Annotated in this window: 46 protein-coding genes, 1 tRNA gene and 3 pseudogenes (2 of these 50 only partly in view); 37 read left to right on the top strand and 13 right to left on the bottom strand. The window is 73.7% G+C overall.

Annotated features, from left to right (window positions below; translation table 11 throughout):
- Nucleotides 1–169, bottom strand: partial view of an ATP-binding protein gene (locus ACIQCH_RS16280; protein WP_402581328.1) — the beginning only. The gene continues 863 nt to the left of window position 1, outside the view; 169 of the gene's 1,032 nt are visible here — the first part of the coding sequence; it begins with the start codon at nt 167–169; its stop codon lies beyond the left edge, outside the window.
- A 102-nt stretch (nt 170–271) separates the two neighbouring features.
- On the opposite strand from ACIQCH_RS16280, the gene ACIQCH_RS16285 reads away from it, so the two are divergent.
- Nucleotides 272–1,102, top strand: coding sequence for an oxidoreductase (locus ACIQCH_RS16285; RefSeq protein ID WP_402581329.1), 831 nt, complete (start codon nt 272–274; stop codon nt 1,100–1,102).
- A gap of 394 nt (nt 1,103–1,496) precedes the next feature.
- Here ACIQCH_RS16285 and ACIQCH_RS16290 read toward each other — a convergent pair whose 3' ends face one another.
- Entirely contained in the window at nt 1,497–2,357 is an 861-nt protein-coding gene (locus tag ACIQCH_RS16290; protein ID WP_402581330.1) for an HAD family hydrolase, read from the bottom strand.
- 563 nt (nt 2,358–2,920) lie between these two features.
- Between ACIQCH_RS16290 and ssd the strand changes: the two genes are divergently transcribed.
- The 7 genes and pseudogenes from ssd (at nt 2,921) to ACIQCH_RS16325 (ending at nt 8,464) form a co-directional block, all read left to right on the top strand.
- Entirely contained in the window at nt 2,921–4,051 is a 1,131-nt protein-coding gene (gene ssd / locus ACIQCH_RS16295) for a septum site-determining protein Ssd (RefSeq protein ID WP_402581436.1), read from the top strand.
- Nucleotides 4,048–5,193, top strand: a complete 1,146-nt coding sequence (locus ACIQCH_RS16300; protein WP_402581331.1) for a TadA family conjugal transfer-associated ATPase — start codon at nt 4,048–4,050, stop codon at nt 5,191–5,193. The genes ssd and ACIQCH_RS16300 overlap by 4 nt, the downstream gene beginning before the upstream one ends.
- A 914-nt stretch (nt 5,194–6,107) precedes the next feature.
- Nucleotides 6,108–6,527 (top strand): annotated as a pseudogene (locus ACIQCH_RS16305) (type II secretion system F family protein); the annotation flags it as partial.
- Nucleotides 6,524–7,333, top strand: a complete 810-nt coding sequence (locus ACIQCH_RS16310; protein ID WP_402581332.1) for a type II secretion system F family protein — start codon at nt 6,524–6,526, stop codon at nt 7,331–7,333. The pseudogene ACIQCH_RS16305 and the gene ACIQCH_RS16310, both read left to right, overlap by 4 nt.
- A gap of 132 nt (nt 7,334–7,465) precedes the next feature.
- A complete protein-coding gene (locus ACIQCH_RS16315) occupies nt 7,466–7,678 on the top strand; it encodes a DUF4244 domain-containing protein (RefSeq protein WP_030199591.1) in 213 nt (70 codons plus the stop codon).
- Nucleotides 7,665–8,057: a TadE family type IV pilus minor pilin gene (locus ACIQCH_RS16320; protein ID WP_402581333.1), complete on the top strand. Its 393-nt coding sequence runs from the start codon at nt 7,665–7,667 to the stop codon at nt 8,055–8,057. Before ACIQCH_RS16315 ends, ACIQCH_RS16320 begins: the two co-directional genes overlap by 14 nt.
- Nucleotides 8,054–8,464: an Rv3654c family TadE-like protein gene (locus ACIQCH_RS16325; protein WP_402581334.1), complete on the top strand. Its 411-nt coding sequence runs from the start codon at nt 8,054–8,056 to the stop codon at nt 8,462–8,464. The genes ACIQCH_RS16320 and ACIQCH_RS16325 overlap by 4 nt, the downstream gene beginning before the upstream one ends.
- 21 nt (nt 8,465–8,485) lie before the next feature.
- On the opposite strand, the pseudogene ACIQCH_RS16330 reads toward ACIQCH_RS16325, so the two are convergent.
- A pseudogene (locus ACIQCH_RS16330) lies at nt 8,486–10,940 on the bottom strand (DEAD/DEAH box helicase).
- Between the two features lie 81 nt (nt 10,941–11,021).
- Between ACIQCH_RS16330 and bldG the strand changes: the two are divergent.
- The 15 genes from bldG to ACIQCH_RS16405 all read left to right on the top strand — a co-directional run bounded on the left by bldG (nt 11,022) and on the right by ACIQCH_RS16405 (nt 31,409).
- Nucleotides 11,022–11,363 (top strand): anti-sigma factor antagonist BldG, encoded by a 342-nt coding sequence (gene bldG, locus ACIQCH_RS16335; protein WP_402581335.1) that lies wholly within the window; start codon nt 11,022–11,024, stop codon nt 11,361–11,363.
- Between the two features lie 84 nt (nt 11,364–11,447).
- Nucleotides 11,448–11,882 carry an ATP-binding protein gene (locus ACIQCH_RS16340; RefSeq protein WP_402581336.1) on the top strand — a complete coding sequence of 145 codons (435 nt, stop codon included), beginning with the start codon at nt 11,448–11,450 and terminating at the stop codon, nt 11,880–11,882.
- 764 nt (nt 11,883–12,646) lie between these two features.
- Entirely contained in the window at nt 12,647–15,070 is a 2,424-nt protein-coding gene (locus ACIQCH_RS16345; RefSeq protein WP_402581337.1) for a sodium-translocating pyrophosphatase, read from the top strand.
- Nucleotides 15,071–15,227: 157 nt separating this feature from the next.
- Nucleotides 15,228–15,794 (top strand): small secreted protein, encoded by a 567-nt coding sequence (locus tag ACIQCH_RS16350; protein ID WP_402581339.1) that lies wholly within the window; start codon nt 15,228–15,230, stop codon nt 15,792–15,794.
- 95 nt (nt 15,795–15,889) lie between these two features.
- The gene (locus tag ACIQCH_RS16355; protein ID WP_402581340.1) at nt 15,890–17,467 is read left to right on the top strand and encodes a methyltransferase; all 1,578 of its coding nucleotides are present in this window, start codon (nt 15,890–15,892) and stop codon (nt 17,465–17,467) included.
- Between the two features lie 138 nt (nt 17,468–17,605).
- Nucleotides 17,606–17,803, top strand: a complete 198-nt coding sequence (locus tag ACIQCH_RS16360) for a hypothetical protein (protein WP_402581341.1) — start codon at nt 17,606–17,608, stop codon at nt 17,801–17,803.
- Nucleotides 17,804–18,148: 345 nt separating this feature from the next.
- Entirely contained in the window at nt 18,149–21,013 is a 2,865-nt protein-coding gene (gene topA, locus ACIQCH_RS16365) for a type I DNA topoisomerase (protein WP_402581342.1), read from the top strand.
- Nucleotides 21,014–21,205: 192 nt separating this feature from the next.
- Nucleotides 21,206–24,547 (top strand): dTMP kinase, encoded by a 3,342-nt coding sequence (gene tmk, locus ACIQCH_RS16370; RefSeq protein ID WP_402581343.1) that lies wholly within the window; start codon nt 21,206–21,208, stop codon nt 24,545–24,547.
- Between the two features lie 273 nt (nt 24,548–24,820).
- Entirely contained in the window at nt 24,821–26,032 is a 1,212-nt protein-coding gene (locus ACIQCH_RS16375) for a DNA polymerase III subunit delta' (RefSeq protein WP_402581344.1), read from the top strand.
- A 130-nt stretch (nt 26,033–26,162) separates the two neighbouring features.
- Nucleotides 26,163–27,746: an alpha/beta hydrolase gene (locus ACIQCH_RS16380; RefSeq protein WP_402581345.1), complete on the top strand. Its 1,584-nt coding sequence runs from the start codon at nt 26,163–26,165 to the stop codon at nt 27,744–27,746.
- A 93-nt stretch (nt 27,747–27,839) separates the two neighbouring features.
- Nucleotides 27,840–27,916, top strand: a tRNA-Thr gene (locus ACIQCH_RS16385).
- A gap of 381 nt (nt 27,917–28,297) precedes the next feature.
- A complete protein-coding gene (locus ACIQCH_RS16390) occupies nt 28,298–28,711 on the top strand; it encodes a peptidoglycan-binding protein (RefSeq protein WP_402581346.1) in 414 nt (137 codons plus the stop codon).
- A gap of 203 nt (nt 28,712–28,914) precedes the next feature.
- Nucleotides 28,915–29,424 carry a GNAT family N-acetyltransferase gene (locus tag ACIQCH_RS16395; protein ID WP_402581347.1) on the top strand — a complete coding sequence of 170 codons (510 nt, stop codon included), beginning with the start codon at nt 28,915–28,917 and terminating at the stop codon, nt 29,422–29,424.
- A 125-nt stretch (nt 29,425–29,549) separates the two neighbouring features.
- On the top strand, nt 29,550–30,068 hold the full coding sequence (locus tag ACIQCH_RS16400; RefSeq protein WP_030199626.1) for a SigE family RNA polymerase sigma factor: 519 nt from the start codon (nt 29,550–29,552) through the stop codon (nt 30,066–30,068).
- 90 nt (nt 30,069–30,158) lie between these two features.
- A complete protein-coding gene (locus ACIQCH_RS16405) occupies nt 30,159–31,409 on the top strand; it encodes a hypothetical protein (protein WP_402581348.1) in 1,251 nt (416 codons plus the stop codon).
- An 82-nt stretch (nt 31,410–31,491) separates the two neighbouring features.
- On the opposite strand, the gene ACIQCH_RS16410 is transcribed toward ACIQCH_RS16405, so the two are convergent.
- Nucleotides 31,492–33,273 carry a bifunctional 3'-5' exonuclease/DNA polymerase gene (locus tag ACIQCH_RS16410; RefSeq protein ID WP_402581349.1) on the bottom strand — a complete coding sequence of 594 codons (1,782 nt, stop codon included), beginning with the start codon at nt 33,271–33,273 and terminating at the stop codon, nt 31,492–31,494.
- A 451-nt stretch (nt 33,274–33,724) separates the two neighbouring features.
- On the opposite strand from ACIQCH_RS16410, the gene ACIQCH_RS16415 reads away from it, so the two are divergent.
- Together ACIQCH_RS16415 and ACIQCH_RS16420 are read left to right on the top strand one after the other, a co-directional pair.
- Entirely contained in the window at nt 33,725–34,948 is a 1,224-nt protein-coding gene (locus ACIQCH_RS16415) for a DUF2786 domain-containing protein (protein WP_402581350.1), read from the top strand.
- Nucleotides 34,949–35,371: 423 nt separating this feature from the next.
- Nucleotides 35,372–35,611, top strand: a complete 240-nt coding sequence (locus ACIQCH_RS16420; RefSeq protein ID WP_030199639.1) for a DUF397 domain-containing protein — start codon at nt 35,372–35,374, stop codon at nt 35,609–35,611.
- Between the two features lie 148 nt (nt 35,612–35,759).
- Here ACIQCH_RS16420 and ACIQCH_RS16425 read toward each other — a convergent pair whose 3' ends face one another.
- A complete protein-coding gene (locus tag ACIQCH_RS16425) occupies nt 35,760–36,251 on the bottom strand; it encodes an ATP-binding protein (RefSeq protein WP_402581351.1) in 492 nt (163 codons plus the stop codon).
- A 368-nt stretch (nt 36,252–36,619) separates the two neighbouring features.
- Between ACIQCH_RS16425 and ACIQCH_RS16430 the strand changes: the two genes are divergently transcribed.
- From ACIQCH_RS16430 to ACIQCH_RS16450, 5 genes and pseudogenes are all read left to right on the top strand, one after another.
- Entirely contained in the window at nt 36,620–37,486 is an 867-nt protein-coding gene (locus ACIQCH_RS16430; protein WP_402581352.1) for a helix-turn-helix domain-containing protein, read from the top strand.
- A gap of 71 nt (nt 37,487–37,557) precedes the next feature.
- Nucleotides 37,558–39,015 (top strand): aldehyde dehydrogenase family protein, encoded by a 1,458-nt coding sequence (locus ACIQCH_RS16435; RefSeq protein WP_402581353.1) that lies wholly within the window; start codon nt 37,558–37,560, stop codon nt 39,013–39,015.
- Between the two features lie 140 nt (nt 39,016–39,155).
- Nucleotides 39,156–39,698, top strand: coding sequence for a DinB family protein (locus ACIQCH_RS16440; RefSeq protein WP_402581354.1), 543 nt, complete (start codon nt 39,156–39,158; stop codon nt 39,696–39,698).
- A gap of 145 nt (nt 39,699–39,843) precedes the next feature.
- Nucleotides 39,844–40,605, top strand: a complete 762-nt coding sequence (locus tag ACIQCH_RS16445; protein WP_402581355.1) for a MerR family transcriptional regulator — start codon at nt 39,844–39,846, stop codon at nt 40,603–40,605.
- Nucleotides 40,606–40,846: 241 nt separating this feature from the next.
- Nucleotides 40,847–41,473: pseudogene (locus ACIQCH_RS16450) on the top strand (DedA family protein); the annotation flags it as partial.
- Between the two features lie 177 nt (nt 41,474–41,650).
- Here ACIQCH_RS16450 and ACIQCH_RS16455 read toward each other — a convergent pair.
- A complete protein-coding gene (locus tag ACIQCH_RS16455) occupies nt 41,651–43,294 on the bottom strand; it encodes a threonine/serine exporter ThrE family protein (RefSeq protein WP_402581356.1) in 1,644 nt (547 codons plus the stop codon).
- 269 nt (nt 43,295–43,563) lie between these two features.
- Entirely contained in the window at nt 43,564–44,055 is a 492-nt protein-coding gene (locus ACIQCH_RS16460) for an inorganic diphosphatase (RefSeq protein WP_402581438.1), read from the bottom strand.
- A gap of 333 nt (nt 44,056–44,388) precedes the next feature.
- Here ACIQCH_RS16460 and dacB point away from each other — a divergent pair, with 333 nt between their 5' ends.
- The 6 genes from dacB (at nt 44,389) to folE (ending at nt 52,358) form a co-directional block, all read left to right on the top strand.
- Nucleotides 44,389–45,675, top strand: a complete 1,287-nt coding sequence (dacB, locus tag ACIQCH_RS16465) for a D-alanyl-D-alanine carboxypeptidase/D-alanyl-D-alanine-endopeptidase (RefSeq protein WP_402581357.1) — start codon at nt 44,389–44,391, stop codon at nt 45,673–45,675.
- 565 nt (nt 45,676–46,240) lie between these two features.
- Nucleotides 46,241–47,386, top strand: coding sequence for a zinc-dependent metalloprotease (locus ACIQCH_RS16470; protein ID WP_402581358.1), 1,146 nt, complete (start codon nt 46,241–46,243; stop codon nt 47,384–47,386).
- 250 nt (nt 47,387–47,636) lie between these two features.
- Nucleotides 47,637–48,755, top strand: coding sequence for a tRNA lysidine(34) synthetase TilS (gene tilS, locus ACIQCH_RS16475; RefSeq protein ID WP_402581359.1), 1,119 nt, complete (start codon nt 47,637–47,639; stop codon nt 48,753–48,755).
- 62 nt (nt 48,756–48,817) lie between these two features.
- Nucleotides 48,818–49,378: a hypoxanthine phosphoribosyltransferase gene (gene hpt, locus ACIQCH_RS16480; protein WP_402581360.1), complete on the top strand. Its 561-nt coding sequence runs from the start codon at nt 48,818–48,820 to the stop codon at nt 49,376–49,378.
- Between the two features lie 244 nt (nt 49,379–49,622).
- Entirely contained in the window at nt 49,623–51,653 is a 2,031-nt protein-coding gene (gene ftsH, locus ACIQCH_RS16485) for an ATP-dependent zinc metalloprotease FtsH (protein ID WP_402581361.1), read from the top strand.
- A gap of 99 nt (nt 51,654–51,752) precedes the next feature.
- Nucleotides 51,753–52,358 (top strand): GTP cyclohydrolase I FolE, encoded by a 606-nt coding sequence (gene folE, locus ACIQCH_RS16490; RefSeq protein WP_402581362.1) that lies wholly within the window; start codon nt 51,753–51,755, stop codon nt 52,356–52,358.
- 86 nt (nt 52,359–52,444) lie between these two features.
- On the opposite strand, the gene ACIQCH_RS16495 is transcribed toward folE, so the two are convergent.
- The 6 genes from ACIQCH_RS16495 to ACIQCH_RS16520 all read right to left on the bottom strand — a co-directional run bounded on the left by ACIQCH_RS16495 (nt 52,445) and on the right by ACIQCH_RS16520 (nt 57,420).
- Nucleotides 52,445–52,930 (bottom strand): DUF3180 domain-containing protein, encoded by a 486-nt coding sequence (locus ACIQCH_RS16495; protein ID WP_402581363.1) that lies wholly within the window; start codon nt 52,928–52,930, stop codon nt 52,445–52,447.
- A 48-nt stretch (nt 52,931–52,978) separates the two neighbouring features.
- Nucleotides 52,979–53,578 carry a 2-amino-4-hydroxy-6-hydroxymethyldihydropteridine diphosphokinase gene (gene folK, locus ACIQCH_RS16500; RefSeq protein WP_402581365.1) on the bottom strand — a complete coding sequence of 200 codons (600 nt, stop codon included), beginning with the start codon at nt 53,576–53,578 and terminating at the stop codon, nt 52,979–52,981.
- Nucleotides 53,575–53,934: a dihydroneopterin aldolase gene (folB, locus tag ACIQCH_RS16505; RefSeq protein WP_030199688.1), complete on the bottom strand. Its 360-nt coding sequence runs from the start codon at nt 53,932–53,934 to the stop codon at nt 53,575–53,577. Before folB ends, folK begins: the two co-directional genes overlap by 4 nt.
- 133 nt (nt 53,935–54,067) lie before the next feature.
- Complete coding sequence (locus ACIQCH_RS16510; RefSeq protein ID WP_402581366.1) at nt 54,068–54,517, bottom strand: nuclear transport factor 2 family protein; 450 nt, start codon at nt 54,515–54,517, stop codon at nt 54,068–54,070.
- Entirely contained in the window at nt 54,514–55,386 is an 873-nt protein-coding gene (gene folP, locus ACIQCH_RS16515) for a dihydropteroate synthase (protein WP_402581367.1), read from the bottom strand. Before folP ends, ACIQCH_RS16510 begins: the two co-directional genes overlap by 4 nt.
- 90 nt (nt 55,387–55,476) lie before the next feature.
- Nucleotides 55,477–57,420 (bottom strand): phosphatidylglycerol lysyltransferase domain-containing protein, encoded by a 1,944-nt coding sequence (locus tag ACIQCH_RS16520; RefSeq protein ID WP_402581368.1) that lies wholly within the window; start codon nt 57,418–57,420, stop codon nt 55,477–55,479.
- Between the two features lie 150 nt (nt 57,421–57,570).
- Between ACIQCH_RS16520 and ACIQCH_RS16525 the strand changes: the two genes are divergently transcribed.
- Nucleotides 57,571–57,671: the 5' end (the start) of an alpha/beta hydrolase gene (locus ACIQCH_RS16525; protein ID WP_402581369.1), read on the top strand. It continues 1,009 nt past the right edge of the window; only the first 101 of its 1,110 coding nucleotides appear in the window; its start codon is at nt 57,571–57,573; the stop codon falls past the right edge of the window.

The raw sequence follows: 57,671 nt of genomic DNA on the forward strand, positions 1-57,671 counted from the left end.
GCAGTGCGGCGGCCTCCTCGTCCGAGAGGCCGAGGGCGGCGCCCAGGTGCTGGTTGATGTCGGCGTCCACCGCCACGACGGGGGCGCCCGTCGCCGCGAGGTGGCGGACGAAGAGGGAGGACAGCGTGGTCTTGCCGCTGCCGCCCTTTCCTACGAAAGCGATCTTCATGTTCACAAAGGGTAGCGACTCGATCGCTCGGCGTGGTCGAACCGAGTGAAGAAGGCCACTCGGGGCCGGGCGCGGTGCTATGGGTGCGTAGGCTCCCTACTTATGAGTACGTCAGCCGATCCGCTCGCCGCCCTGGCCCAGCTGCCCGGCGTCGCCGAGTCCGTGGAATCCATGCGCAAGGCCGTCGACCGGGTCTACGGGCACCGCGTGATGCGGCGGCGCAGCGCGGAGATCACCGCCGAGGCCGCGCTGCGCGGCGCGCGGGGCAACGCCGCGCTGTCCGGGGCGGACTGGGCCCTGGAGGAGGTGCGGCGGCGCACCGACTTCGGCGGCGACGACGAGGCGCGCACCGTGGGCGCCGCGCTGCGGCTGGCGGCCGAGGCGGGCCAACTGCTCACCATCTGGCGGCAGTCCCCGCTGCGCGTGCTGGCACGGCTGCACCTGGTGGCGGCCGGCGGCGCGGGCACCGGGGCGGACGACGGCGTCATCGGCCGGCCGCGACTGGCGGGGGAGCCCGTCGTCGAGCCGCTGGTGGACCTGCCGCTGCCCGCGGCCGACGAGGTGGCCGGGCGACTGGACGGGCTCTCGGGCCTGGTCATGGCGGGGAGTTCGGCGCCGGCGCTGGTGACCGCCGCCGTGGTGCACGGCGAGCTGCTCGCGCTGCGGCCGTTCGGTTCGCACAACGGACTGGTGGCGCGGACCGCCGAGCGCATCGTGCTGATCAACAGCGGTCTGGACCCGAAGGCCGTCTGCCCGGCCGAGGTCGGGCACGCGGAGCTGGGCGCGGCCGCCTACCGCGCGGCGCTGGAGGGGTACGTCTCCGGGACCCCGGAGGGCATGGCCGCCTGGATCGCGCACTGCGGGCGGGCGGTCGAGCTCGGGATGCGCGAGTCGACGGCGGTCTGCGAAGCGCTGCAGCGCGGCGCGGCGTAAGCGGGCCCGCACAGGGTTGCGGCGACACCCGTACTGCTCTGGTGTCGCCGCTGGCATTCACGCCCAGTTACCAAGCGTCCTCGATACGTGCCCATCAGGCCGGGATGCTTTGCCCTTGCCTGGTGCGGGCGGCCCTTAATCGAAGGGTCGACGTCGCGTGGGTGCTCGGCGTTCATGCAATCGGTCCGTGGGGCCTTCCTGCGTTCTAAAGATGATCCTCTCGGATGTTCTTCGGTCTCGCGGGCCGTGAATCCTTTGTACCTCTGCCGGGAGTGAAGCGGAACCCCTAGCCCCGTTTTCTTTACTTTTCCGGACGGTCGGCGTGAATCGGACAGTCGGTGTCCGCGCAGGTCAGACCTGAAGACGCGGGGCGCCCGAAGGGGGGCACCCGTTCTCAGGAAGTCGCCGCGGCCAGCGCGTTTGCGCGGCGCCGGCTCGCGTACCAGACCAGGCCGGCCGTGGCCGCGGCCGCACCGACGGCCGCCGCCGCGACCAGTGCGGGGCGGGTCGGCATCGACAGGCCGGGCAGTCGCTGCTTGAGGCGCACCGGTCGGTTGAAGACCAGCACCGGCCACTCGCGGGACAGGGCCTCGCGGCGCAGGGCCCGGTCCGGGTTGACCGCGTGCGGATGGCCGACGGACTCCAGCATCGGGACGTCCGTGATCGAGTCGCTGTACGCGTAGCAGCGGGCCAGGTCGTAGCCCTCGGACTCGGCGAGCTGGCGCACCGCCTCGGCCTTGGTCGGCCCGTAGGCGTAGTACTCGATCTCGCCCGTGAAGCAGCCGTCGTCGCCCACGACCATGCGGGTGGCGACCACGCGGTCGGCGCCGAGCATCTCGCCGATCGGCTCGACCACTTCGGCACCGGACGTCGAGACGATCACGACGTCGCGGCCCGCGGTGTGGTGCTCCTCGATGAGGGAGGCGGCCTCGTCGTAGATGATCGGGTCGATGAGATCGTGCAGCGTCTCCGCGACGATCTCCTTGACCTGCTGGACGTTCCAGCCCTTGCAGAGGGCGGACAGGTACTCCCGCATCCGCTCCATCTGGTCGTGGTCGGCGCCGCCGGCCAGGAACACGAACTGCGAGTAGGCGGTCCGCAGCACGGCGCGACGGTTGATGAGGCCGCCCTGGTAGAAGGACTTGCTGAAGGTCAGCGTGCTGGACTTCGCAATGACCGTCTTGTCCAGGTCGAAGAAGGCGGCGGTGCGGGGCAAGGAGTGGTTTTCCACGCCCCGAGCATATGCGCCCACCATTCGGCGTAAGGTGGGGCGCGTGGGTTTGCTTGAGAAGGCTCTCGGGTACACCATGGAAGTCACGGATCGTTCGCGACCGTGCTAACCCGGTCCGACTCCTCCCCCCCCGAGTCGGCCGTGGGGACGACCCCCGCTCTCCCCCCCGGCGGGGGTCGTCGCATGTCCGGACGCATTTTCGTCCGTTCCCTCGATCCGGTGCGATCGATTTCAACTCCCCTCTGCCGCTCGGGCTACCTCGCGGCCACGCTCTTCACCCCTCTGGACCCGTGACGGTCCGTAGTGGTTCCACCGCGCAGTGGAACGCACCCGGAATGGGTGAACGAGTTATTCACAGGCGCGGAGTTGTCCACAGTTTTCGAGCAAGATCCACATCTTTTTCCGGATCGCTGCACGGTGATTCCGACCGCGAAGTCCGCGGTTGTGGGATTTGCAGCGAGAAGGGGGCGGAGATCGTGGCCGGAACGAAGTCGCGCGAGTCGCGGGAGCGACGTGAGGGGCGGTCGGCGGGCGGGGCCCGCGCGGGCGTGTCGATCAAGGAGGGTGTCCGGGGCCGCGTCGGGCCGGTGCAGAACCGGGCGGACGGCGGGTTCCGGGCGTACGCCCCCGACCGCGGCGGCGCACCCCTGATCATCACCGAGGACCCGGACCTCCTCGACGACCTGCTGCGGCTGTGTGCGGCCGCGGGCGCCGAACCCCGCGTGCACCACTCGGTGCCGGAGCAAAGCGGAGGGCCGCCGGGCCCCGCAGCGGCGGACCGGACCGCCTGGGAGACGGCCCCGCTGGTTCTGGTCGGGGACGACGCGGCCGGGCGGGTGCGGGGCGCTCCGCGCCGTGCCGGGGTCTTCCTGGTCGGCCGGGAGCAGGACGACCCGTGGGTGTGGCAGGCCGGGGTGGAGATCGGTGCCGAGCAGGTACTGCGCCTGCCCGACGCCGAGGCCTGGCTCGTCGACCGGATCGCGGACCTGGCGGAGGGCGCCGGCCGGCAGGCCCTGGCCGTGGGCGTCATCGGCGGCCGGGGCGGGGCCGGGGCGTCCACGCTGGCCTGCGCGCTGGCGGTGGGAGCCGCCCGGGCGGGCGAGCGGACGATGCTGATCGACGGGGACCCGATGGGCGGCGGCCTCGACGTCCTGCTCGGCGGCGAGCACGCCGAGGGCCTGCGCTGGCCGGACCTCGCGGGCTCGCGCGGCCGGGTCGCAGCCGGGGCCCTGGAGGAGTCCCTGCCGGAGCTGCACGCCCTGAGGGTGCTCAGCTGGGACCGCGGGGACCGGGTGGTGGTGCCGCCCACGGCCGTGCGCTCGGTGCTGGCCGCGGCGCGCCGGCGGGGCGGGGTCGTGGTGGTGGACCTGCCGCGCCGGGTCGACGAGGGGGTGGCGGAGGCGCTGGCCCAGCTCGACCTCGTGCTGCTGGTGGTGCCGGCCGAGCTGCGGGCGGTGGCCGCGGCGAGCAGGGTCGCCGGGGCCGCCGGGACGGTGGCGCGCGACCTTCGGGTGGTGGTCCGGGGACCCTGCCCGCCGGGGCTCGACCCGCCGGCCGTGGCCGGGCTGCTGGAGCTGCCGCTGGCGGGGGAGGTCCCGGCCGAGGCCGGACTGGAGCAGGAGCCGGGCGAGCCGCCCGGCGCGCGGGCGCGGGGGCCGCTGGCCCGGTTCAGCGCCGGGTTCTGGGAGCGGGCCCTGGCCGGCGGAGGTGCGGCATGAGCACCGGACTGCTGGACGCCGTGCGCCAGCGGCTCGCGGAGAGCGGCGCGGATCCCACCCCGGCCCGGGTGGCGGCGGCCCTGCGGGCCCAGGGGCGGCTGCTGGGGGACGCGGAGGTGCTGGGGGCCGCCCGTGAGCTGCGCTCCGAACTCGTGGGCGCCGGACCGCTGGAGGCGCTGCTGGCGGACCCGGACGTGACGGACGTCCTGGTGGCCGCCCCGGACCGGGTCTGGGTGGACCGCGGCGGCGGGCTGGAACTGACGCGGGTGGCGTTCCCCGACGCGGACGCGGTGCGGCGGCTCGCCCAGCGGCTGGCCGCGGTCGCCGGCCGGCGGCTCGACGACGCCCGGCCATGGGTGGACGCCCGGCTGCCGGACGGTACGCGGGTGCACGCGGTGCTGCCCCCGGTCGCGGTGGGCTCGGCCTGCCTGTCGCTGCGGGTGGTGCGCCACCGGGCCTTCACCTTGGAGGAGTTGGCGGAGGCCGGGACGCTGCCGCCGGGCGGGGCGCGGATCCTTCGGGCCCTCGTGGAGGCCCGGGTGTCCTTCCTGGTGTCCGGCGGGACCGGTTCCGGCAAGACCACCCTGCTGAGTTCGCTGCTGGGGCTGGTCGGGCCGGGCGAGCGGATCGTGCTCGCCGAGGACTCCGCCGAGCTGCGGCCGGACCATCCGCACGTGGTCCGCCTGGAGACCCGGCCGGCCAACCAGGAGGGGGCGGGCCTGGTGACCCTGGCCGACCTGGTCCGGCAGGCGCTGCGGATGCGGCCGGACCGGCTGGTGGTGGGCGAGGTGCGCGGGGCCGAGGCGGCCGACCTCCTCGCCGCCCTCAACACCGGCCATGCCGGCTGCGGGACCGTGCACGCGAACGCGGCGGCGCACGTCCCCGCCCGGCTGGAAGCCCTCGGTACGGCTGCGGGGCTCGACCGGGCCGCCCTGCACAGCCAGTTGGCGGCCGCCCTGTCGGTGGTCGTGCACCTGGTGCGGGACCGGGAGGGGCGCCGGCGGGTGGCGGAGGTGCACGTCCTCGAGCGGGACCCGGCGGGTCTGGTCGTCACGCTGCCCGCACTGCGCTGGGCGGCCCGGGGGTTCGTCCGTGAGCCGGGCTGGGAGCGGCTGCGGCCGATGCTGGGAGGTCTGCGATGACCGGGTGGGCGGCCGCCGTGCTCTGCGCGGGCCTGGCGGTCTGGCTGCCGGCGGCGCACAGGTCGCTGCCCGAGCGTGCGCGACGGCTCTTCGGGGGCGGCCCGCCGGAGCGGGCGTCGTGGCACCGGCGGCCGGCCGCGGCCGGGGTCTGGTTGCGGAGGCGGCGTGAGTGGGCCTGTCTGGGTGCGGGCCTGCTGGTCGGCGTGGCCGGGCGGTCTCCGCTGCCGGTGTGCGCGGGGGCGCTGGCCGTTCCGCTGGCGCGCCGCTGGCTGCGGACCCGGGAGGCGGAGCGCGAGCGCGCCGCACGCGTGACCCGCGTCATCGCCCTGTGCGCGGCGGCGGCCGCCGAGCTGCGGTCCGGTTCACACCCGGGCCAGGCCCTCACGGCCGCCTTCCGCTCCTGTGCGGCGGGGGTCGGTCCCGACCGGCGCCGGGATCCCGGCCCGCCGGACGGCCAGGGCCTCGGTCCCGGGACCGGGGCGGGTGGGGGCGCGGGCCCTCGGGGTGCCGGTCGTACCGGGTCGGTCGGTGAGCCTGTCCGGTGGGCCGGCGGATTCGGCCGGACCGCGGGTGCCGGCGGCGGATCCGGTGGTGGCGGCGCGGGTGGTGTCCCCGGCCGCTCCGAGGAGGTCTCGGCGGTGGTCAGGGGACCGGGGCCCGGCTCCGGGGGCGTGGGTGGACCTGCCGGTGGCGTCGGGAGGGGCTCGGGCGATCGGTTTCGGCCATATTCGGGTCGGTGGGCGGTGGCCCGGTGGGGTCGAGGGGTGCTCCCAGGCGCGGGCCGGTCGGTCGCGGCGGGTCGGTCGGGGCCGACGGGGTCGGCGGGCGGTTCCGCCGTCGCGAACCTGGCCGGGCGGCATCCCGGGGCGCCCGCGGCCTTCCGGCACCGATCTGGCGTGGACGCGGACGACGGCGCGGAGTCGGGGGTCCTGGCGGCGGCCGCCTTCGGCGGGGACGTACCGGGTGCGCTGCGGGCGGCTGCCCGGGCGCCCGGCGCGGAGGGGCTGGCCGGGATGGCCGCCTGCTGGCGGGTTTCCGTGGACGGCGGTGCCGGCCTCGCGGCCGGACTCGACCGCCTGGAACGGGCGTTGCGGGCCGAGCGGGACCAGCGGGCCTCCCTGCACGCCCAGTTGGCGGGGGCGCGTTCGACCGCGGTCGTGCTGGCCGTCCTGCCGGTGGCGGGTGTGCTGATGGGCAGCGCGCTCGGGGCCGATCCGCTGCGCGTGCTGCTGCACTCGCCCGCGGGGCTGGGCTGCCTGCTGACGGGCCTGCTGCTGGAGGGGCTCGGCCTGTGCTGGGTCCGACGGATCGTACGGACGGGGGAACGGTCATGACGGCAGCAGAGTTCGTCCACAGCCTGGGGACGCTCGGCGAGTACGCGGCCTTCGCGGCCGGTGGCACGGCCCTGACCGGCCTGCTCACGGCGCGGATCCGCGAGCGCGGCACGCGCCGCCGGCTCGACCGACTCCTGGTGCGCGGGGGTCGGGGAGGCGTGTCCGGGGAGCCGGGTCCGGGGGCGGCGGGTCCGGGCGGGTCGGTGCAGTTCGCGGACGAGCGGCCCCGGAGGCCGTGGCGGGCGGTGGGCCGGGGGCGGCGTACGGGGGGACGGTGGTGGCCCGCCGGCCCCGCGGGGCAGGGCGAGGGGTGGTGGCCGGGGCGCGGGAGCGGTCGGAGGGGCGGTCGTTCCCTCGTGCAGGAGGCGGCGGCCCAACTCCCGCTCGCCGCGGATCTGCTGGCCGCCTGCCTGGCCGCAGGCGCGGGGCCTCGCGAGGCGGCGGAGGTGGTCGGCGAGTCGATGGGCGGCCCCGTGGGGGAGTGCCTCGCCCGCGCCGGGGCCGAGGTGCGGCTGGGCGGCGACCCGCGCGCGGCGTGGGGGAGGCTCGCGCTGATACCGGGTGCCCGGCCGCTGGCCGACTGCCTGGAGCGCGCGGCCAGGACGGGGGCGCCCGCCGCCGAGCCGGTGTCCCGGCTGGCCGCGGGGCTCCGGGAGGAGCGTTCCCGCGCCGCCGTCGCCCGGGCCCAGCGGGCCGCGGTGGTGATCACCGCCCCGGTGGGCCTCTGCTTCCTGCCGGCCTTCCTCGCGGTCGGCGTGGCTCCGGTGGTGATCGGCCTCGCCTCGGGCCTGCTCGCCTCCCGCTGACCGTGCGACCGGACCCCGCGCACGTCCGTCCGGCCCGCTTCCTCGCTCCGGCGGGGCGAGCCGTCGGCGACGGTGCATCAGAAGACGACCAACACATCCGAACAACACATCGCGAACCAAAGGGAGTACGACATGAAGATCTGGCAGCGGACGTGGATCGGGCGGCGCGTGCGGGCGGCCCTGCGGCGCGGGCGCCGGGAAGCGGGCATGACCACCGCGGAGTACGCCATGGGCACGATCGCGGCGGCCGCGTTCGCGGTGGTGCTCTACAAGGTGGTCACCAGCGACACGGTGTCGTCGGCGATCGCCGCGACGATCGGGAAGGCCCTCGATGCGCCGTTCTGAGGGGGCGGTCGGTGCGCGGGCCGACCGCGGGTACGTCACGGCCGAGGCGGCCCTCGTCCTGCCCGCGCTGGTGCTGTTCGCGGCGCTGCTCGTCTGGGCCCTGATGGCGGCGGCCGCGCAGATCCGCTGCGTGGACGCGGCCAGGGCCGGGGCCCGGGCGGCTGCCCGGTCGGAGCCGCCCGCGGCAGCCGTGGCCGCGGCCCGGGCCGCCGCTCCCGAGGGGGCGCGGGTCGAACTCGTGCGGGACGGGGACCTCTGGCGGGTGCGGGTGGAGGCGCCCGCACCAGGGCCGGGGATCCTGCCGGTGCGCGTGGGCGCCGCGGCCGTGGCCCTGGCGGAGGACGCGGTCGGCGATCCCGGGGCGGAGGCGGTGCCGTGAGCCGCGACCGGGGGTCGGCGACCGTGTGGGCGGTCGTGGTGGCGGGGGTGCTGTGCGCCGTGTTCGGGGGCGTGCTCGCCCTCGGGCAGGTCGTGGTGGCCCGGCACCGGGCGGGTGCCGCGGCGGACCTGGCGGCCCTCGCGGCCGCCGCCAGCTGGAAGGGCGGGGAGCCGGCCGCCTGCGCGGCGGCCCGGCGGGTGGCCCGTGCCCAGGGCGCCGAGCTCACCGCCTGCTCCGCTCCGGGCGAGGTGGTCGAAGTGGCGGCCGGCGTCGCCCTGGGGCCGTACGCACCCGTCGTCCGGGCTCGCGCCGGCCCCCCGGAGGCCCTCCCGAACGCGGTCCGCTCAGCCGTTCGGCCCCTCGTCGGCGGAACGGATCGGGACGGGCCGGGGGGGTGGGTCCGGTGACCCCCGGGCCGGGGCTGTGGGTCAGGGGGGTGGGGCGGCGGAGAGGAGTTCCGTGAGGAGGCGGACGGCGCCCCGCTTGTGGAGGGGGTCGTTGCCGTTGCCGCACTTGGGGGACTGGATGCAGGAGGGGCAGCCCGCCTCGCACTCGCAGGCGGCGATGGCCTCGCGGGTAGCGGTGAGCCAGGCGTGGGCGGTGCGGAAGGCGCGTTCGGCGAACCCGGCGCCGCCCGGGTGGCCGTCGTACACGAAGACCGTCGGAAGGAGGGTGTCGGGATGCAGCGGCACGGAGACGCCGCCGATGTCCCAGCGGTCGCAGGTGGCGAACAGCGGGAGGAGGCCGATGGAGGCGTGCTCGGCGGCGTGCAGGGCGCCGCCGAGGATCTCCGGGTTGATCCGGGCGGCGTCGAGCTGGTCCTCGGTCACCGTCCACCACACGGCCCGCGTGCGCAGCGTGCGGGGCGGCAGGTCCAGCTTGGCCTCGCCCAGCACCTCACCGGTGATCAGTTTGCGGCGCAGGTAGGAGACCACCTGGTTGGTTACCTCGACCGACCCGTAGCAGAGGCGGGCGTCCCCCCAGGGGATCTCGGTCTCGGTCTCCAGCACGGAGATCGACGTGGTGTCCCGCGCGGTGGTCGAGAACGGCGGACTCGCCTCCTCGACGAGGGCGACGGAGTCTTCCAGGTCCAGGTGCTTCACCAGGTAGGTGCGGCCCTGGTGCAGGTGGACCGCGCCGTCGTGGACGGCGGAGTGGGCGGCGGACTCGTCGACCGTGCCCAGCAGGCGCCCGGTCGCGGCCTCCACGATCTGCACGGGGCGGCCGCCTCCGCCGCGGATGTCGGCGAGGTCCGAGGCCCGTTCGCGGCGCGTCCAGTGCCAGGCCGTGGACCGCCGCCGCAGCAGCTTCGCGGCCTCCAGCTGGGGCATCAGGTCGGTGGTGGCCGGGCCGAAGAGGGCCAGGTCCGACTCGGTCAGCGGCAGCTCGGCGGCAGCCGCGCACAGGTGGGGCGCCAGCACGTACGGGTTGTCGGGGTCCAGCACGGTGGCCTCGACGGGCTGCCGGAACAGGGCCTCGGGATGGTGGACGAGGTACGTGTCCAGCGGGTCGTCGCGCGCGACGAGCACCGCCAGGGCGCCCTGGCCGGACCGGCCGGCCCGGCCCGCCTGCTGCCACAGGGAGGCCCGGGTGCCGGGGTACCCGGCGATCAGGACGGCGTCCAGGCCCGCGACGTCCACGCCCAGCTCCAGCGCCGTCGTGGCGGCCAGGCCCAGCAGCTGGCCCGAGTGCAGGGCGCGCTCCAGGGCCCGGCGCTCCTCGGGCAGGTAGCCGCCCCGGTACGCGGCCACCCGCCGGGCCAGCGAGCGGTCCACCTCCGCCAGCCGCTCCTGGGCGATCAGGGCGATGAGCTCCGCGCCGCGCCGGGACCGGATGAAGGCCACCGTGCGGACCCCCTGCACGGCCAGGTCGGTGAGGAGATCGGCGGTCTCGGCGGTGGCGGTACGACGGACGGGCGCGCCCTTCTCGCCCACCATCTCGGTCAGCGGCGGCTCCCACAGGGCGAAGACCACCTCGCCCCGTGGGGAGGCGTCGTCGGTGACCTCGGTGACCGGTACGCCGGTCAGGCGACTCGCGGCCACCGCGGGCTCACTGGCCGTGGCCGAGGCGAGCAGGAACACCGGATCGGCGCCGTACCGGGCGCACAGGCGGCGCAGCCGACGCAGGACCTGGGCGACGTGCGAGCCGAACACGCCCCGGTAGCTGTGGCACTCGTCGATGACCACGTAGCGCAACGCGCGCAGGAAGGAGGACCAGCGCGGATGGGCCGGGAGCATGCCCCGGTGGAGCATGTCGGGGTTGGTCAGGACGTAGTTGGCGTACTGGCGCACCCATTCGCGTTCCTCGACCGGCGTGTCCCCGTCGTAGACGGCCGGGCGGACCGCGCTGCCCAGCGGGCCGGCCAGCTCGGCCACGGCGCGCCGCTGGTCGGCGGCCAGCGCCTTGGTGGGCGCCAGGTACAGGGCGGTGGCGCCGCGGCCGTTCGGCGCGCCGGCGCCGTCCGCCAGGGCCGACAGGACGGGCGCCAGGTAGGCCAGCGACTTGCCCGAGGCGGTGCCGGTCGCCACGACCACGGACGCGCCGTCCAGGGCGTGCTCGGCGGCCTCCGCCTGGTGGGCCCAGGGGTGCTCGATCCCGGACGCCCGGATGGCCGCGACGACGTCTGTTCGAATGCGGTCGGGCCAGACGGCATGACGGCCCTCCCGAGGGGGCAGATGCTCCGTATGGGTGATGCGATCAGCGCGGCCCGGCCCCCTTGAGAGCCGGTCGAGAACCGTGCCGGGGGCGGGTCGTGTGGGCGCGGCTGCCGTGCGGCGACCGGGGCGGTGAGTACTGGCCATTGGAACTGAGTGTGTCACCGGCATGCGGGACAATGGGTCCGAAGGCGTCGTGCACGCCTGCCGGTAAGTGATTGAATGCCATCGCGGCTGCCAATCCGTCCCCTACCTTCGGATGGGGAGGCCCCTGGGGGGCGCCGCTCGATAGCAAGGTGCTGGAGGATCCGTGGACCTGTCCCTGTCGACCCGCACTGTCGGTGACCGCACGGTCGTCGCGGTCGGTGGCGAGATTGATGTGTATACCGCGCCCAAGCTGCGCGAGCAGTTGGTCGAGTTGGTGAACGACGGCAGCTACCACCTCGTGGTCGACATGGAGGGGGTGGACTTCCTCGACTCCACCGGCCTCGGCGTGCTGGTCGGCGGCCTCAAGCGCGTCCGCGCACACGAGGGCTCGCTGCGGCTGGTCTGCAATCAGGAGCGCATCCTGAAGATCTTCCGCATCACCGGCCTGACCAAGGTGTTCCCCATCCACACCACGGTGGAGGACGCGGTCAGCGCCACCGACTGACCTCACCCGGATTCAGCAGCGGGGGCATCGGGCCGTGCAGGCCCGAGCCCCTGTACAGCACGCCGTACGTCCGAGGGGGACCACATGGCCACCGTTGAACTCCGTTTCAGCGCCCAGCCGGAGCACGTCCGCACGGCCCGCCTGGTCGCGGCCGCCGTGGCGCGCCGGGCCGGGGTGGAGGAGGCCGTGCTGGACGAGGTCAGGCTCGCGGTCGGCGAGGCCTGCTCCCGTGCCGTCGGGCTGCACCGCAGTGCCGGTGTGACCGCGCCCGTGAGGGTCGTGCTGACGGACGAGGAGAAGGTGTTCTCCATCGAGGTCGGCGACGAGCTCCCCGGCCCCGGCGGAGCCGGTGCCGGCAGTGACGGCGCCGCCGAGGCGGACGCCGAGGGCGAGGACGAGATGGGCCTCGCGGTCATCAGCGGGCTCGTCGACGACGTCGAGGTCACCCGCGACGCCTCCGGCGGGGTCATCCGCATGAGCTGGCCCACCCCCGCGGACGCCGAACTCCACCCGGCCTGAGCCCACCCGCCCCGCCTCGCGGTGCCCGGGTTCCCGGGCACTCGCCGGGCGGGTTGCCGGGGTGCGGGCTTCCACGGCCCGCACGCGGCCGTACGTCGCCACGCCCGCGCCGTGCGCCGTCCTGTGGCGTACGCCCCTGTGGCGTACGCCGCCACGCGCCGTACGCCCGCCTGTGGCGTACGCCGCCACGCGCCGTACGCCCGCCTGTGGCGTACGCCGCCACGCGCCGTACGCCGCCACGCGCCGCCGTGCCGTCCCGCGTCTCCGCGCAGCGATGCCGCCCCACGTCCTGCGGCGTGGCGTGGGCCCTCTGCGCCGTGCAGCGCCGCGTCCTGCTGCCGAAGCGTCCCGCGCTCCGGTGTCGGCCCGCCGCCGTGTCGTCGGGGCCGCACGCCCCGCGCCGCGACGGCCGCCCGGCCCCCGACCGGGGTGCCGACTCCGCCGACTTCGGGCGCGGGGCCGCCCCGGACGGCGTACTGGGGTCCCTTCGCGTCCGTACGCTGACCCACTCGAGTGACCCGAACTCCTCAGACTTCCCGATCATTATTCAGGCCCTGCTGAGCAGGGCCTTTTTCATTTACCTAGATCATTGACCAGCCGTCAATGTGTTTGCCCCATTACCGCTTTCGAGCGTAATGGCGTGACGCGATCATTTGCTGAGGAGCAGGAGGAGGCCAATTCCGTTTCCCGCGTACTGTTTTGATCGGGTGGCGCTCCCTACAATCCGTCCACATCTTTTGAGCTCTTCACGTCAAGGAGGACGAATGACGGGGCTCTTCACCCCTCTCGAGCCAGCCCACACCGCCGGGCTCGCGGCTGCGGTACTCACGGATGACAACCGGCTCATCGTGTACGTCATCGCGGCCGTCGCACTGGCCGCCCTCGTGGTGGCCCAGCTCCTGGTGCGCCAGGTGCTCGCGGCCGACGAGGGCACCGACAACATGAAGAAGATCGCGGCCGCGGTCCAGGAAGGCGCCAACGCCTATCTCGGACGGCAACTCCGCACCCTCGGCGTATTCGCCGTGGTGGTCTTCTTCCTGCTCTTCATGCTTCCCGCCGACAACTGGTCGCAGCGCGCAGGGCGTTCCGCCTTCTTCCTGATCGGCGCGGTCTTCTCCGCGATCACCGGTTACGTCGGCATGCGGCTCGCCGTCCGCGCGAATGTCCGCGTGGCCGCCGCCGCGCGGGAGGCCACTCCCGGCAAGGGCGAACCCGAAAAGGACCTCACCGCCGTCTCGCACAAGGCGATGAAGATCGCTTTCCGCACCGGCGGCGTGGTCGGCATGTTCACCGTCGGCCTGGGCCTCCTCGGCGCCTCCTGCGTGGTCCTCGTCTACGCCGCGGACGCGCCGAAGGTCCTGGAGGGCTTCGGCCTCGGCGCCGCCCTCATCGCCATGTTCATGCGTGTCGGCGGCGGCATCTTCACGAAGGCCGCCGACGTCGGCGCCGACCTGGTCGGCAAGGTCGAGCAGGGCATTCCGGAGGACGATCCGCGCAATGCCGCGACCATCGCCGACAACGTGGGCGACAACGTCGGAGACTGCGCGGGGATGGCGGCCGACCTCTTCGAGTCGTACGCCGTCACGCTGGTCGCCGCCCTGATCCTCGGCAAGGCCGCCTTCGGCGACGCCGGTCTGGCGTTCCCCCTGATCGTGCCCGCCATCGGCGTGCTCACCGCGATGATCGGCATCTTCGCCGTGGCCCCCCGCCACTCCGACCGCAGCGGCATGACCGCCATCAACCGCGGCTTCTTCATCTCCGCCGTGATCTCGCTGGCGCTGGTCGCCGCCGCCGTCTTCGCCTACCTGCCGTCCTCGTACGCGGACCTCAAGGGCGTCACCGAGTCCACGATCACCGCCCACGACGGCGACCCGCGGATCCTCGCGCTCGTCGCGGTCGCCATCGGCATCGTGCTCGCCGCCCTCATCCAGCAGCTCACCGGCTACTTCACCGAGACCAACCGGCGCCCCGTCAGGGACATCGGCAAGACGTCCCTGACCGGCCCGGCCACCGTCGTCCTCGCCGGCATCTCCGTGGGCCTGGAGTCGGCCGTCTACACCGCGCTGCTCATCGGCCTCGGCGTGTACGGGGCGTTCCTGCTCGGCGGCACCTCGATCATGCTCGCGCTGTTCGCCGTCGCGCTCGCCGGCACCGGCCTGCTGACCACCGTCGGCGTCATCGTCGCCATGGACACCTTCGGTCCCGTCTCCGACAACGCCCAGGGCATCGCCGAGATGTCCGGCGACGTCCAGGGCGCCGGTGCCCAGGTCCTCACCGACCTCGACGCCGTCGGCAACACCACCAAGGCCATCACCAAGGGCATCGCCATCGCCACCGCGGTGCTGGCCGCGGCCGCGCTGTTCGGCTCGTACCGCGACGCCATCGCCACCGCGGTCAAAGAGGTGTCGGCCAAGGCCGGCGAGTCGGGCCTGAGCCTGGACATCTCGCAGCCCAACAACCTCGTCGGCCTGATCCTGGGCGCCGCGGTCGTCTTCCTCTTCTCCGGGCTGGCGATCAACGCCGTCTCGCGGTCCGCGGGCGCCGTGGTGTTCGAGGTGCGCCGGCAGTTCCGCGAGCACCCCGGGATCATGGACTACACCGAGAAGCCCGAGTACGGCCGCGTGGTCGACATCTGCACCAAGGACGCGCTGCGCGAGCTGGCCACCCCGGGTCTGCTGGCGGTCATGGCCCCCATCGCGGTGGGCTTCGTCCTCGGGGTCGGCGCGCTCGGCTCGTACCTCGCGGGCGCCATCGGCTGCGGCACCCTGATGGCGGTGTTCCTCGCCAACTCCGGCGGCGCCTGGGACAACGCCAAGAAGCTCGTCGAGGACGGCCACCACGGCGGAAAGGGCAGCGAGGCCCACGCCGCGACCGTCATCGGCGACACCGTCGGCGACCCGTTCAAGGACACCGCCGGCCCGGCCATCAACCCGCTGCTGAAGGTCATGAACCTGGTGGCCCTGCTGATCGCCCCGGCGATCGTCCAGTTCAGCTACGGGGTCGACGCGAACGCCGGCGTCCGGGCCGTCGTCGCCGCCATCGCGCTGCTCGTCATCATCGGTGCGGTCTACGTCTCCAAGCGCCGCGGCATCGCGGTCGGCGACGAGGAGTCCGACGGCGAGGCGGCCGGCGGGGCGGCGGAGCGGGTGGGCCAGCAGCCCGACCCGGCCACCGCGGTCTCCTCGTAACCCCCTGACACCCCCTCCCATCAGGGGTTTTGCGAGCGGGGGGGGGGGGGGGGGGGGGGGGCCCCCCCCCCCCCCCCCCCCCCCCCGCTTCGCATCACCCGTCAAGGTGCGGGGTGTATCTTCCGGGGCCGAGAGAGCCTTGGAAGGGACCGATCCGGTGAACAAGAAGCTTGCGACGGCGCTGTCCGGCAGCGCGGTGCTGGTACTCGTGCTGTCCGGCTGCGGGGACGACGGCGAGAAGAAGGTCAACGACTGGGCCAAGAAGGTCTGCGACCAGGTGCAGCCCCAGGTCAAGAAGATCGTGGACGCCAACACCTCGATCCAGAAGGAGGCCACGGACCAGAGCAAGGCGGACGTGGTCCAGAAGACGGACTCGACGGCCTTCCAGCAGATGTCCGACGCCTACAAGGCCATGGCGAACGGAGTCGCGAACTCCGGCACCCCGCCGGTCAAGGACGGCCAGAAGACCCAGGACGACGCGGTCGCCGAGCTCAACGGCATCGCCACGTCCTACGCGAACCTCAAGAAGCGCGTCGACGGCCTCGACGCCAAGGACCAGGCCGCGTTCGCGGACGGGCTCAAGGGCATCGCCGCCGAGCTGGACAAGCTGAGCAAGAGCGGCAACGACGCGCTGACGAAGCTTCAGTCCGGCGAGCTGGGCAAGGCGATGAAGAACCAGAAGAGCTGCCAGCGCACCGAGTCGCCGGCCCCGGCGACGAGCTGACGCCCGCGCGGCGCTCCGGGCCGGCCGTGCGCCGCTCCGGCCCCGGGGCGCGGCCGGTCGCACGGATTGTCGGCGGGAGCGGCCACAATGGGCGGGTGAGTACCACCAGCCTGCCCTCGCCCGACCGCGCCGCCCCGCTCCGCGCGGCCCTGCTCGCCGCCGGATTCACCGCGGACGGGCTGCTCGACCTGCTCGGCGCGCCCGCGTACGCCGCCCTGGCCCGCGCCGAGACGGTGCCGGCCGTGCGCGCCACCCGCGGGGACGGCCCGCTCGCCACGCTGACCCGGCTGTTCCTGCTCCAGCACGCCGTCCCGGCGTCGGCCGCCGCGGCCGCCCTGCCGCTGGAGGACGCGTTGGCCGACGGCTGGCTGGAGCGCGTACCCGCCGGTGCCCATGCCGGTGCCGGTGCGGCGGGCGACGGCCCCGCGGATGACGCTCCGGGCGGGGACGCGCCCGGGGAGGGCTCCGTGCGGGCCCGGGTCGACGTACGCCCGTACGGCGGTCCCGACGGCGAGGACTGGTTCATCGTCTCCGACCTCGGCTGCGCGGTCGGCGGCGCCGGCGGCATCGGCAGCCGTGAGGAGGGCGTGGTCCTCGGTGTGGGCGGAGCGTCCACCACGTTGGCCGGAATCACCGTGCGGACCCCGGTCGGTTCGGCCCTCGACCTGGGCACCGGATCGGGCATCCAGGCGCTGCACGCCTCGCAGCACGCCACCCGCGTGACGGCCACCGACGTCAACCCGCGGGCCCTCGACTTCACCCGGCTGACCCTCGCACTGTCCGCGGCCCCGGCCGCCGAACTGCTGGTGGGGTCGCTGTTCGAGCCGATCGGGGACACGACGTACGACCTGATCGTGTCCAATCCGCCGTTCGTGATCTCCCCGGGGGCCCGGCTCACCTACAGGGACGGCGGCATGGGCGGCGACGACCTCTGCCGCACCCTCGTGCAGCAGGCCGGCGCCCACCTGAACCCCGGCGGTTATGCACAGTTTCTGGCCAACTGGCAGCACGTCGAGGGCGAGGACTGGCACGACCGGCTGCGTTCCTGGGTCCCGCGCGGCTGCGACGCGTGGATCGTGCAGCGCGAGGTGCAGGACGTCACCCAGTACGCCGAGCTGTGGCTGCGCGACGCGGGCGACCACCGGGACGACCCGGCCGCCTACGAGCGGCGGTACGCGCAGTGGCTCGAGGAGTTCGAGGCCCGCAAGACCAAGGCCGTGGGCTTCGGCTGGATCACCTTGCGCCGTACGGACGCCGACCGCCCCTCGATCGTGGTCGAGGAGTGGCCGCACCCGGTCGAGCAGCCGCTCGGCGACACCGTGCGCGCCCACTTCGAGCGCCAGGACTACCTGCGGGAGCACGACGACGCGGCGCTGCTGGAGGGACGCTTCCGGATCGTCGAGGAAGTGGTCCAGGAACAGGTGGGCCTGCCGGGCGCCGAAGACCCCGAGCACGTGGTGCTCCGGCAGAACCGCGGCATGCGGCGTGCCACCAAGGTCGACACGGTCGGAGCGGGCTTCGCGGGCGTGTGCGACGGCTCGCTGACCGCCGGGCGGATCCTGGACGCGATCGCGCAGCTGATGCAGCAGGACCCGGTCGTGCTGCGGGACCGGACGCCGGAGGCGATCCGGCTGCTCGTCGAGCAGGGCTTCCTGGAGCCCGCGGACCGCTGACCCGCGCCGGTACGCACCCGGCCCCTCCGGCGGTACGTCCCCCGGGGCCCGTGCGGCGGTACGCGCCCCGTTCACCCGGGGTTCGCGTGCCGTACCCCCGGGAGTGCCAGGCTCCCCGCAGGGGAAGGGGGGAGTGGCATGGAGAGTGGGCCAGCGATCTTCGCCGGAGCCGTGTTCACGGTGTTCGGGGCCGCGCTGCTGTTCTGGACGGGGGCGCGTGTGATGCACCGCGCGCCGGTCGCCGAAGGGGTGCGCCCCGCGGTGGCGGTCCCGCTGGCCGTACTGGCCGGAGCGGTGTTCCTGGCGCTCGGCGTGTGGTGCTTCGCGCACGTCTGAGGGCGGCCCGCGGGCGTCCCCGGGCGGGGTGCGGGGCGCCGGTACGCCGGGCGCCCAGGTGCCCGTACGCAGGCCCGACCGGGGTTCCTACCAGGGGAGGGCGGGCGTCCGGCGGGCGACGCGCGGGCGGCGGCCGGATGGCCGCCGGGTGACCGCCGGGAGGTCCCCGGATCGGGCACTCCGGGAGGATGCGGCGGCATCCGGGCGGCAGGAAGGGCACTAGTCGGGTTACCGTTCGAGTGGCCGTTGCGGGCTTCCGCTGTTTGACACGGGGGCGGGTTGTACCGTCACACTCCGCAGCGTCGCCGTACTGCGACCGAGTGCCGACCGGAGAGAAGAGCCAAGTTGTCCCCGACTAGCGAGACCGCAAAGGGCGGCCGCCGACTCGTCATCGTCGAGTCTCCTGCGAAGGCGAAGACGATCAAGGGCTACCTGGGCCCCGGCTACGTCGTCGAGGCGAGCGTCGGGCACATCCGCGACCTCCCGAACGGCGCGGCGGAGGTGCCCGAGAAGTACACGGGCGAGGTCCGTCGCCTCGGCGTGGACGTCGAGCACGACTTCCAGCCGATCTACGTCGTCAACGCCGACAAGAAGGCCCAGGTCAGGAAGCTCAAGGAGCTGCTGGCGGAGTCCGACGAGCTCTTCCTCGCCACCGATGAGGACCGCGAGGGCGAGGCCATCGCGTGGCACCTCCAGGAAGTCCTCAAGCCCAAGGTCCCCGTCCACCGGATGGTCTTCCACGAGATCACCAAGGACGCGATCCGGGACGCCGTCGCCAACCCGCGCGAGCTGAACCAGCGCATGGTCGACGCCCAGGAGACCCGCCGCATCCTCGACCGCCTCTACGGCTACGAGGTCTCGCCGGTCCTGTGGAAGAAGGTCATGCCGCGGCTGTCGGCCGGCCGCGTCCAGTCCGTCGCCACCCGCCTCGTCGTCGAGCGCGAGCGCGAGCGCATCGCCTTCCGCTCCGCCGAGTACTGGGACCTCACCGGCACCTTCTCCACCGGCCGCGCCGGTGACCCGAGCGACCCGTCCTCGCTGGTCGCGCGCCTGAACACGGTCGACGGCCGGCGCGTGGCGCAGGGCCGCGACTTCGGCCCGAACGGCCAGCTCAAGGGCGCGGACGTGCTGCACCTGGACGAGGCGAACGCGCGCGCCCTGGCGGCCGCCCTCGCCGACACGTCCTTCGCGGTCCGCTCCGTCGAGTCCAAGCCGTACCGCCGGTCGCCGTACGCCCCGTTCCGTACGACCACCCTGCAGCAGGAGGCCTCGCGCAAGCTGGGCCTGGGTGCCAAGGCCTGCATGCAGGTGGCGCAGAAGCTGTACGAGAACGGCTTCATCACGTACATGCGTACCGACTCCACGGTCCTGTCCGAGACGGCCGTCACCGCCGCCCGGACCCAGGTCACGCAGCTGTACGGCGCCGACTACCTGCCGGAGAAGCCGCGGGTCTACGCCGGGAAGGTCAAGAACGCGCAGGAGGCGCACGAGGCGATCCGCCCCTCGGGTGATCGTTTCCGCACCCCGGCCGAGACCGGTCTGACCGGCGACCAGTTCCGTCTCTACGAGCTGATCTGGAAGCGGACCGTCGCCTCCCAGATGAAGGACGCGACCGGCAACTCCGTCACCGTGCGGATCGGCGGCCGGGCCGCCGACGGCCGGGACGCCGAGTTCACGGCCTCCGGCAAGACGATCACCTTCCACGGCTTCATGAAGGCGTACGTCGAGGGCGCCGACGACCCGAACGCCGAGCTCGACGACCGCGAGCGCCGGCTGCCGCAGGTCGCCGAGGGCGACGCGCTGGCCGCCGAGTCGATCACCGCGGACGGCCACGCCACCAAGCCGCCGGCCCGCTACACCGAGGCCTCGCTGGTCAAGGAGCTCGAAGAGCGCGAGATCGGCCGTCCGTCGACGTACGCGTCGATCATCGGCACGATCCTGGACCGCGGCTACGTCTTCAAGAAGGGCACGGCCCTGGTGCCGTCCTTCCTGTCGTTCGCCGTGGTCAACCTGCTGGAGAAGCACTTCGGCCGGCTGGTCGACTACGACTTCACCGCCAAGATGGAGGACGACCTCGACCGCATCGCGCGGGGCGAGGCGCAGTCCGTGCCGTGGCTGAAGCGTTTCTACTTCGGCGAGGGCTCCGGTGAGGCAGCGGGCGGCGCCGCCGAGGCCGGCAACGGCGACGGCGACCACCTGGGCGGCCTGAAGGAGCTGGTCACGGACCTCGGCGCGATCGACGCCCGGGAGATCTCCTCCTTCCCGGTCGGCGAGGGCATCGTGCTGCGGGTGGGCCGCTACGGGCCGTACGTCGAGCGCGGCGAGAAGGACGCGGAGGGCCATCAGCGGGCCGACGTGCCCGACGACCTCGCGCCCGACGAGCTGACCGTCGAGTACGCCGAGCACCTCTTCTCCAAGCCGAGCGGCGAGTTCCCGCTGGGCAAGGACCCGGAGAGCGGGCACGAGATCGTGGCCAAGGACGGCCGCTACGGCCCGTACGTGACCGAGATCCTGCCCGAGGGCACCCCGAAGACCGGCAAGAACGCGGTCAAGCCCCGGACGGCCTCGCTCTTCAAGTCCATGTCGCTCGACACCGTCACGCTCGACGAGGCCCTCAAGCTGATGTCGCTGCCGCGCGTGGTGGGCGCGGACGCGGAGGGCGTGGAGATCACCGCCCAGAACGGCCGCTACGGCCCGTACCTCAAGAAGGGCACGGACTCGCGGTCCCTGGAAACCGAGGACCAGCTCTTCACGATCACGCTCGACGAGGCGCTGGCGATCTACGCCCAGCCGAAGCAGCGCGGACGGGCGGCGGCCAAGCCGCCGCTGAAGGAGCTGGGCGTCGACCCGGTCAGCGAGAAGCCGGTGGTCGTCAAGGACGGCCGCTTCGGTCCGTACGTGACGGACGGCGAGACGAACGCGACGCTGCGGCGCGACGACGACGTCGAGACGATCACGCCGGAGCGCGGCTTCGAGCTGCTCGCGGAGAAGCGGGCGAAGGGGCCCGCCAAGAAGACCGCGAAGAAGGCGCCGGCGAAGAAGGCCACCGCGAAGAAGACGACGACCGCCAAGACGGCGACCGCCAAGACGGCGGCGGCGAAGAAGACGGCGGCCAAGAAGACGACGACGGCGGCGGCGGCCAAGAAGACGACGGCGAAGAAGACGACCGCGGCGAAGAAGACCGCCGCGGCCCCGTCGACGGACGAGTAACCCGCTCCGGCGGAACGAGGGCCCCGAGAGCCACCCGGCTCCCGGGGCCCTCGGCGTTCCCGCAGGGCCGGGACCGGCTCCCCGCGGACACGGGCCGGACCTGTGACGCGGGCGGGGTGCCGGTGGATCACCGGGTCCCCGGGGATCCACAGGGGAGGGCGGACAGCCAAGCGCAGCGGATAGGCTGGGCGGATGACGCGAACCGAGCAGCCAACGGTCGTGCCCGCCTACGACGAAGCCCTCGCCGCCGACTCCCGCGAGCGCGCGGTGCGCTCCCTGCTGCGCACTCCGCCGCTGCGCCGGCTCTGGAGCGCGCAGCTGGTCAGCGGCATCGGCGACGCCCTCGCGCTGCTGGTGCTCGTCCTGCTCGCCTTCCAGGCGGCCGTGATGGAGGACTCCTTCGGCGGCGGCTACCGCGGGGCGGCCCTCGCGGTCGCGGCGGTGTTCGGCGTACGGATCTTCGCCACCCTGCTCTTCGGCGCCGCGCTGCTCGGCCCGCTCGCCAAGCTGACCGCCCCCGGCGGCCGGCTCGACCGCCGCTGGACCATGATCGGGGCCGACGGCCTGCGGATCGCGCTGTTCGTCGTCGCCCCGCTGTGGCGGGTCTGGGCCCCGACCCAGGCCCTGACCGTCCTGCTGGCCACGGTCTTCGTCGCGGGGCTGGCCGAGCGCCTGTGGACGCTGGCCAAGGAGAGCGCCGCCCCGGCGCTGCTGCCCGCCCCGCCGCCGGAGGGCGCGACCGTGCGGCCGCTGCCCGACCACCTCGACGCCCTGCGCCGGCTCTCGCTGCGCACGAGCTTCGTGTGCCTGCCCGTCGCCGCCGCCGCGCTGGTCGTGGCCGGCCTGGTCGGCCGGGCCCTCGGGGTCGGGGTGCAGTGGTTCGCGGACAACCCCGCGGCCCTCGGCTCGTACGTCGCGGCCGGCCTGTTCGCCGCGTCCGTCTCGCTGCTCGTCCCGCTGGTCCTGCCCGACGTGAAGACCCCGCGCCCGCGCTCCCCGCTGGAGGGGCTGCGCCGGCCGACCTTCGCGGAGCGCCCGGAGAAGGGCCGGACCGGCGCGATCCCGCTGCTCGTGCTGGCCAGCGCCGCCGTCGCGGGCGCCGTCTCGTGCGCCGTCGCGCTCGCCGTGCTGCACTCCGACGACCTCGGCGGGGGCACCGCCGCCTACGCGCTCCAGGTGCTCGCCCTGACCGGCGGCACCGTCGTCGGCATCCGCGCCAGCCAGACCGGCCGGGTGCTGGCCACCCTGTCGCGGCGCCGCCTGCTGGCGCTGGCGATAGCGCTGACCGGCTTCGCACTGCTGGTGATGGGCCTGGTCGCGGACACGGCCACCGTCTTCTTCCTGGCGGTGTGCGCCGGCACGGGCGCGGGCGTGGCGGCGAACACCGGCCACATCCTGCTCGACCAGGAGACCGAGGAGTTCCGGCGCGGCCGCGTCACGGCCCACCTGCACGCCGTCGTACGGATCGCCGTGGCGCTCGGGGCGCTCGGCGCCCCCCTCTTCGCCGCGGCCATAGGGCCCCACCGGCTGGGCGGCGGCTCCTTCGTGTTCGCGCACGGGGGCGCCGCCTTCGGCCTGATGCTGGTCGGCGCGCTGCTGCTGCCGGTCGCGGTGATCGTGCTGACCCGGGTCGACGACCGGTCGGGCGTACCGCTGCGGCGCGACGTCAAGGAGGCCCTGCTGGGCGGCGAGCCGGCCCAGGCACCGGCCGGCAGCGGCTTCTTCATCGCTCTGGAGGGCGGCGACGGGGCCGGCAAGTCCACCCAGGTGCAGGCGCTGACGGAGTGGATCCGAAGCAAGGGCCACGAGGTGGTCGTCACGCGCGAGCCGGGCGCCACGCCGGTCGGCAAGCGGCTGCGCTCGATCCTGCTCGACGTGTCGTCGGCCGGGCTCTCGCACCGGGCCGAGGCGCTGATGTACGCGGCCGACCGCGCGGAGCACGTGGACACGGTGGTCCGCCCGGCGCTGGAGCGCGGCGCGGTGGTCATCACGGACCGGTACATCGACTCCTCGGTGGCCTACCAGGGCGCCGGCCGGGACCTGTCGCCGGTGGAGATCGCGCGGATCTCGCGCTGGGCGACGGGTGGCCTGGTCCCGAACCTGACCGTGCTACTCGACGTCTCCCCGCAGACCGCGCGCGAGCGCTTCACGGAGGCGCCGGACCGGCTGGAGTCGGAGCCGGAGGAGTTCCACCAGCGGGTACGGGCCGGCTTCCTCACGCTGGCCGCGGCGGACCCCGGGCGCTACCTCGTCGTGGACGCGGGCCAGGACCCGGAGTCCGTGACCACGGTCGTACGGCACCGGCTGGACCGGATGCTGCCGCTGTCGGAAGCGGAGGTCCAGGCGCTGGAGGAGGCCCGCAAGGCGGCCGAGGAGGCCAGGAAGGCCGCCGAGGAGGCCGCCCGCAAGGCCGCCGAGGAAGAGGCGCGCAAGGCCGCGGAGGAAGAGGCCGCCCGCAAGGCCGCGGAGGCGGAGGCGGCGCGGAAGGCCGCCGAGGAGGCCGCCGCGCGCAAGGCTGCCGAGGAGGCCGAGAAGGCACGGCTGGCCGCCGAGGCCGCGGCGGCCGCGGAAGCCGCCCGCAAGGTCGCCGCCGAGGAGGCCGCCCGCCGGGCCGCGGAGGCGGAGGCCGCCCGCCGGGCGGCGGAGGCCGAGGCGCGCCGGATCGCCGCCGAGGAGAAGGCGCGCCGCGAGGCGGAGGAGAAGGCCCGTGCGGCCGAGGCCGAGCGGCTGCGGCGGCAGGCCGAGGAGGAGGCCCGGCTGCGGGCCGAGGCCGAGGAACGGCGTCGGGAGAAGCAGCGGCGCGCGGAGGAGGCCCTGCTGGCGGCCGAGGAGGCGCGCCGGCAGGCGGAGGCGGCCGCGGCGGCGGCTGCGGCGGTGGCTTCGGCTTCTGCCGCGGCTTCCGCTTCGGCCGGGCTGAAGGATTCCGGCGCGGCGCGGGTGTCCGGTGCGGCGTCCGCCGGGCCGAAGGTTCCGCTGCGCAAGGAGCCGGAGGAGCCCTCCGAGGCGGTCACGGTCGAGACGCCCGTCGTCGGCTCGGAGGAGATCACCCAGACCGTTCCGGCTCCGCAGGAGCTCGGACCCCGGCCCGACGTGGCCGAGACCGCCGTGCTGCCGCCGGTGCGGGACGACCGGGACGTGGCCGAGACCGCGGTGCTGCCGCCGGTGCGGGACGACCGGGATGCGCCGGAGACGGCCGTGCTGCCGCCCGTGCGGGACGACCGCGACGTGGCCGACACGGCGAAGCTGCCGCCCGTGCGGGAGGACCGCTGGGCGTCCGGCGCGCCTGCGGAGGCCCCCGTGGACCGGGTGCCGCCGGGCATCTTCCGCGACGAGGCCCCGACGGCGGGCGGGAACGACCGTACGGCGGAGCTGCCGGTGCCGGACGCTTCCGGGCGGGCCGGCCGGCCGCGGCCCGCGTGGGCGGAGGAGACCCCGCTGGACGACCTGCCGACGCTCGCCGACGAGCTGCTCGGGCCGCGCGGGGCCGGTGACGAGGGGGACGAGCCGGAGGGTGGGCGGGGTCGGCGCCGCTGAGGCTCTCGCGGGGTTCGATCGCCCCTCCCCGCCCCTTCCCACGACCGTGGCGTGCGGCCACGGACGCCGCTCCCCCCGGGGCTCCGCCCCGGTCCAGGGCCGGACGCTGTGCGCCGGCCCTCCTGGGGCTCCGCCCCCGGTCCCCGCGCCCCAACGCCGGCGAGGACGAACGTGCCGGGGGCGGGGAGGGGGCGCTGGCGCCGGGGTGTCGGTGGGAGGGGACAGAATGGGAGCCGGCGCGGGAGATACCGGCGCGGCAGGAAGGAGGCCCCCATGCCCGTATGGGACGACCTCGTGGGCCAGGAACGCGTCACGGCCCAGCTCGCCGCCGCCGCGCGGGACGCCGACGCGCTCGTGACCGCCGCAGGGGCCGGCGAGCCCGCGCCGCCCGCCTCGAAGATGACCCACGCCTGGCTCTTCACCGGCCCGCCCGGCTCCGGCCGTGCCACCGCCGCCCGGGCCTTCGCCGCCGCCCTGCAGTGCACCAGCCCCGACCGGGCCCTGGGCGCGGAGCCCGGCTGCGGGTTCTGCGACGGCTGCCACACCACCCTCGTCGGCACCCACGCCGACGTGGAGATCGTCCGCACCGACCTGCTCTCCATCGGCGTCAAGGAGACCCGCGACCTGGTCCGCCGGGCGCAGCTCTCGCCCGCCGTCGGCCGCTGGCAGGTGATCGTCCTGGAGGACGCCGACCGGCTGACCGAGGGGGCCGGGAACGTACTGCTCAAGGCCGTCGAGGAGCCCGCCCCGCGCACCGTGTGGCTGCTCTGCGCGCCCTCGCTGGAGGACGTGCTGCCCACCATCCGTTCGCGCTGCCGGCACCTGACCCTGAGCACCCCGTCCGTCCAGGCCGTGGCCGACGTCCTCATGCGCCGGGACGGGATCGATCCCGACGTGGCCGCGGCCGCGGCCCGGGCCACCCAGGGCCACATCGGCCGGGCCCGCCGCCTGGCCACCGACGAGCGGGCCCGCGAACGGCGCCGGTCGGTGCTGCGGCTGCCGCTGCGGGTCGACGACGTGGGCGGCTGCCTCAAGGCCGCCCAGGAGCTGATCGACGCGGCCGCCGAGGACGCCAAGCAGGTCGCCGAAGAGGTCGACGCCAAGGAGACCGAGGAGCTCCGCGCCGCGCTCGGCGCCGCCGCCGGCACCGGCGGCCGGATGCCGCGCGGCACGGCCGGGGTGATGAAGGAACTCGAGGACAAGCAGAAGCGCCGCCGCACCCGTACCCAGCGCGACAGCCTCGACGGCGCCCTCGTCGAGCTCACCGGGTTCTACCGGGACGTGCTCGCGCTCCAGCTCGGCTCGGGCGTGGCCCTGGCCAACGTGGAGCTGCGGGAGGACCTCGACCGGGTGGCCGGCGCCGGCGGCCCGGAGCGCACGCTGCGCCGGATCGAGGCGATCATCGCCTGCCGCGACGCCCTCGACCGGAACGTGGCCCCGCTGCTGGCGGTGGAGGCGATGACGATGGCCCTGCGCGCCGGCTGACCCCGCGGACCGGCCCACGGGTCCGCGCCGGTCCGCCGTGCCGCGGCCGGGCCGTCGTCGGTTTGCCCCGCAAGTCACCCGTACGGGCCGGTAAGGGACCCGTCGCGCGCCGGAGGGCTAGGCTCCGGGGATGGACACCAGGCGCGTGCTGCGTACCACCGGGACCCTGATCGCGGCGGCCGGACTGCTCGTCTCCGGCTGTACGGCCGGGGGCTCGGGCTCCGAGGCGGCCGCCTCCGCCCCGGCCCCGGGCCGGCTGGCCGGGCAGACGGCGGAGTCCGCCCGTCCGGAGGCCACCCCGGCCGCCCTGGCCCCGTACTACGCGCAGAAGCTCAGCTGGCGGGCCTGTGGCGTGCCGGGGTTCGAGTGCGCCACCCTCAAGGCCCCGCTGGACTACGACCGCCCCGCCTCGCAGGGCGGCAAGGACATCGCCCTCGCCGTGGCGCGCAAGAAGGCCACCGGCCCCGGCAAGCGCCTCGGCTCGCTGCTGGTCAACCCGGGCGGCCCCGGCGGCTCCGCGATCGCCTACCTCCAGGGCTACGCCGGCATCGGCTACCCCGCCGCCGTCCGGGCCCAGTACGACATGGTCGCCGTCGACCCGCGCGGCGTGGCCCGCAGCGCGCCGGTCACCTGCCTGGACGGGCCGGCGATGGACGCGTACACGCAGGTCGACCAGACCCCGGACGACCAGGCGGAGCAGGGCAAGCTGGTGGCGGCGTTCAAGCGGTTCGCGGCCGGCTGCAAGGAGCGCTCGGGCACCGTGCTCCCGCACGTCTCCACCGTCGAGGCCGCCCGCGACATGGACCTGCTGCGCGCGGTGCTGGGCGACCAGAAGCTGAACTACGTCGGAGCCTCGTACGGCACCCTCCTGGGCGCCACGTACGCCGACCTGTTCCCGCGCCGCGTCGGCCGCCTGGTCCTCGACGGCGCGATGGACCCCACCCGGTCGGCCCTGGAGCTCAACCGCGACCAGACGGAGGGCTTCGAGACCGCCTTCCGGTCCTTCGCGAAGGACTGCGCCAAGCACGCCGACTGCCCGCTCGGCAGCGGCGGCCCGGACGACCAGGCGCGCCGCCTGCAGGACTTCTTCAAGAAGCTCGACGCGCAACCCGTGGCCACGGGCGAGAAGCGCGCCCTCGGCGAGGCCCTCGCCGCCACCGGTGTGATCGCCGCGATGTACGACGAGAGCGCCTGGCCCCAGCTGCGCGAGGCGATCACGCAGGCGCAGAACGGGGACGGCGCGGGGCTGCTGGCCCTCGCCGACAGCTACTACGAGCGGGAGCCGGACGGCTCGTACCAGAACCTGATGTTCGCCAACGCCGCCGTCAACTGCCTGGACCTGCCGCCCGCCTTCAGCGGGCCGCAGGCCGTGACCGCCGCCCTGCCCTCCTTCAGGAAGGCCTCGCCGACCTTCGGCCCGGGCCTGGCGTGGGCCGCGCTGAACTGCGCGTACTGGCCGGTCAAGGCCACCGGGACGCCGCGCCGGCTGGAGGCGGAGGGAGCCGCGCCGATCGTGGTCGTGGGCACGGTCCGGGACCCGGCGACCCCTTACAAGTGGGCGAAGGCGCTCGCCTCCCAGCTCGACTCCGGCACGCTCCTGACGTACGACGGCGACGGCCACACGGCGTACGGGCGGGGCAGCGACTGCATCGACACCGCGATCAACCGCTACCTCCTCGAAGGCACCCCGCCGGCCGACGGCAAACGCTGCTGATGACCTGGTGCGGGGCATCCCGGATCACCATGTAGACTTGCCGTCGCCGCTGTAGCGCACCACTCCCTCGCGGGAGGGCTCCACCGGTGGTGTGCCGCCTTAGCTCAGTTGGCCAGAGCAACGCACTCGTAATGCGTAGGTCTCGGGTTCGAATCCCGAAGGCGGCTCCAGCGAAACCCCAGCACGGACCTCGTCCGGGCTGGGGTTTCTTGGTTTCCGCGACCTTTCGGCGCCGGCGATCGCGGGCGTGCTCCGCCTCTGACGTCCCGTGCCGTCCCAGGGGTTGCGTGGGACGGTGCGGGAACGATGGCCCGCCACCACGGACAGCGCCCTGGTGAAGGCGGTGTCCTGCGACGTCTCGTCCCGGTCCTCGGTCTGCCACCGCCGTGCGGGATCGCCCCGGGACGCCTGGGACGGCGGGACGGAGTCCGGCCGTGCCTATGGTTCGGGCTGTCCGGACCGGTCCCGAGGCGCTCTCCGCCCGGCCCCCGGCCCGCACCTCCGTGTGCCATGCACCGTTCCCCCGCCACCGAACCGAAGGCTGGTCCAGCATGCCCATGAACTCCCTCACCCGCACCGCCGTCCTCGCCGGTGCGGCGACGCTCGCCCTGACCGCGCTGACGGGGACCGCGGAAGCCCGGGTCGGAGCTCCGTACATCGGTTACGGCCAGGCCAACAACGGCTCTGCGGTGTGGTGCGTGCAGCACCAGGTGAACTTCTTCTTCAAGAAGAGCGCCCCGTGGCACGGGCAGATCTCCGAGGACAGCAAGTTCGGCCCCCAGACGGACGAGGCCATCCGGGTCTTCCAGCAGATAGTGAAGCGGGAGCTCGCGCCGGGGATGGACGTCGACGGCATCGTCGGGCCGATGACCGGCACGTACCTGCTCATCCTCGGCGACCCGGACTTCGGCCGCGACGGCAAGGGGAACGGCTACTGCGAGGGTTACCTGCCCTCCAACAACTAGGCCGCCCCTTCAGGGTCTTGCCCGACACGCGCCGCCCGGCGCCGCACCTCGCCGCACGACACGCGATGCGTGCGTCGCGGGTTCGAATCCCGAAGGCGGCTCCGGCGAAACCCCGGCACGGACCTCGTCCGCGCCGGGGTTTCCCGGTTCTGCGCGCTCCTCGCGGGGTGCCGGTGGTCCCGGGGCGGTCCTAGGGTGACCCGATGAGCGATCACAGCAGTGGCAGCGGTCCCGTCGGTGCGCCGGAGTCGGCCCCGGACGGGGTGGCGGTGCGGGAGGCCGGGGCGGCGGACCTGGCGGTCCTGAGCGAGCTCTTCCTCGGGTACCTGGAGTTCTACGAGGTCCCGGTGGCCGACCCCGGGCGGCCGCGGGCGTACCTCGCCGAGCGGATGGCCAAGGGCGAGTCGGTCGTGCTGCTCGCCGAGCGCCCCGACGGCACCGCCGTGGGTTTCACGCAGATCTACCCCACCTTCTCCTCCCTGGAGATGCGGCCGATCTGGGTCCTCTACGACCTGTTCGTCGCCCCGGCCGGCCGCCGCACCGGCGCCGGCCGGGCCCTGCTGCGCACCGCGCTCGACCGGGCCCGGGCGGCCGGCGTGGCCGGGGTGCAGCTGGAGACGGCGTACGACAACCGCGTCGCGCAGGGCCTCTACGAGGCGGAGGGCTTCGTGCGGGAGGAGTTCCACGTGTACTTCCACGGGCTCGACGACTGACGTCGGGGAGGGTCCGGTGCATCAACTGGCAACGAACAAAAGAGGGGTGAAACATTTCTCCGGGCTCGGCGCGTCGTAGGGAGTGAGGGCGCGCGATCGGCGTGCGCCGGGGACGGGGGAGAAGGATGGGTCGGTCCCGCACGGACGGGTTCCGCGCGTTCGCCGCTGCACGCACCGGGCACCTGTACCGCTCGGCCTGCCTGCTCACCAGTGGCGACACGCACCTCGCCGAGGACCTCGTGCAGGAGACCCTGGGGCGCATGTACGTGCTGTGGGGCCGCCGGATCGGGCGGATCGACAACCCCGCCGCGTACGCCCAGACCGTCCTCGTGCGCGTCTACCTCACGCACCGCCGCCGCTATTCCTCCTCCGAGCGCCCCCACGGGGAGTTGCCCGGTGCGGACACCGCCGCGGCGCCGGCCGCCGATCCGGCGCTGCGGATCACGCTGCTCGACGCGCTCGGGCGGCTCGCGCCCAAGGACCGCGCGGTGGTGGTGCTCCGCTACTGGGAGGACCGCAGCATCGAGGAGACCGCCCAGGCCATGAACCTGAGCTCCGCCGCCGTCCGGACCCGCTGCTCCCGCGCGCTGTCCCGGCTGCGCGAGCAGCTCGGCGGGAGCCTGGGCGAGTTCGCGCTGCGCTGAGGGCGGGGGGTGCGGTGACACCGCGCCCCCGCCCCGCCCCCGTACCACCTCACACGACGTCACCAACACGCCAGGAAGGTGTGGTTCCGCATGCCCTTCGAAGACGAATTCGAGCAGGCCCTCCGCCGGACCGGAGACGGGTTCACCGCCGAGCAGCACAGCCATCTGGTCGAGGGCGGCGAGCGGTACGGCCGCCGCCGGCTGGTGCGCCGGCGGGCCGCACTGGTCACCGGGAGCGTACTGAGCTTCGCCGTGGTGGCCGGCGCCGGTGCGTACGCCGCCGGGATGGTCGGGGGCGGGACCGACCGCACCTCCGTGGCGGCGGCCCCGTCGGTGGACACGGGCTCCGGCACGGCGGGTGACAAGAGGCCCGCGGGCGGCGCGGGCAAGTACAGCGGCGAGCAGCTCGTCGCGATCCTCAAGCAGCTTCTGCCCGCCGGCCAGTTGACGGACACCCAGGGCCGGGGCACCCGCGAGTCCGGCCCCTATGCGGCGGGGGTGTTCGACGACGGCAAGGGGAAGGCGGCCGTGTCGGTCTCCTTCAACCGCTTCACCCCCGGCAGCCAGGTGCTCGCGGACATGACCGCCTGCCCGGGCCGGAACGACATCGAGTTCGACGCCTGCGAGGAGGAGAAGCTCCCCGGCGGGTCCCGGCTGATGGTCTTCCAGGGGTACGAGTACCCCGACCGCCGGGAGGAGACCAAGAACTGGCGGGCCGTCCTGGCGACCAAGGACGGCTACGTCGTCGACGCGAGCGAGTACAACGCGGCCGCCGAGAAGGACTCGCCGATCACCCGGCCGAAGCCGCCGCTCACCCCCGCCCAGCTGAAGTCCCTGGTCACCTCGACCAAGTGGACGCCCGTGGTGCGGGACCTGTACGCACCGCCCGCCGCTCCCGGCGGCGACACCGCACCCGCGCTGCACGTCCGCGAGCCGTTCCTGTCCCTGCTCCCCAAGGGGCTGCGCGTGGTGGACAAGGGCGGCGACGGCGACGCCACCTACGCCGTGGTGGACGACGGCAAGGGCCGCTCGCTCGTGCAGATCAACGTCCAGCCGCGCATGGGCGCCGTGGAGCAGGAGCTCTTCCCGGCCGGCGACTCGTCGGTGACGCAGCTGGCCGACGGCACCAAGGTCCGGCTCATCAAGCGGCCCGGTGAGAAGGGCGGCGAGGGCGTCGTCTGGTGGACCGCGGACACGATCCGCACCGACGGCCTGCGGGTGGTCGTCTCGGCCTTCAACACCGGGTCCCAGAACAAGGCCGCCACGCGGGCCGAGCCCGCGCTGACGATGGAGCAGCTGAAGGCCATCGCGCTCAGCGGGATCTGGAAGGAGCAGGGCTAGCGGCGGGGCCGGCTTGGGGGCCGGGGCTTGCAGCGGGGCCGGCCGCAGCGGTGGCAGGGCGGGTTGCGGAGGTGCTGCGCGGTCACTTGGCGTCCGCGTAGCACTCCACCACGGCCGTCGTGAACGGGAAGCGCACGGGCGTCTCCCCGAAGGCGATCCGCCCGGCCAGGTCGCCGGCCGCGCGGATCGCCCGGGCCACCTCCTCGGCCTCCTCCGCCGGGCAGTGCACCATCACCTCGTCGTGCTGGAAGAACACGAGCTCCGCCCGGAGGCCCGCGGTCGCCCGCCGCAGCGCCGCCAGCATCAGCAGCGCCCAGTCGGCGGCGCTGCCCTGCACCACGAAGTTGCGCGTGAACCGGCCCCGGGCCCGGGCGTCGGAGGAGGCGTACCCGGGGACCCAGCCGTCCCGGCCCCGGTCCCGGCCGCTGCCGCCGCCGTCACCGGAGCCGTCCGCCGCCGGGTCGTACTGCGGCAGGCCCGCCTCGTCGCCGGCCCCGTCCTCGCCGTCCGGGCCGGATCCGGCCGCGGGCGGGCAGGTGCGCCCCAGGTGGGTCCGGACGAGCCGGCCCTCCTCGCCGGCCTTCGCGGCCTCGTCCACGTACGCCACCGCCTTCGGGAAGCGGCGGCGCAGCGCGGCCAGGTTCTTGAGGCCGTCGCCGGAGGTCTGGCCGTACACGGCGCCGAGCACGGCGAGCTTGGCCATCTCGCGGTCACCGGAGAACGCCCGGTCGGACACGGCCTTGTACAGGTCGCCGGGCTGGCCGGCCACCTCCATCAGGCCCGGGTCGCGGGAGATCGCCGCCAGCACCCGGGGCTCCATCTGGTCGGCGTCCGCGACCACCAGGCGCCAGCCCGGGTCCGCGACCACCGCCCGGCGGATGACCTTGGGGATCTGCAGTGCGCCGCCGCCGTTGGTGACCCAGCGGCCGGTGACCGTGCCGCCGGGCACGAACTCGGGCCGGAAGCGGCCGTCGTGCACCCAGTCCTGGAGCCAGGACCAGCCGTGCGCGGTGTAGATCCGGTACAGCTTCTTGTACGCGATCAGCGGCTCGACCGCCGGGTGGTCGATCTCCTGGAGCTCCCACCGGCGGGTGGAGCGGAGCTTGGTGCCCGCCTCGGCGAAGGCCTTGACCACGTCGGCGGGCAGGTCGGGGCGGACCCGACGGCCGAAGGCGCGCGACACCTCGTCGGCCAGCTCGGCGAGGCGGCGCGGCTCGCCCCGCCCCGCGTACCGCTCCCCGAGGAGCTCGGTCAGCACGGCCCGGTGCACGTCGGCCCGCCACGGTATGCCCGCCGCGTTCATCTCCGCCGCCACCAGCGCGCCCGCGGACTGGGCGGCGGTCAACAGCCGGACCCGCTCGGGGCGGGCGGTCGCCGCGTGCCGGCCGACCTGGTCGGCGTACACCTCCAGCAGGGCTTCGAACGGCAGCGGCGGGGCGGCCGCGGAGGCCGGGTCGAACAGCGACGACTGCGTGGTGGGCGTGGCTGCCCGCTGCGGCGGGTCGGGGGGTACGGGCGCCCCGTGCAGCCGCGCCCAGGCGGCGGCCGCGGAGCGGGGCTCGCCGAACCGGCCGGCGTGGCCCAGGAGGAGCAGTTCGGCGTCCTCGACGTCGTAGCACCGCTCGACGCGTACGCCGGCGGAGACGAGCTGCGGGTACACCTCGGCGGTGGACCGCCAGACCCAGCGCGTGCCGGGCGGGGCGGAGCGCACGGCGGTGGCGGCGTCCGGGGCGGTCCGGACGGGTCCGGCGGGCAGGCCGTCGGGGGTGAGGGGGACGTACTCGACCCCTTCGCCCTCGTCCGTGGTGCGGCCCTCGTCCTTGGTTCGGTTCGTGGCCGGGCCCAGTGCCCAACGCTCGCTCACGGGTGCGAGTGTGCCACCGGGGACTGACAGCGGGGCGTACTGGCAGCGGGGGGCGGGGCGGGTCGCCCGGTTCACCGGTGTGGGTCGGTCGCTCACGCTTCGTGGGCCGCCCCGTGGTGTGTGGGTCCCCTCGGCGCTTGACGGGGTAGGGCCTGCGGGCCCTGCGGCAGGCCCACCCCTGGGGCTTCGGGGCCTTCGGCCCTGGCCTTCGGCCCTGGCCTTCGGCCACCCCAGGCCCGGGCCCGCCTCCGGACCAGCCTGCCCCACCCCGTCAAGCGCCTCCCCCACACACCACGTGGCGGCCGGCGGGAGCTGCGCGGGCCACCGCCGGGCCTGGCGGTGTCTGCGGCTGCGGGTGTGGTGCGGTGGCGCTCCGCTGTCCACAGGCTGTGGACAGCGGGTGGCGGGAGGTGGGCGGAGGGCCGGCGGCGGGGCGTGCGAGGCTGGGCGTGTGAACCCGTCTGACCCGGTCGTCGACCGTGCCTTCGCCGCCGCCCTCTACTCCCAGGACGACACCGGCCTCGACACCGGAGCCTCGCTCCTGGCCGCCGACGCCGCCGGCTGGTCGGAGACCGGCCGACTGCTGCTGGCGCGCGGCTCGGCGTTCGTGCGTACCGCCTGGGAGCGCGGGTGGCAGCCCGCCGACGTGCTCCGGCTGGTGCGGCGCGACCTCGAGGAGCGCCACGAGCGCCTCGCCCTCGACCTGATCGCCGCCGAGGGCCGGCGCTACGGCGCCGGGCAGCTCTCGGAGCGCTGGACCGCGCAGCTCGCCGAGCTCGGTGGCGCCGGGGCCTGGTGGGGGAGCGACCCCGAGTACGCGGCCGGGCTCGCCCGGCGCGAGTCGGCGGACCGGTTCACCCTCGCCACCGCGCTGCTGGAGACGCTGCGGCTGCTGGTCCGGCTGCCCTCCGTCGAGCCGGTGGGGCCGGTGCCGGGGGATCCGCTGGCGGCCGTACCGCTGGAGCACGGCGACCCGAAGACCCTCGGGCGGATCCGGGCGCTGCTGGCCAAGGCCGAGGCGACGACCTATCCCGAGGAGGCCGAGGCGCTCAGTGCCAAAGCCCAGGAGCTGATGGCCCGGCACACCATCGACGAGGCCTCGCTGGCCCGGCCCGGACAGCGCCCCGGGGCGTGCCGGATCGGCGTCGAGCCGCCGTACGAGGAGGCCAAGGCGGTGCTCCTGGACGCGGTGGCCACGGCCAACCGGTGCCGGGCGGTGTGGAACTCGGCCTTCGGGTTCTCGACGGTGGTCGGATTCGAGAGCGACCTGGAGGCCGTGGAGCTGCTCCACACGTCGCTGCTGGTGCAGGGCACGGCGGCGATGACCCGGGCGGAGGCGGGGCAGCGGGCCGGCGGCCGCAAGCGGACGAAGGCATTCCGGCAGTCCTTCTTCCTGGCGTACGCGAGCCGGGTCGGACACCGGCTGGCGGAGGCGGCCGAGCACGTGGCGGAAGCCGTGCGCGCAGAGGCGGGCGAGCGGGCGGACGCGCTGCTGCCGGTGCTGGCGGCGCGGGACGTGGCGGTCGGCGCGCGGGCCGAGGAGATGTTCCCGCGGACCACGACCACCCGGCTGCGGGGTGCCACCGACGAGGCGGGCTGGCTGGACGGCACCGCGGCGGCGGACCGCGCCGACATGGGCGGGCGACGGGGGCGCATCGGGCGGGAGGCCCGCTGAGGTGCCGGGGGCTCGCCGAGGTGCGGGAGCCTCCCGGGTCCCGCTTCCGGGTCCCCCGAAGGAATGACGCCGCGCCTACCGCGCCGCATCACGCAAACCGCTGAAGGCGGTGCGGAACCCGTGGGATGCGGCGGGGATCACATACGCCCGTCCGTGGAACCGAACCCCTCCGGAAATTCATCTCGGAGAACGGGAAAATTCGCGACTGCCGTGTGACGCGTGTGACGCCCGGCGGTCACGGCAACTCGCCCGCACCATCGGGAACGCCCGGGAAATTGCCCTTTTGCCCCACGCTTCCGGGCCGCACCGAACCGCCGCGTGACCAGGGGGACACCCCGCGTGCACGTGCATCTGCCCATGCAGCAGCATATGAACACAGCTATGATCCGGTGGAGTTGACATCTGCACTATCGGGGGATTCCTGTGGACCACGCGTACAACGGCATGGCCGCCACAGAACTCGGCGGAGTCGTCTGGCAGAAGAGCCGGCACAGCAACTCGCAGGGCTCCTGCGTGGAGTTCGCCAAACTTCCCGGGGGGAATGTCGCCGTCCGCAATTCCCGGCACCCGGACGGCCCCGCCCTCGTCTACACGCCGGCCGAGATAGAGGCGATGCTGCTCGGCATCAAGGACGGCGAGTTCGACCACCTCATCGCGCCCTGACCGCCCCTGACCGCGGGCACCCCGGCGTCCGCGGCGAGTGCGCCGCGAAAAGCAGACGGGGTTCCGCCGGCCCCCTACCGGGCCGGCGGAACCCCGCCTCCTTCGCGTAACGCTGTGCGCCGGCGTTGTCCGGACGCGCCGCCGCGGCTCAGTCGTGGAGCATGAACAGCGCCCAGACCACCTTGCCCGTCAGCCGCCCGGCCAGCGGATGCCAGCCCCAGCCGTCGCTGTACGAGTCCACCAGGAACAGTCCGCGCCCCGATTCCAGGTCGCAGTTCTCGTCCAGCCGCTCCGGGGAGAAGCCCTCGCCCTCGCCCGGTGCCGGGCAGTCCTCGCTCGGATCGCGCACCGCGCACACCAGGCGCGTGCTCCACCTCATGAGGTGGAGCCGTACGCCCGACTCGGGCGCCGCGACCGCGCCCGCCGGCAGCGCGTGCCGCAGGGCGTTGGTGACGAGTTCGGAGACCACCAGCGCGACGTCGTCGAACCGGTCGTCGAGGCCCCACTGGGAGAGCGTCGATCTTGTGAACGAACGGGCGCCCCGCACCGCTTCGAACTGGGCGGGCAGGGCGCAGGACGCGGACCCGGAGACGGCCGAGGGGTCGACCGGGGGCAGCCCCTGCCGTAAGGGCTCGAGCATGGTCGATCCATTCGTCCCCATGCGAGGCACTCCCGGGAGTCGCGGACGGAGCGGTACTGCGGGGTGGCGCCTTGCGCCCGCGCGAGAGACGCACGGTACGCGCCAACCATGGTTCCGAATGCGATGGGCAGATGCAAGGGCAGATGCACGTGCACGCGCCGGACGTGTCCGCTCCCGTGATGCTTCTTGCCCATTTCTTCCTACGCTTACTTACGGACTTCTTTTCCAGGAAGCCGGATTCCGTTACAGAACGAGCACGGGCCACTGCGTTTTGGTGGCAGACTGCGGCCCGGGGTACGGGGGTCCCGCAGGCAGTCCCCCGCGCCGGTGGGCGCAGGGGACACGAGCGAGATGGGGAGGGTTGGAGAGTGACCGCAGGAGAGTCGAACAGCGGCTCCGTGGTGCGACGCATCCTCCTGGGATCACAGCTGCGGCGACTGCGTGAATCCCGTGGGATCACCCGTGAGGCGGCCGGCTACTCGATCCGCGCATCAGAATCGAAGATCAGCCGTCTGGAGTTGGGAAGGGTGAGCTTCAAGGCCAGAGACGTAGAGGACCTGCTGACGCTCTACGGGGTCACCGACGGCGCGGAGCGCGAGTCGCTCCTCGGCCTCGTGCGCGAGGCCAACGCGGCCGGGTGGTGGCACAGTTACGGCGACGTGCTGCCGGGCTGGTTCCAGACGTACATCGGCCTCGAGGGTGCGGCCTCCCTCATCCGTATCTATGAAGTGCAGTTCGTGCACGGCCTGCTGCAGACCGAGGCGTACGCGCACGCGGTCGTCAGCCGCGGCATGCCCGGGGCCTCGGCCGCCGAGATCGACCGCCGGGTGGCGCTCCGCCTCGAACGCCAGAAGGTCCTCGTCTCCGAGAACGCGCCCCAGTTCCACGCCGTCCTCGACGAGGCGGCCCTGCGCCGTCCGTACGGCGACCGGGCGGTCATGCGCGGCCAGCTGGAGCACCTCATCGAGATCTCCCAGCGGCCGAACGTGCGGCTCCAGGTCATGCCCTTCAGCTTCGGCGGTCACGCGGGCGAGAGCGGGGCGTTCACGCTCCTGCGCTTCCCCGAGTCCGACCTCCAGGACATCGTCTACCTCGAACAGCTCACCAGTGCCCTCTACCTCGACAAGGACGACGAGGTGGCCCAGTACGGGCGGGCGATGGAGCGCCTGCAGGGGGACTGCCCCGACCCCGGTGCGACCCGGGATCTTCTCCGAGGTCTGCTCCAACTTTCTTGACACGCAAGTAGGATGACGGCCATTCAGGCGCCAGTGCAGCGCAACGGTGCGCGCTCGCAGTAAGGGATGACATGTCCATATTCACCGAGCTGGCTCACCAGTACATCGACGGGCAGTGGCTTGCCGGTACCGGCTCGTGGGACATCATCGACGTCAACCCCTACAACGGCGAGAAGCTCGCGGCGATCACCGTCGCCACGGTCGAGCAGGTCGACGAGGCCTACCGGGCCGCCGAGCGCGCCCAGCGCGACTGGGCGCAGGTCAGCCCGTACGCCAGACGCGCCGTCATCGAGAGCGTGCTGCGCCTGACCGAGGAGCGCGAGGACGAGCTCGTCGAGGCGATGATCGACGAGCTCGGCGGCACCCGCGCCAAGGCCCGCTACGAGGTCTGGCTCGCCAAGGAGTTCCTGCGCGAGGCGATCCAGCTCGCCGTCCGGCCCGAGGGCCGGATCCTGCCCTCCCCGGTGGAGGGCAAGGAGAACCGCGTCGAGCGGCGGCCCGTCGGCGTGGTCGCGGTCATCAGCCCGTTCAACTTCCCCTTCCTGGTCACCCTGAAGTCCGTGGCCCCCGCCCTGGCCTTGGGCAACGCGGTCGTCATCAAGCCGAACCAGAACGCCCCGGTCACCGGCGGCGGGGTCATCGCCAAGCTCTTCGAGGACGCGGGCCTGCCCGCCGGCCTCCTCAACGTCCTGGTCACCGACATCGCCGAGATAGGCGACGCGCTGCTCACCCACCCCGTGCCCAAGGTGATCTCGTTCGCCGGCTCGGACCGGGTCGGCCGGCACGTCGGCGCCGTCGCGGCCAAGCACTTCAAGCGCACCGTCCTCGAGCTCAGCGGCAACAGCGCGCTGGTCGTCCTCGACGACGCCGACCTCGACTACGCCGTGGACGCGGCCGTCTTCAGCCGCTTCGTCTACCAGGGGCAGGTCTGCATGGCCGCCAACCGCATCCTGGTGGACCGGGCGGTCGAGCAGGACTTCACCGAGCGGTTCGTCAAGCGGGTCCGCTCGCTCAACACCGGCGACCCGCACGAGGACGACGTGCAGATCGGCCCCCTGATCAACCCGTTCCAGGCGGACGCCCTGACCGCGCTCGTCGACCGCGCGCTCGAGGAGGGGGCCACCGCGCTCGTACGGGGCGCCACCCGCGGCAACCTCGTCGAGCCGACCGTGCTGACCGGTCTGCCCGAGGACTCCCCCCTGCTGGGCCAGGAGATCTTCGGCCCGGTCGCGCTGCTCGTCCCGTTCGACGGCGAGGACGAGGCCGTGCGGCTGGCCAACGCGACCCCCTACGGGCTCAGCGGGGCCGTGCACACGCGCGACGTCGAGCGGGGCGTGCGCTTCGCCAGGCGCGTCGAGACGGGGATGTTCCACGTCAACGACTCCACCATCGCGGACGAGCCGCTGGCCGCGTTCGGCGGGGAGAAGTCGTCCGGGCTCGGGCGGCTGAACGGGGACGCGACCGTCGAGGCCTTCACCACCCAGAAGTGGATCTCGATCCAGCACGGGCGCTCGCACTTCCCGTTCTGAGTCCGGGTCCGACCGGGCGGACCGTTTTTCCTCCCCGTGCCGCCGGCGATCGCGGACAGAACCTGACCGCAAGGCCCCGTAGCGTCGTTCCCGTCAGAAGGAAACAGGCGCAAGCCAGACGCGAAGGCAGGCGGTCGGTCATGGTCACTCACGTTCCCGCGGAATCCCAGGGCGACGAGCGCGGCGCGCTCCTGAACTTCGTCGAGGCCCAGCGCGGCGCCCTGCGCCGGTCCGTCCTCGGCCTCACCGCCGAGCAGGCCGCCAGCCGCCCGAGCGCCAGCGAGCTGTCCCTCTCCGGCCTGCTCAAGCACGTCGCGGAGACCGAGCTCAACTGGCTGCGGATGGCCCAGCAGAAGCCCAACGAGAAGCAGCGCGACGAGTCCACCTGGGCCGACAGCTTCCGGCTGGTCGACGACGAGTCGGTGGAGGGCGTGCTGGCCTTCTGGGACGGGGTGGCCGCCGAGCTCACGGACTTCATCGCGAACGTGCCCAGCCTCGACGACACCTTCCCCCTGCCGGACCAGCCCTGGTTCCCCAAGGAGGGCGAGGTCTCGATGCGCTGGCTGCTGCTCCACCTGGTCGAGGAGCACGCCCGGCACGCCGGCCACGCCGACATCATCCGCGAGTCCCTGGACGGCCGGACCGCCTTCGAGCTGGTCGCCGCCGCCGCGACGGACGCCTGAGGTCCGTCCGGCCCCCGTCCGGACCCCGTCCGGCCCCCCGACCGAGCCCCGACCCCGACCCCGCCTCCGTCGCCGCCCGGGCTTGCACCTCACGCCGCGTGAGGGGCCAGGCTGGTGTGCGTACCGAACGACAGGAGCGGGAACGATGAGCTATTCCGTGGGCCAGGTCGCCGGTTTCGCCGGGGTGACGGTGCGCACGCTGCACCACTACGACGAGATCGGCCTGCTCTCCCCGAGCGGGCGCAGCCACGCGGGGCACCGGCGTTACGACGACGCCGACCTCGAGCGGCTGCAGCGGGTCCTGTTCTACCGGGAGCTCGGCTTCCCGCTCGAGGAGGTCGCGGTCCTGCTGGACGATCCCGACACCGATCCGCACGAGCACCTGCGCCGTCAGCACGCGTTGCTGACCAGCCGGATCGATCGGCTCCGGCAGATGGCCAAGGCCGTCGAGCAGGCGATGGAGGCACGCAGAATGAGCATCAACCTGACCCCCGAGGAGCGCTTCGAGGTCTTCGGGGACCAGGACCCCGAGCAGTACGCCGACGAGGCCGAGCAGCGGTGGGGCGGCACGGACGCCTACAAGGAGTCCGCCCGCCGGACCGCGAAGTACACCAAGGAGGACTGGCAGCGCATCCGGGACGAGGGCGATGCGCTCAACCGGCGGCTCCTCGCCCTGATGGAGGCGGGGGAGCCGGCCGACTCGGAGGCGGCCATGGACGCCGCGGAGGAGCACCGGGCGCAGATGAGCCGGAACTTCTACGACTGCCCGCACGCGATGCACCGGTGCCTCGGTGAGATGTACGTCGCCGACGTCCGCTTCACCGAGAACATCGACAAGGCCGGGCCGGGCCTGGCCGCGTACCTGAGCGCGGCCATCGTCGCGAACGCGGAGCGGCACGAGGCCTGAGGCGCCGGGCCTGATCCGGCCTGATCCCCAAGACAGGCCCTAGCCGCAGGGGCTCCGCAGACGGTAAAAAGGTGGCAAAGGAGCCCCCCTCCGGGCTGGAACCGGGCGGGGGCCCGCCGCGTTCATAATTGTGGGCAACCGCCCGGCGCACCTGTCCCCGCGACGGCACACCTGTCCCCGAATCCCAGGAGCCCGGATTCCCGTGTACACGACGACCCTCGCGACCGGACTCTCCGAGTGGATGTCCCCCGACTACTGGATCTCCAACTTCGGTCTGATCGGCATCCTGGCGATCGTCTTCGCCGAGTCGGGGCTCTTCGCCTTCCTCCCGGGCGACTCGCTGCTCTTCACCGCCGGTCTGCTGGTCGCCAACGGCCAGTACATCGAGGAGCCGCTCTGGCTGGTGGTCACGCTGATCGTGGCCGCGGCCGTGCTCGGTGACCAGGTGGGCTACCTGATCGGCAAGTTCTTCGGCCCCAAGCTCTTCAACCGGCCGAACTCGAGGCTCTTCAAGCGGGAGAACCTCGACAAGGCGCACGAGTTCATCGAGAGGTTCGGCCCCAAGGCCATCGTGCTGGCCCGCTTCGTCCCGATCGTGCGGACCTTCGCGCCGATCGTGGCGGGCGCCGGCCGCATGAAGTACCGCACGTTCATCACGTACAACGTGATCGGCGGCATCGGCTGGGGCGCCGGCGTCACCATGGCGGGCTACTGGCTCGGCCAGATCGACCTCATCAAGAACCACGTCGAGGCGATCCTCGTGCTGATCGTCCTGGTGTCGGTGGTCCCGGTCGTCTTCGAGGTCCTCAAGGCCCGCCGCGAGGCGAAGAACGCCCCCGCGGCCCCCGCCGGCGCCCAGGACAGCGAGTTCACCGCGCCCCCGCAGCGCGGCCGCCACGCGCGCCGCTGACGCCGTCGCGCACTCCGACACCGGACGAAGGCCCGGGGCTCGCCGCCCCGGGCCTTCGTCGTGCTCCGTGGGGTGGGGTAGGTGGCGTGCGGTGCGGGGCCCTGGTGGCGGGCGCCGCGCGGCGGCCGGGCGGGCTCAGTACCCCCGGGTGCGCTTGGCCGCGCCGCGCTTGGCGGCGCTCGTGCGCACCGGCCCGCGCATGAACAGGCGCGAGACCTCCGCGCCCAGGTTCACGCCGATCGCGATGGCCAGTGCCAGCGCGGCCGCGTTCACCAGCGAGGCCAGCCCCTTGTCCAGCCGGCCCTCCGCGATCGACAGCAGCCCGTAGTACGTCGCCGAGCCCGGCAGCAGCGGCCCGATCGCCGCCGTGACGTACGGCAGCGCCGACGCGTACCGGTAGCGCGAGAACAGCTGGCCGAACAGGCCCACCAGCCCCGCCGCGACCGCCGTGGACGGCACCGGCGGGATGCCGCCGGCGTAGTGCAGCGCCCCGAACGTCACCCAGGCCACCCCGCCGTTCAGCGACACGATCCACACCGTGGACCACGGCTGCTGCAGCAGGATCGCGAACGTGAACACCAGCACCAGCGCGGCCGCGATCTGCACCGGCGGCCGCTCGGTGATCTGCAGGACCTCCTCCGGGTTCGGCGAGGCGTGCAGCTGCAGGCCCAGGTAGAGCACCACCAGGACGCCGATGATGATCCCGATGAAGAGGTACATCACCTCCAGCAGCCGGGCCGAGGCGGTGATGTAGAAGCCGGTCAGGCCGTCCTGCACGGCCGCCACCAGGGCCCGTCCGGGCAGCAGCGCGAACAGTCCACCGGTGATGACCGCGGAGGCCTTCACGTCCCAGCCCGTCAGGCTGATCGCCACGCCGATCGCGGCCGGCGGCATCGCCGCCACCACGAACTGGTAGAACTCCGGCAGCCCGCGCCCCGCGCACACCCATGCCAGCCGGTCGCCCAGGACCGCGCCCAGTGCGGCCGCGAAGAACACCGCAACGCCGCCGCCGACCAGGATCGAGGCCGCCCCCGCCAGCAGGCCCGCGGCCGCGGTGAGCGCCCAGCCGGGGTACGGGTGGCGGTTGCGGCGGATCTCCGCCAGCCGCCGGTACGCCTCCTCCAGGGAGATGTCGACCTCGGGCGCGCTGACGTCGTCGACCAGGCGGAACACCGCCGCCAGCCGGTTGTAGTCCGTACCGCGGCGGCGCACCGTACGGCTGGCCGAGACCGGGTCGTCCACCAGCGAGGGCTGGTGCGTGATCGACAGCATCGTGAAGGTGACGGTCGGCTCGCACCGGTCCAGCCCGTACGAGCGGGCCACCGCGAGCATGGCCGCCTCGACGTCCTCCGCGCCCTCGCCGCCGGCCAGCATCAGTTCGCCGATGCGCAGGGTCAGGTCGAGGACGCGCGGCACGGCCGGACCGGCCTCGCCGTGCTTCTGGGCGGGCTCCGGCACCGGCCGGTCGCCGACCGGCATGCGCAGCATGGTGCGCATCCGGTCCTGCCAGGGGGACTCGGTCATCCGGGCGAACGGCAGGTCCGTCGCGGCCTGGTGGCCGGGCGGGCCGGGTGGGACGGCGTACGAGCCCGGACGGGCGAACGCGGAGCCCTCGAGCTCGGCCGGCGGGGGTTCCAGGCCCTCCGGAACCGCGAACTCCGACGTGGGGTGCTCGTCCTCGGCGGGCGGCGGCGCGGCCACGCCGTCCGGCGGCGCGAACGCGCTGTGCGCCTCGTCCGACCGCGGTTTGCGGTCCTCTGCCCCCTCGGACTCCGCCACGCCCACTCCTGTCCCTGGCCGCCCCGATCATCAGTATGCGGAACCGTTTCGTCCATGGCGAAAGCGGGTCGAGGGGGGTGTGGGGTGGGGTGGGGTGGGTGCTGGTACGCCGATGTGCGGGCGGGTGCGCGGGCGCGAGGCGGGTGCGGGTGTGGAGGCGGGCGCGGGCGCGGGTCGGGTACGCGAACGGGCGGCACCCCGTGCCGGGGTGCCGCCCGTTCAGCTCGGCTCCGTCAGGAGCCGGAAGGATCGGCGAGGAGCCGGGGGCCTCAGTGGCCGCCGTGCTCCTGCAGGCGCTTGAAGGAGCGCTCGATCTCGGCCTCGGCCTCGGTGCGGCCGACCCAGTTGGCGCCCTCGACGGACTTGCCGGGCTCCAGGTCCTTGTAGACCTCGAAGAAGTGCTGGATCTCCAGGCGGTCGAACTCGGAGATGTGGTGGATGTCGCGCAGGTGCTCCACGCGCGGGTCCGAGGCCGGCACGCACAGCAGCTTGTCGTCGCCGCCCGCCTCGTCCGTCATGCGGAACATGCCGATGGCGCGGCACTTGATCAGGCAGCCCGGGAAGGTCGGCTCGTCCAGGATGACCAGCGCGTCCAGCGGGTCGCCGTCCTCGCCGAGGGTGTTCTCGACGAAGCCGTAGTCGGTCGGGTAGCTGGTCGAGGTGAAGAGGCGACGGTCCAGGCGGATCCGGCCGGTCTCGTGGTCCACCTCGTACTTGTTCCGCGAACCCTTGGGGATCTCGATGGTGACGTCGAACTCCACGTCCTGCTCCTCCATGATCACGTGCTTCGAGTGACAGCGCGTCCACCCGGGGGCCGGGGTGCCATGCTCGCGGCAAGACGCAGTGGTTAAGTGTCCCTCACGCAGTCGTGTGATCGCGAAAGGGGCTGGTCCGAGGTGCCACTGACGACGACGTGGCGGCTCGCCGCGGGATCGGCCGCGGCCGGTCTCGCCCTCGCGGCGGGTGCCGTGGCCGCCGCAGGGCCCTGGGACTCCGGCCAGCGTAAGGCCGAGCGGGCCTGGGCCGCCGCCCACGAGCGCACGGGTGGCGCACATCACGGACGCGGGGGCCCCCAGGGGCCCCGTGAGCCCGCAGTGGCACCCAGTGCCCCCGGCGTGCTGTCCGCGGTCGCCGGGCCCGGCCTCACCGCCGCCCGTACGGCGGCCCTGGGCGAGGTCCTCGCGCCCCTGATGGCGGATCCGGGTCTGGGCGCCACGCACACCGCCTGCGTCCTCGACGTGGCGACCGGACAGGTCGTCTACGCGGCCGACGCCGACCGGCCCATGACCCCCGCCTCCACCATCAAGATCGCCACCGCGACGGCGGCCCTCGCCGCCCGCGGCCCCGACCACCGCATCGAGACCCGGGTGCTGGCCGACCCCGACGGCCGCCGGGTCGTCCTCGTGGGCGCCGGCGACCCCACCCTCACCGCCCGCGCCCCGCGCGGCGCCGGCTCCGACGGCGCCACCGGACCCGGCCCGGCCGGCCACGGCCCCACCGGCGGCAGCCTCGTCGAGCTCGCCGACGAGACCGCGCGCGCCCTCAAGAGCCGCGGCGCGGGCGCGAAGAACGTGCGCCTGGCCTACGACACCACCCTCTACAGCGGCCCCGCCGCCCACCCCATCGGCGCCGACAACGACAACATCGCCCCGCTGAGCGCCCTGATGGCCGACGAGGCCCGCCTGGACCACTCGTACTCCGGTACGGCCGACCGCGCCCCGGACCCGGCCCGGGAGGCCGCCGAGGCCTTCGCCGGACTCCTGCGCGCCCGTGGGATCGCCGTCTCCGACGACATCGCCCCGGGGCGCGCCGCGGCCCAGGCCGCCCCCGTCGCCGACACCGCCTCCGCACCGCTCGCCCAACTGGTCGAGCGCATGCTCACCGAGAGCGACAACGACCTCGCCGAGGCCCTCGCCCGTCAGACCGCGCTCGGCGAGAAGAAGCCCGCCAGCTTCCAGGGCGGCGAGCAGGCCGTCACCGCGCGGCTGCGCGCCCTCGGCGCCCCCCTGCGCGGCGCCCGCTTCGCCGACGGCAGTGGCCTGTCCCGCCAGGACCGGGTCAGCGCGCGCCTGCTGGCCGCCCTGCTCGCCCGGGCCGCCGACCCCACGCGGCCCGACCTGCGGCCCGTCCTGACCGGCCTGCCGGTGGCCGGGTTCACCGGGACGCTCAGCGGCCGCAACACGGGCGACTCGCCCGCCGCGGGGTTGCTGCGCGCCAAGACCGGCACGCTCAACGGGGTGAACTCGCTCGCCGGGGTCGTGGTGGAGCCGTCCGGGCGGTTGCTCGCCTTCGCCTTCCTCGCGGAGGGGACGCCCGGGAAGGACGCGGCGCAGGGGGCGTTGGACCGACTGGCCGCCGGGTTGGCGGGGGGTGCTGGCTGAGGGTGGGGGGCTGGTTGAGGGCTGAGGGTTGAGGGCTGGTTGAGGGCTGAGGGTTGAGGGCTGGCTGAGGGTTGAGGGCTGAGGGCTGGCTGAGGGTGGGGGCTGTCGGAGCCCGCGGCCGGTGTCGGGGCTTGCTCGCTTCGTGGGGCCGCCCCGTGGTGTGTGGGTCCCCTCGGTGCTTGACGGGGCAGGGCCTGCAGGCCCTGCGGCAGGCCCACCCCGGAGGCTTCGGGGCTTCGCCCTGGCCTTCGGCCACCTCCGGCCCGGGCCTGCCTCCGGACCAGCCTGCCCTACCCCGTCAAGCACCTCCCCCACACACCACGGGGCGGCCCGGCGGGGGCTTCGCTCGGTTCGGTTGCTCGGGGCGGGGGCGTCCGCGGGGCGGTCTGCCATGACGCGTCGAGCGCCTTCGCCACACATCACGGGCGGCCGGGCGGGGGCTTCGCTCGGTTCGGTTGCTCGGGGCGGGGGCCCGCCGGGACCGGTGCTGCGACCCGTTCCACGCGGCACGGGACCCGGTGCACAACCCCCTCCGCAGCGGGCCCGGTCCACGTACCGTTGACGTATGACGAGCCTCGGTGGTGCGGAGATGGTCGACTGGAATCTCGCGGTATCGACCGCGACCCGGCTGGTACGGCCCGGACCGGAGGTGACCCGGGACGAGGCGCGGGCCGTCGTCGCCGAACTGCGCCGGCACGCGCGGGCCGCCGAGGGGCACGTACGGCGGTTCGTCCGGATGATGCCCGAGGACGCGCCCGTCGCCGACACGCCCGTGCTCGTCGTGGACCGGGCCGGGTGGGCCAAGGCCAACGTCGCCGGCTTCCGGCACCTCCTCACCCCGCTCCTCGGCAAGATGCAGGAGCGCCGCACGACCGCGAACGCCCCCGGCGGGGCGCTCTTCGGTGCCGTCGGCGGGAAGGTCACCGGGGTCGAGCTCGGCATGCTGCTCGGCTTCCTGGCCTCCCGGGTGCTCGGGCAGTACGAGACCTTCGCCCCGGCCACCCGCGACCTGCCCGGCTCCGCGGGCGGCGGCCGGCTGCTGCTCGTCGCCCCCAACATCGTCCACGTCGAGCGCGAGCTGGAGGTCGACCCGCACGACTTCCGGCTGTGGGTCTGCCTGCACGAGGAGACCCACCGGACGCAGTTCACCGCCGTCCCCTGGCTGCGCGACCACCTCGAAGGGGAGATCCAGTCGTTCCTCGGTGCCACCGAGATGGACCCGATGACCGTCCTCGAGCGGCTCCGCGAGGCCGCCCAGGCCTTCTCCGGGGCCCGCCCGGAGGCCGAGGACGGCGAGGAGGAGGGCGGGCGGTCGCTCGTCGACCTCGTCCAGACCCCCGAGCAGCGCGAGATCCTCGGCCGGCTCACCGCCGTGATGTCCCTGCTCGAAGGGCACGCCGACTACGTCATGGACGGCGTCGGTCCCGAGGCCGTGCCCTCCGTCGCCGAGATCCGCGAGAAGTTCCAGAAGCGGCGCGCCAGCGGTGCGGGGCGCCTCGACGCGGCCCTGCGCAAACTCCTCGGGCTCGACGCCAAGCTCCGCCAGTACCGCGACGGGGAGCGCTTCGTGCGCGCCGTCGTCGACCAGGTCGGCATGGACGGCTTCAACCGCGTCTGGACCTCGCCCAACACCCTCCCCACGAAGGCCGAGATCGCCAGGCCCGCCGACTGGGTCCAGCGGGTGCACCGCAAGGGAAGTGACGCGGAGTGACGCAAAGCGACCGTTGATGTCTCCTGGAGGCGCTCAGCATCACCCATCCGAGGGACCGTGGGCCGTGGATAGGCGTGCGATGCTCAGGGAACGGCTCGGCTCTGTCACCATCGACGCACTCTGAGTGACGTTCCGGTCCTCCGGGGCCGGGTCCACCACCCGAGCGCACCACCCCCGCACCACCTCCTGAGCACTGCCGCGCGCCCCCCGGGGGCGAGCGCCTCCAGACTTCCACCGAAGGGCACCGGACATGGGACCCCATCCTGCGGTCGCGGCGATACGCCTGGCGGTCCGCCGCGTACTCCACGACGTACTGACCGACCTCGACCAGGCCGCCCGCGACCGGGCCGCACGCGCGACCGACCCCGAGACGGCCGCGACCGGCCCCGGCCGCCCCGCCGGCGGCATCCCCGCCCCCACCTCCGGCGGCGACCGGCGACCCCTCGTCCTCGTCGCCTGCTCCGGCGGCGCGGACTCCATGGCCCTCGCCTCCGCCCTGGCCTTCGAGGCGCCCAAGCTCGGCATCCGCGCCGGCGGCATCACCGTCGACCACGGCCTCCAGCCCGGCTCGGACCTGCGCGCCGGCGAGGTCGTCGCCCGCATGACCGCCCTGCGGCTCGAACCCGCCGAGTCCGTCGCCGTCACCGTGGGCCGCGACGGCGGCCCCGAGGCCGCCGCCCGCGACGCCCGCTACGCCGCGCTCGACGCCGCCGCCGAACGGCTCGGCGCCGTCGCGGTCCTGCTCGGCCACACCCGTGACGACCAGGCCGAGACCGTCCTGCTGGGCCTCGCCCGCGGCTCCGGCATCCGGTCCCTGTCCGGCATGGCGGAGAAGTCCGGCGGGATCGGCTCCGGCACGGCGGCCCCCGGCCGCTACCGCCGCCCGTTCCTGAACATCGACCGCCAGACGGCCCGCAAGGCCTGCATGGTGCAGTCGCTGGCCGTCTGGGACGACCCGCACAACGCCGACCCCGCCTACACCCGCTCCCGGCTGCGCCACGAAGGCCTGCCGGCCCTGGAGAAGGCCCTCGGCAAGGGCGTCGTCGAAGCCCTGGCCCGCACCGCCCAGCTGTCCCGGGACGACGCCGACGCCCTCGACGCCTGGGCCGTCCAGGCCGACCGGACCGTCCGGGACGAGGCCGGCCAGCTGGAGTGCGCCAAGCTCTACGCCCTGCCCCCGGCCGTGCGCCGCCGCGTGCTGCGCCGGGCCGTGGTCCAGGCCGGTTCCCCGGCCGGCTCCCTCTTCGCCCGCCACATCGAGGAAGTCGACCGCCTCATCACCGGCTGGCGCGGTCAGGGAGCGATCAACCTGCCCGGCCGCGTCATGGCCCAGCGGCAGGGTGGCAGACTTGTCATCCGGCAGGGCTGAGTGCTGAACCACGGCCGAGGCCTCCGGGGGAACGTCCGGGGCCGCGGCCGCCAACGAAAGCGATGCGGGTGAACGAGAAGGACATGGGCAACGATCTTGCGTCGGTGCTCATCACCAAGGAAGAGATCGACGCGAAGCTGGCCGAGCTGGCCGCGAAGATCGATGCGGAGTACGCGGGCAAGGACCTGCTCATCGTCGGTGTCCTCAAGGGCGCGGTGATGGTGATGGCGGACCTGGCGCGCGCCTTGTCCACCCCGCTCACCATGGACTGGATGGCGGTGTCCTCCTACGGCGCCGGTACCCAGTCCTCCGGCGTCGTCCGGATCCTCAAGGACCTGGACACCGACATCAAGGACAAGCACGTCCTGATCGTCGAGGACATCATCGACTCCGGTCTGACGCTGTCCTGGCTGCTGTCGAACCTCGGCTCCCGCCAGCCGGCCTCCCTCGAGGTCGTCACGCTGTTGCGCAAGCCCGACGCCGCCAAGGTCGCCATCGACGTGAAGTGGGTCGGCTTCGACATCCCGAACGAGTTCGTCGTCGGCTACGGCCTCGACTACGCGGAGAAGTACCGCAACCTCCCGTTCGTGGGCACGCTCGCCCCGCACGTCTACGGCGGCTGAGCCCCGGCTCGCACCGTGTCCACCCCCCGGCGGCCACCGCCGGGGGGTGGAACGGCCCCCGCCGGCGCGCGCCGGCGGGGAACCACTCCCGCGTTCCCGCCGTTGGAGCATGCGAAGGCCGATTTGTCAGCCGTCCAACCAGGCCACGGGTGACAATGCTGGGGTACCTTCCGAAGAACAGTCTTTACTCACAGCAGCATTTACCTACGGGCAGGAGGGACGGGGCGATCACCGCCCCGTATGGATGGACGTGAAGCGATACTTCCGTGGGCCGGTCATGTGGATCGTGCTGGCCGTCCTCGCCGTGGTCGTGTTGATGAATGTCGTCGGCTCGGGTGGCGGCTACAAGTCGGTTGACACCAGCAAGGTTCTGAACGCGATCAGCCAGAACCAGGTCAAGCAGGCGAGCCTCACCACCGGCGACTCGCAGATGATCAAGATCGAGCTGAAGGACGGCCAGAAGCTCGACAAGGAGAGCGGCAGCAAGTTCCAGGCGAACTACATCGGCGACCAGGGCGTCGACATCGCCAAGGACCTGCAGGCCAAGTCCGACGGGGGCCAGATCCCCGACGGCTACTCCGTGACGCCGGACAAGACCAACCCGTTCCTGGGCGTGCTGCTCTCCCTGCTGCCGTTCGTCCTCATCGTCGTGGTCTTCCTGTTCCTGATGAACCAGATGCAGGGCGGCGGCTCCCGGGTGATGAACTTCGGCAAGTCGAAGGCCAAGCTCATCACCAAGGACACCCCCAAGACGACGTTCGCCGACGTGGCCGGCTCGGACGAGGCGGTCGAGGAGCTCCACGAGATCAAGGAGTTCCTCCAGGAGCCGGCGAAGTTCCAGGCCGTCGGCGCCAAGATCCCCAAGGGCGTGCTGCTGTACGGCCCGCCCGGCACCGGCAAGACCCTCCTCGCGCGCGCCGTCGCCGGTGAGGCGGGCGTCCCGTTCTACTCGATCTCCGGCTCGGACTTCGTCGAGATGTTCGTCGGTGTCGGCGCCTCCCGCGTCCGCGACCTCTTCGAGCAGGCCAAGGCCAACGCCCCCGCCATCGTCTTCGTCGACGAGATCGACGCCGTCGGCCGGCACCGCGGTGCGGGTCTCGGCGGTGGCCACGACGAGCGCGAGCAGACGCTGAACCAGCTGCTCGTCGAGATGGACGGCTTCGACGTCAAGGGCGGCGTCATCCTGATCGCCGCCACCAACCGGCCCGACATCCTCGACCCGGCCCTCCTGCGCCCGGGCCGCTTCGACCGGCAGATCGCCGTCGACCGCCCGGACATGCAGGGCCGTCTGGAGATCCTCAAGGTCCACCAGAAGGGCAAGCCGGTCGCGCCCGACGTCGACCTGGCCGCCGTCGCCCGCCGCACCCCCGGCTTCACCGGTGCCGACCTGTCGAACGTCCTGAACGAGGCCGCGCTGCTCACGGCCCGCTCGGACAAGAAGCTGATCGACAACCACATGCTGGACGAGGCGATCGACCGCGTCGTGGCGGGCCCGCAGAAGCGGACCCGGATCATGTCGGACAAGGAGAAGAAGATCACCGCGTACCACGAGGGCGGCCACGCCCTGGTCGCGGCGGCTTCCCCGAACTCCGACCCGGTCCACAAGATCACCATCCTGTCCCGCGGCCGGGCCCTGGGTTACACCATGGTCCTGCCCGACGAGGACAAGTACTCCACGACCCGCAACGAGATGCTCGACCAGCTGGCGTACATGCTGGGCGGCCGCGCGGCCGAGGAGCTGGTCTTCCACGACCCGACCACGGGTGCCGCGAACGACATCGAGAAGGCCACCGCCACGGCCCGCGCGATGGTCACGCAGTACGGCATGACCGAGCGCCTGGGTGCGATCAAGTTCGGCGGCGACAACACCGAGCCGTTCCTGGGCCGCGAGATGGCGCACCAGCGCGACTACTCGGAAGAGGTCGCGGCGCTGGTCGACGAAGAGGTCAAGAAGCTCATCGAGGCCGCGCACAACGAGGCCTGGGAGATCCTGGTCGAGAACCGCGACGTGCTCGACAACCTCGTCCTCGCGCTGCTGGAGAAGGAGACGCTGGGCAAGGAGGAGATCGCCGAGATCTTCTCGACCATCGTCAAGCGCCCGGCCCGCCCGGCGTGGACCGGCTCCTCGCGCCGGACCCCGTCGACGCGCCCGCCGGTGCTCTCGCCGAAGGAGCTCCAGCTGACCAACGCGGCCAACGGCGTCGCCGCCGGCGCCGGCACGGTCTCCACGGAGAAGGGCATCGAGGTCGCTCCGGAGGACCGCCCCGAGGCGTGATGCCGATCACCGGAATGGATGCCGCGCCCCCCAGGTTCTAGCCTGGGGGGCGCGGCATTTTCGTATGCCCGTGTGAGCGCAGACAGGAACGAGGCAGAGATGACCGACCCAGTGACCCTGGACGGCGAGGGCACGATCGGCGAGTTCGACGAGAAGCGGGCCGAGGCCGCGGTCCGCGAGCTCCTCATCGCGGTCGGCGAGGACCCGGACCGCGAAGGCCTCCTCGAGACCCCGGCGCGGGTCGCCCGGGCGTACCGGGAGATCCTCGCCGGCCTCCGGCAGAAGCCGGAGGACGTCCTGACGACGACGTTCGACCTCGGCCACGACGAGATGGTCCTGGTGAAGGACATCGAGATCGTTTCCTTGTGCGAGCACCATCTGCTGCCGTTCCACGGCGTGGCGCACGTGGGCTACATCCCGGCCGAGAGCGGCAAGATCACGGGCCTGTCGAAGCTGGCCCGCCTGGTCGAGGTGTTCGCCCGCCGCCCGCAGGTGCAGGAGCGCCTGACCACGCAGATCGCGGACTCCCTGATGGAGATCCTCGAGGCCCGTGGCGCGATCGTCGTCGTCGAGGCCGAGCACATGTGCATGTCGGTCCGCGGCATCCGCAAGCCGGGCGCCAAGACCACCACCTCGGCCGTCCGCGGCCAGCTCCGCGACTCGGCCACGCGCGCCGAGGCGATGGCCCTGATAATGGCCCGCTGACCGACCGACCGCAGCGCCGTACGGACGACGAAGGGGCCCCTCACACGCCTGAGGGGCCCCTTCGGCTGCGTACGGGCGGCTCGCGCTCACGCGTCGGCGCGGGCGTGGTCCTTGTCGTCGTCCTCGGGCAGCCGGCAGACGCGCTCCAGGAACATGGCGGCGGCGATGACGCAGGCGCCCGCGAGGACGGCGAAGCCGGCGTAGACGGCCTGGTCGCGGCGGGCCGGGACCTCCAGGCTGTCCATGGCCAGGAAGGCCCCCACGCCGCCGTACATGCCCGCCACGACGGCCGAGACGAGGGCGCTGGCCTGTCCGAAGACCACCGCGCGGGCCGCCATCAGGGGCTCGACGCCCTTGGCGCCGGGCCGGCGCTCGCGCTGCGCCTTCAGCCGGCCGCGCAGCGACAGCGCGGTGGCGAACAGGACCACCGCGATCACGGCCAGCACGATGGGGGCGGCCAGCGGGACGCCGGGCAGGGTGCCGTACGCGTTCCAGAGCTTCGCGCCCGCCCACGACAGCACCCCGGCGATCACGAAGATGCCGGTCAGGACACCCAGCCGCAGTTGCTTCACGTCCCCGATCCCCGCTTTCCGCTCCACTGCCAGCTCACACGCTAACGCTTACTCGGGCAGGCGGAGTTCCAGGTCGGGGCGCGGCGTGACGCCGGCGGTGCCGAGGGCGGCGAGGAGGGCGGTGACGGGGCCGTGGCCGGGGAGCTCGGCGGCGGGGTCGACGTCGTGCCAGGGGGCCAGCACGAAGGCGCGCTGGTGGGCCCGGGGGTGGGGGAGGGTCAGGACCGGGTCGTCCGAGACCACGTCGGCGTACGCGACGATGTCGACGTCGATGGTGCGGGGGCCCCAGCGCTCCTCGCGGACGCGGTCGAAGGCCTCCTCGATGGCCTGGCCGCGCTCCAGCAGGGAGCTCGGCGGCAGGGTGGTCTTCACCACGGCCACGGCGTTGAGGTACGAGGGCTGGGAGCCGGGCTCGACGCCCCAGGGCTCGGTCTCGTAGACGGGGGAGACGGCCTTGACCCGGACGCCGGGGGTGTCGCCGAGGGCGTCGACGGCGCCCTGGAGGGTCTCCATGCGGTTGCCGAGGTTCGAACCGAGCGCGACGACGGCGAGCTTGGGGTTGGACAGGGTGGTGTCCGCGGCGTCGACGGTCTCGACGACGGAGGCGGGCACGGGCTGCATGGTGGGGTCGGTCTGGGGCTGGTTCATGCGCGGCTCCGCGTGATCGTGACGGTCACATCGTCGAAGGGCACGGTGATCGGGGCGTCCGGCTTGTGGACGACCACCTCGACCTGGGCGACGCCCTCGTGCTTGAGGCACTGCTGGGCGATGCGCTCGGCGAGGGTCTCGATCAGGTCCACGGGCTCGCCCTGGACGACGTCGACGACCTCCTCGGCCACCACTCCGTAGTGGACGGTCTTGGCCAGGTCGTCGTCGGCCGCCGCGGGGCGGGTGTCGAGGTGCAGCACCAGGTCGACGATGAAGGTCTGGCCCTCTTCGCGCTCCCGGGGGAAGACGCCATGGTGCCCGCGGGCCTTCAGGCCGCGCAGCGCGACACGATCCACGCGAATCACTCCTGCTTTCGTAGGTTCTTCCGGCCCCGGGACTTCTCCGGAGCCTTGGGCCTACGCCGAGTGCGGTCGGCGTCGTCCACCTTCGAATCTACCTGCGGGAGACGACAGCGCTTGCCCATGGGGGTCAGGAGGCGCCGTCTTCCTCGTCTTCTTCGGCGTCCGTCAGGACGGGAGAACCGTGGTGGGACCACAGGCGCCAGCCCCCGGGTGTGCGTCTGAACACATTCGTGGCGACGACCAGCTGCCCGACGAGCGGGCCGAGTCCACCGCCGTCCTCGGCGGGCCCGCCGCTGAGGATGTTCTCGGTGCAGGTGACGACGGCGGTGTCGCCGATCACGGCGGTGCGGGTGTCCGTGAGGAAGAACTGGATGTAGTCGGTGTTCGCCATGATCAGGGCGTACGAGCGCAGCACCTCGCCGCGTCCGGAGAGCACCGGCCAGCCGGGGTGGACGCAGGAGACCTCGTCGTCCAGCCACATGCCGGACATGCCCTCGAAGTCGCCCTGCTCCATGGCCTCGTAGAAGGCGGTGTTGGCCGTCTCGACGGCGTCGACGTCGCTCTCGCGTCGGGTCACCGGGCGGCCTCGACGGCCCGGGCGACCCGGACGGCGTCGGCGGTGGCCCGTACCTCGTGGACCCGGACGGCCCAGGCGCCCTCGTGGGCGGCGATGGCCGAGACGGCGGCGGTGGCGGCGTCGCGTTCGCGGGCCGGCGGCGGCGCGGCCTCGGCGGTGCCGGCCAGGATGCGGCCCAGGAAGCGCTTGCGGGAGGCGGCCACGAGCACGGGGTGGCCCAGGGCGCGCAGCTCGGCGAGGTGCGCGACGAGGGCGAGGTCGTGCTCGGCCTGCTTGGCGAAGCCGAGGCCGGGGTCGATGACGAGGCGGTCGGGGGCGATGCCGCCTTCGATGACGGCGTCCATGCGGGCCCGCAGCTCGGCGGTGACCTCGGCGACCACGTCGGTGTAGACGGCGCGGCTGTTCATGTCGGCGCTGAAGCCGCGCCAGTGCATGACGACGAACGGCACGCCGGTGTCGGCCACGGCGGGGATCATGCCGGGGTCGGCGAGGCCGCCGCTGACGTCGTTGACGAGTGCGGCGCCTGCTGCGACGGCCTGCTCGGCGACGGCCGCGCGCATGGTGTCGACGGAGACGGTGACGCCCTCGGAGGCGAGGCCGCGGACGACGGGGACGACGCGGCGGAGCTCTTCGTCGGCGTCGACGCGGGTGGCGCCGGGGCGGGTGGACTCGCCGCCGACGTCGACGAGGTCGGCGCCCTGGGCGACGAGGTCGAGCCCGCGCTTGACGGCGGCGGTGGTGTCGAACCAGCGGCCGCCGTCGGAGAAGGAGTCGGGGGTGACGTTGACGACCCCCATGACCGCGCAGCGGTCCCACTCCGGCAGGCCGACGACCCGGCCCCTGGCGGCTGCGCCGCGCATCGTGTTCATACCTCCAAGGGTAGGGCCGGGGCCTTGCGGCGCCCGGCCGGGCCCGGGCCCGGTGGCCGGATGATCCGGCTCCCGGGCGCCGGTCGGGGATCAGGCGACCTGGACCTCGCGCTCGGCGGCGGGCTGGGTACGGGCGTTCGGCGCCGTACCGGGGCGGCCGGCGCTGCCGGTGGTGCCGGCGCCCGTGCCTGCGTCCGTACCGGCGGCCGTGTCGGACGGCTCCGGGGCGGCGGTCAGGTGGGCGCACGGGCGGACCGGCTTCGGGCCGCGGCGGGCGGCGAACAGGCGGGGCAGGGCCAGGGTGACGAAGCCCTCGGCCTGCATGGCGGCGAGCCCGATGCGGGGCAGGTCGCGGGTGGTGCGGAAGACCACGAAGCGGGGCTCCCAGCGGGGGCGGAACTTGGCGTTGAACTTGTAGAGGGACTCGATCTGGAACCAGCGCGAGAGGAAGACCAGCAGGCCGCGCCAGACGCGCAGGACCGGGCCGGCGCCGATCTTCTCGCCGCGTGCGAGCGCGGAGCGGAACATCGCGAAGTTCAGCGAGACGCGCTCGATGCCCAGCTGCGGGCAGGCGGCCAGGGCGGCGACGATGAGCAGCTCGTTCATGCCGGGGTCGGCGGCCCGGTCGCGGCGCATGAGCTCCAGCGACATGCCGTCCTCGCCCCAGGGCACGAAGTGCTGGATGGCCTTGAGGTCGCCGAAGGGGCTGGTGTCGCCCTCCTCGGAGCGGTGGGCGGTGACGATGACGCAGTCGCCGTCGCCGGGGTCGCCCACGCGGCCGAGGGCCATGGAGAAGCCGCGCTCGGTGTCGGTGCCGCGCCAGGCCTCGGCGGCGCCGCGGACGGCGGTGAGCTCCTCGTCGGTCAGCTCGCTGACCCGGCGCACCTTGGTGGTGTAGCCGTTGCGCTCGATGCGCTTGACCATCTGGCGGACGTTGCGCATGGCGCGCCCGGTGAGGGAGAAGTCCTTGACGTCGACGATGGCCTCGTCGCCGAGTTCGAGGGCGTCCAGGCCGGTCTCGCGGGTCCAGACCTCGCCGCCGGTCTCGCTGCAGCCCATGACGGCGGGGGTCCAGGAGTGGGCGCGGGCCTCCTCCATGAAGCGCTCGATGGCGCCGGGCCAGGCCTCGACGTCGCCGATGGGGTCGCCGGAGGCGAGCATGACGCCGGAGACGACGCGGTAGGTGACGGCCGCCTTGCCGCTCGGGGAGAAGACGACGGCCTTGTCGCGGCGGAGCGCGAAGTGGCCGAGGGAGTCGCGGGCGCCGTGCTTGGCGAGCAGCTCGCGCAGGTGGGTCTCGTCGGCGGGGGTGAGCCGGGCGGCCGGGTGCTCGGGGCGGAAGGCGAGGTAGACGGTGGTCAGTGCGGTGAGCATGCCGAGGGCGCCGAGGGAGTAGCCCACGGTCCAGGACACCTGTCCGGAGTAGGCGACGGGGCCCTCGAAGCCGAAGAGGCCGTAGATGACGTGGGTGAGCTGGTCGGCGATGCTCGGCTGGCCCAGCAGGCGCTTGGGGTGGGAGTTGACGATGACCAGTCCGAGGCCGATGGAGCCGGCGCTCATGAGGACGAAGTTGGCCAGCGCCTTCCACCGGCTGCGCGGGTCGGGCAGGGCGTCGAACTCACTCCGGTGGCGCAGCAGCAGCGCGAGGAGCGCGGCGGCGATGAGGACGCCGACGACGGAGTGGCGGTACGTGAACTGCGCCACGGCGCCCGCGGGGAGCAGGACGACGGCGGCCCGCCAGGCCCTGCGCTTGCGGCGCTTGAGGCCGTGGGCGAGCAGCAGGAGCAGGACGCCCGCGCTGATGGCGAGGGCGGCCGCGAACGGGCCGAGGGCGCCGGGGAGGACCTCGGCGAGGGTGTGGATGCGGCTGTGCCGGAACCGCGGGAACACGCCCGCGGCGACGTCCAGCAGGCCCACGACGGTGCATGCCGCGCCGACGAGACGGGGTACGGACTCGGGACGTGGGCCGCGGAGGATGCGGCGCACCGTGCTCGGAACCTGTCCCGACTTATCGCCATCTATCCTGACAGACATCGCTTCCTGCAGCTCCGCGAGAGATCCTGTGACCGAAGGCCACAGCGGCTTCCGGACATGTGCGCCCACTAGGACGGCTCGAGCGGGACGCGGGTTCACTGTTTCCGAAGAAAAAACTCATTCCGCCTTCAGAAAGTCGCTGACTGCATCATGGGTCTCACCAGCAATACGGTCCTGACGCTGGCCATCGTCGCGGGCGTGCTGCTCTTCGTCGCGACCGTCTGGTTCTGGCCGCGGCTGTCGGGCCGCAC

It is taken from the genome of Streptomyces sp. NPDC093225, from assembly GCF_044753805.1.
GTDB lineage: Bacteria > Actinomycetota > Actinomycetes > Streptomycetales > Streptomycetaceae > Streptomyces.

Excerpts from the sequence above, each read along its gene's own strand:
- ACIQCH_RS16310 (WP_402581332.1), top strand. The coding sequence starts at position 6,524 with ATGACGGCAGCAGAGTTCGTCCACAGCCTGGGGACGCTCGGCGAGTAC.
- ACIQCH_RS16375 (WP_402581344.1), top strand. The coding sequence starts at position 24,821 with ATGCCCGTATGGGACGACCTCGTGGGCCAGGAACGCGTCACGGCCCAG.
- ACIQCH_RS16390 (WP_402581346.1), top strand. The coding sequence starts at position 28,298 with ATGCCCATGAACTCCCTCACCCGCACCGCCGTCCTCGCCGGTGCGGCG.
- folK (WP_402581365.1), bottom strand. The coding sequence starts at position 53,578 with ATGAACCAGCCCCAGACCGACCCCACCATGCAGCCCGTGCCCGCCTCC.
- ACIQCH_RS16470 (WP_402581358.1), top strand. The coding sequence starts at position 46,241 with ATGACGAGCCTCGGTGGTGCGGAGATGGTCGACTGGAATCTCGCGGTA.
- ACIQCH_RS16395 (WP_402581347.1), top strand. The coding sequence starts at position 28,915 with ATGAGCGATCACAGCAGTGGCAGCGGTCCCGTCGGTGCGCCGGAGTCG.
- ACIQCH_RS16405 (WP_402581348.1), top strand. The coding sequence starts at position 30,159 with ATGCCCTTCGAAGACGAATTCGAGCAGGCCCTCCGCCGGACCGGAGAC.
- ACIQCH_RS16285 (WP_402581329.1), top strand. The coding sequence starts at position 272 with ATGAGTACGTCAGCCGATCCGCTCGCCGCCCTGGCCCAGCTGCCCGGC.
- ACIQCH_RS16290 (WP_402581330.1), bottom strand. The coding sequence starts at position 2,357 with ATGGTGGGCGCATATGCTCGGGGCGTGGAAAACCACTCCTTGCCCCGC.
- ACIQCH_RS16320 (WP_402581333.1), top strand. The coding sequence starts at position 7,665 with ATGCGCCGTTCTGAGGGGGCGGTCGGTGCGCGGGCCGACCGCGGGTAC.
- tmk (WP_402581343.1), top strand. The coding sequence starts at position 21,206 with ATGACGCGAACCGAGCAGCCAACGGTCGTGCCCGCCTACGACGAAGCC.
- ACIQCH_RS16345 (WP_402581337.1), top strand. The coding sequence starts at position 12,647 with ATGACGGGGCTCTTCACCCCTCTCGAGCCAGCCCACACCGCCGGGCTC.
- tilS (WP_402581359.1), top strand. The coding sequence starts at position 47,637 with ATGGGACCCCATCCTGCGGTCGCGGCGATACGCCTGGCGGTCCGCCGC.
- ACIQCH_RS16300 (WP_402581331.1), top strand. The coding sequence starts at position 4,048 with ATGAGCACCGGACTGCTGGACGCCGTGCGCCAGCGGCTCGCGGAGAGC.
- ftsH (WP_402581361.1), top strand. The coding sequence starts at position 49,623 with ATGGACGTGAAGCGATACTTCCGTGGGCCGGTCATGTGGATCGTGCTG.
- folE (WP_402581362.1), top strand. The coding sequence starts at position 51,753 with ATGACCGACCCAGTGACCCTGGACGGCGAGGGCACGATCGGCGAGTTC.
- ACIQCH_RS16340 (WP_402581336.1), top strand. The coding sequence starts at position 11,448 with ATGGCCACCGTTGAACTCCGTTTCAGCGCCCAGCCGGAGCACGTCCGC.
- folP (WP_402581367.1), bottom strand. The coding sequence starts at position 55,386 with ATGAACACGATGCGCGGCGCAGCCGCCAGGGGCCGGGTCGTCGGCCTG.
- ACIQCH_RS16360 (WP_402581341.1), top strand. The coding sequence starts at position 17,606 with ATGGAGAGTGGGCCAGCGATCTTCGCCGGAGCCGTGTTCACGGTGTTC.
- ACIQCH_RS16445 (WP_402581355.1), top strand. The coding sequence starts at position 39,844 with ATGAGCTATTCCGTGGGCCAGGTCGCCGGTTTCGCCGGGGTGACGGTG.
- ACIQCH_RS16315 (WP_030199591.1), top strand. The coding sequence starts at position 7,466 with ATGAAGATCTGGCAGCGGACGTGGATCGGGCGGCGCGTGCGGGCGGCC.
- ACIQCH_RS16435 (WP_402581353.1), top strand. The coding sequence starts at position 37,558 with ATGTCCATATTCACCGAGCTGGCTCACCAGTACATCGACGGGCAGTGG.
- hpt (WP_402581360.1), top strand. The coding sequence starts at position 48,818 with ATGCGGGTGAACGAGAAGGACATGGGCAACGATCTTGCGTCGGTGCTC.
- ACIQCH_RS16400 (WP_030199626.1), top strand. The coding sequence starts at position 29,550 with ATGGGTCGGTCCCGCACGGACGGGTTCCGCGCGTTCGCCGCTGCACGC.
- ACIQCH_RS16425 (WP_402581351.1), bottom strand. The coding sequence starts at position 36,251 with ATGCTCGAGCCCTTACGGCAGGGGCTGCCCCCGGTCGACCCCTCGGCC.
- ACIQCH_RS16440 (WP_402581354.1), top strand. The coding sequence starts at position 39,156 with ATGGTCACTCACGTTCCCGCGGAATCCCAGGGCGACGAGCGCGGCGCG.
- ACIQCH_RS16380 (WP_402581345.1), top strand. The coding sequence starts at position 26,163 with ATGGACACCAGGCGCGTGCTGCGTACCACCGGGACCCTGATCGCGGCG.
- ACIQCH_RS16520 (WP_402581368.1), bottom strand. The coding sequence starts at position 57,420 with ATGTCTGTCAGGATAGATGGCGATAAGTCGGGACAGGTTCCGAGCACG.